This is a genomic window from Streptomyces sp. NPDC051822, from assembly GCF_044452745.1.
GTDB lineage: Bacteria > Actinomycetota > Actinomycetes > Streptomycetales > Streptomycetaceae > Streptomyces.
This window is the reverse complement of sequence record NZ_JBITBZ010000005.1, coordinates 375,026-431,219: the sequence shown is the minus strand read 5'-3', so window position 1 is coordinate 431,219 and position 56,194 is coordinate 375,026. Positions and strand designations below refer to the sequence as shown.

The 56,194-nt window shown below is 71.2% G+C and carries 53 protein-coding genes and 2 pseudogenes (1 of these 55 only partly in view); 32 read left to right on the top strand and 23 right to left on the bottom strand.

Annotated elements, in window-relative coordinates; genetic code table 11:
• Positions 1-171 carry the start of a cobalt-precorrin-6A reductase gene (locus ACIA8N_RS19410; RefSeq protein WP_365784254.1) on the bottom strand. It extends 567 nt beyond the left edge of the window, so only the first 171 of its 738 coding nucleotides appear in the window; the start codon lies at positions 169-171; the stop codon falls past the left edge of the window.
• Between the two features lie 15 nt (positions 172-186).
• Between ACIA8N_RS19410 and ACIA8N_RS19405 the strand changes: the two genes are divergently transcribed.
• Complete coding sequence (locus ACIA8N_RS19405; protein ID WP_365784256.1) at positions 187-1,311, top strand: cobalt-precorrin-5B (C(1))-methyltransferase; 1,125 nt, start codon at positions 187-189, stop codon at positions 1,309-1,311.
• Positions 1,312-1,373: 62 nt separating this feature from the next.
• A complete protein-coding gene (locus tag ACIA8N_RS19400) occupies positions 1,374-1,940 on the top strand; it encodes a GNAT family protein (RefSeq protein ID WP_365784258.1) in 567 nt (188 codons plus the stop codon).
• On the opposite strand, the gene ACIA8N_RS19395 is transcribed toward ACIA8N_RS19400, so the two are convergent.
• Both ACIA8N_RS19395 and ACIA8N_RS19390 read right to left on the bottom strand, forming a co-directional pair.
• On the bottom strand, positions 1,915-2,076 hold the full coding sequence (locus tag ACIA8N_RS19395) for a hypothetical protein (protein ID WP_365784260.1): 162 nt from the start codon (positions 2,074-2,076) through the stop codon (positions 1,915-1,917). The genes ACIA8N_RS19400 and ACIA8N_RS19395 overlap by 26 nt on opposite strands.
• Positions 2,069-2,749 carry a hypothetical protein gene (locus ACIA8N_RS19390; RefSeq protein ID WP_365784262.1) on the bottom strand — a complete coding sequence of 227 codons (681 nt, stop codon included), beginning with the start codon at positions 2,747-2,749 and terminating at the stop codon, positions 2,069-2,071. The genes ACIA8N_RS19395 and ACIA8N_RS19390 overlap by 8 nt, the downstream gene beginning before the upstream one ends.
• 221 nt (positions 2,750-2,970) lie before the next feature.
• Here ACIA8N_RS19390 and ACIA8N_RS19385 point away from each other — a divergent pair, with 221 nt between their 5' ends.
• Together ACIA8N_RS19385 and ACIA8N_RS19380 are read left to right on the top strand one after the other, a co-directional pair.
• Complete coding sequence (locus ACIA8N_RS19385) at positions 2,971-4,941, top strand: zinc ribbon domain-containing protein (RefSeq protein ID WP_365784264.1); 1,971 nt, start codon at positions 2,971-2,973, stop codon at positions 4,939-4,941.
• A gap of 50 nt (positions 4,942-4,991) precedes the next feature.
• Positions 4,992-5,066, top strand: coding sequence for a 50S ribosomal protein bL37 (locus ACIA8N_RS19380; protein ID WP_106976029.1), 75 nt, complete (start codon positions 4,992-4,994; stop codon positions 5,064-5,066).
• A 106-nt stretch (positions 5,067-5,172) separates the two neighbouring features.
• Here the strand turns inward: ACIA8N_RS19380 and cobM are convergent, their stop codons facing one another.
• From cobM to ACIA8N_RS19365, 3 genes are read right to left on the bottom strand one after another with little or no spacing between them, the layout of a single operon-like run.
• A complete protein-coding gene (gene cobM, locus ACIA8N_RS19375; protein ID WP_365784266.1) occupies positions 5,173-5,922 on the bottom strand; it encodes a precorrin-4 C(11)-methyltransferase in 750 nt (249 codons plus the stop codon).
• Complete coding sequence (gene cbiE / locus ACIA8N_RS19370) at positions 5,919-7,151, bottom strand: precorrin-6y C5,15-methyltransferase (decarboxylating) subunit CbiE (RefSeq protein ID WP_365784268.1); 1,233 nt, start codon at positions 7,149-7,151, stop codon at positions 5,919-5,921. Before cbiE ends, cobM begins: the two co-directional genes overlap by 4 nt.
• Before the next feature lie 32 nt (positions 7,152-7,183).
• A complete protein-coding gene (locus ACIA8N_RS19365; RefSeq protein WP_399416726.1) occupies positions 7,184-7,369 on the bottom strand; it encodes a DUF6126 family protein in 186 nt (61 codons plus the stop codon).
• 99 nt (positions 7,370-7,468) lie between these two features.
• Between ACIA8N_RS19365 and ACIA8N_RS19360 the strand changes: the two genes are divergently transcribed.
• Both ACIA8N_RS19360 and ACIA8N_RS19355 read left to right on the top strand, forming a co-directional pair.
• The gene (locus ACIA8N_RS19360) at positions 7,469-8,548 is read left to right on the top strand and encodes an LLM class flavin-dependent oxidoreductase (RefSeq protein WP_365784270.1); all 1,080 of its coding nucleotides are present in this window, start codon (positions 7,469-7,471) and stop codon (positions 8,546-8,548) included.
• Positions 8,549-8,552: 4 nt separating this feature from the next.
• On the top strand, positions 8,553-9,176 hold the full coding sequence (locus ACIA8N_RS19355; protein ID WP_365784272.1) for an FMN reductase: 624 nt from the start codon (positions 8,553-8,555) through the stop codon (positions 9,174-9,176).
• Between the two features lie 22 nt (positions 9,177-9,198).
• On the opposite strand, the gene ACIA8N_RS19350 is transcribed toward ACIA8N_RS19355, so the two are convergent.
• The 5 genes from ACIA8N_RS19350 to ACIA8N_RS19330 all read right to left on the bottom strand — a co-directional run bounded on the left by ACIA8N_RS19350 (position 9,199) and on the right by ACIA8N_RS19330 (position 14,369).
• A complete protein-coding gene (locus tag ACIA8N_RS19350) occupies positions 9,199-9,807 on the bottom strand; it encodes a DUF6879 family protein (RefSeq protein ID WP_365784274.1) in 609 nt (202 codons plus the stop codon).
• Complete coding sequence (locus ACIA8N_RS19345; RefSeq protein WP_365784276.1) at positions 9,800-11,026, bottom strand: hypothetical protein; 1,227 nt, start codon at positions 11,024-11,026, stop codon at positions 9,800-9,802. The genes ACIA8N_RS19350 and ACIA8N_RS19345 overlap by 8 nt, the downstream gene beginning before the upstream one ends.
• 34 nt (positions 11,027-11,060) lie before the next feature.
• Complete coding sequence (locus tag ACIA8N_RS19340) at positions 11,061-12,212, bottom strand: ThiF family adenylyltransferase (RefSeq protein ID WP_365784278.1); 1,152 nt, start codon at positions 12,210-12,212, stop codon at positions 11,061-11,063.
• A gap of 271 nt (positions 12,213-12,483) precedes the next feature.
• Positions 12,484-13,350, bottom strand: coding sequence for an ABC transporter permease (locus ACIA8N_RS19335; protein WP_365784281.1), 867 nt, complete (start codon positions 13,348-13,350; stop codon positions 12,484-12,486).
• The gene (locus ACIA8N_RS19330; protein WP_365784283.1) at positions 13,347-14,369 is read right to left on the bottom strand and encodes an ATP-binding cassette domain-containing protein; all 1,023 of its coding nucleotides are present in this window, start codon (positions 14,367-14,369) and stop codon (positions 13,347-13,349) included. Before ACIA8N_RS19330 ends, ACIA8N_RS19335 begins: the two co-directional genes overlap by 4 nt.
• Before the next feature lie 193 nt (positions 14,370-14,562).
• On the opposite strand from ACIA8N_RS19330, the gene ACIA8N_RS19325 reads away from it, so the two are divergent.
• Positions 14,563-15,135, top strand: coding sequence for a hypothetical protein (locus ACIA8N_RS19325; RefSeq protein WP_365784285.1), 573 nt, complete (start codon positions 14,563-14,565; stop codon positions 15,133-15,135).
• Here the strand turns inward: ACIA8N_RS19325 and ACIA8N_RS19320 are convergent.
• Both ACIA8N_RS19320 and ACIA8N_RS19315 read right to left on the bottom strand, forming a co-directional pair.
• Positions 15,093-15,497, bottom strand: a complete 405-nt coding sequence (locus ACIA8N_RS19320; RefSeq protein WP_365784287.1) for a hypothetical protein — start codon at positions 15,495-15,497, stop codon at positions 15,093-15,095. The two genes, ACIA8N_RS19325 and ACIA8N_RS19320, sit on opposite strands and share 43 nt — an antisense overlap.
• An 83-nt stretch (positions 15,498-15,580) precedes the next feature.
• Positions 15,581-16,027, bottom strand: a complete 447-nt coding sequence (locus ACIA8N_RS19315) for a RidA family protein (RefSeq protein ID WP_365784289.1) — start codon at positions 16,025-16,027, stop codon at positions 15,581-15,583.
• 174 nt (positions 16,028-16,201) lie between these two features.
• Here ACIA8N_RS19315 and ACIA8N_RS19310 point away from each other — a divergent pair, with 174 nt between their 5' ends.
• On the top strand, positions 16,202-17,359 hold the full coding sequence (locus ACIA8N_RS19310) for a transposase (protein ID WP_365784291.1): 1,158 nt from the start codon (positions 16,202-16,204) through the stop codon (positions 17,357-17,359).
• Positions 17,360-17,827: 468 nt separating this feature from the next.
• Here ACIA8N_RS19310 and ACIA8N_RS19305 read toward each other — a convergent pair whose 3' ends face one another.
• On the bottom strand, positions 17,828-19,168 hold the full coding sequence (locus tag ACIA8N_RS19305) for a PLP-dependent aminotransferase family protein (protein ID WP_365784294.1): 1,341 nt from the start codon (positions 19,166-19,168) through the stop codon (positions 17,828-17,830).
• 85 nt (positions 19,169-19,253) lie between these two features.
• On the opposite strand from ACIA8N_RS19305, the gene ACIA8N_RS19300 reads away from it, so the two are divergent.
• The 8 genes from ACIA8N_RS19300 (at position 19,254) to ACIA8N_RS19265 (ending at position 27,277) form a co-directional block, all read left to right on the top strand.
• The gene (locus ACIA8N_RS19300) at positions 19,254-20,051 is read left to right on the top strand and encodes an alpha/beta hydrolase (protein WP_365784296.1); all 798 of its coding nucleotides are present in this window, start codon (positions 19,254-19,256) and stop codon (positions 20,049-20,051) included.
• 37 nt (positions 20,052-20,088) lie between these two features.
• Positions 20,089-20,526 (top strand): hypothetical protein, encoded by a 438-nt coding sequence (locus tag ACIA8N_RS19295; RefSeq protein WP_365784298.1) that lies wholly within the window; start codon positions 20,089-20,091, stop codon positions 20,524-20,526.
• A 10-nt stretch (positions 20,527-20,536) separates the two neighbouring features.
• The gene (locus tag ACIA8N_RS19290) at positions 20,537-20,968 is read left to right on the top strand and encodes a hypothetical protein (RefSeq protein ID WP_365784300.1); all 432 of its coding nucleotides are present in this window, start codon (positions 20,537-20,539) and stop codon (positions 20,966-20,968) included.
• 5 nt (positions 20,969-20,973) lie between these two features.
• A complete protein-coding gene (locus ACIA8N_RS19285) occupies positions 20,974-21,993 on the top strand; it encodes an endonuclease/exonuclease/phosphatase family protein (protein WP_365784302.1) in 1,020 nt (339 codons plus the stop codon).
• 18 nt (positions 21,994-22,011) lie between these two features.
• Entirely contained in the window at positions 22,012-22,248 is a 237-nt protein-coding gene (locus ACIA8N_RS19280; RefSeq protein ID WP_365784304.1) for a DUF2630 family protein, read from the top strand.
• A gap of 217 nt (positions 22,249-22,465) precedes the next feature.
• On the top strand, positions 22,466-24,433 hold the full coding sequence (locus ACIA8N_RS19275) for an FUSC family protein (protein WP_365784306.1): 1,968 nt from the start codon (positions 22,466-22,468) through the stop codon (positions 24,431-24,433).
• A gap of 217 nt (positions 24,434-24,650) precedes the next feature.
• Complete coding sequence (locus ACIA8N_RS19270; protein ID WP_365784308.1) at positions 24,651-26,126, top strand: APC family permease; 1,476 nt, start codon at positions 24,651-24,653, stop codon at positions 26,124-26,126.
• Positions 26,127-26,278: 152 nt separating this feature from the next.
• Positions 26,279-27,277, top strand: coding sequence for a hypothetical protein (locus tag ACIA8N_RS19265; protein ID WP_365784310.1), 999 nt, complete (start codon positions 26,279-26,281; stop codon positions 27,275-27,277).
• 30 nt (positions 27,278-27,307) lie between these two features.
• On the opposite strand, the gene ACIA8N_RS19260 is transcribed toward ACIA8N_RS19265, so the two are convergent.
• Positions 27,308-29,365, bottom strand: coding sequence for a PhoX family protein (locus ACIA8N_RS19260; RefSeq protein ID WP_365784312.1), 2,058 nt, complete (start codon positions 29,363-29,365; stop codon positions 27,308-27,310).
• 273 nt (positions 29,366-29,638) lie between these two features.
• On the opposite strand from ACIA8N_RS19260, the gene ACIA8N_RS19255 reads away from it, so the two are divergent.
• The gene (locus tag ACIA8N_RS19255; RefSeq protein WP_365784314.1) at positions 29,639-31,270 is read left to right on the top strand and encodes a VWA domain-containing protein; all 1,632 of its coding nucleotides are present in this window, start codon (positions 29,639-29,641) and stop codon (positions 31,268-31,270) included.
• Positions 31,271-31,410: 140 nt separating this feature from the next.
• Positions 31,411-33,015 carry a methionine--tRNA ligase gene (gene metG / locus ACIA8N_RS19250; RefSeq protein WP_365784316.1) on the top strand — a complete coding sequence of 535 codons (1,605 nt, stop codon included), beginning with the start codon at positions 31,411-31,413 and terminating at the stop codon, positions 33,013-33,015.
• A 60-nt stretch (positions 33,016-33,075) separates the two neighbouring features.
• Here metG and ACIA8N_RS19245 read toward each other — a convergent pair whose 3' ends face one another.
• From ACIA8N_RS19245 to ACIA8N_RS19230, 4 genes and pseudogenes are all read right to left on the bottom strand, one after another.
• Complete coding sequence (locus ACIA8N_RS19245; RefSeq protein WP_365784361.1) at positions 33,076-33,426, bottom strand: DoxX family protein; 351 nt, start codon at positions 33,424-33,426, stop codon at positions 33,076-33,078.
• 98 nt (positions 33,427-33,524) lie between these two features.
• Positions 33,525-33,965, bottom strand: a pseudogene (locus tag ACIA8N_RS19240) (Uma2 family endonuclease); the annotation flags it as partial.
• A gap of 64 nt (positions 33,966-34,029) precedes the next feature.
• Entirely contained in the window at positions 34,030-34,296 is a 267-nt protein-coding gene (locus ACIA8N_RS19235; RefSeq protein WP_365784318.1) for a DUF397 domain-containing protein, read from the bottom strand.
• Positions 34,293-35,168 (bottom strand): helix-turn-helix transcriptional regulator, encoded by an 876-nt coding sequence (locus tag ACIA8N_RS19230; protein ID WP_365784320.1) that lies wholly within the window; start codon positions 35,166-35,168, stop codon positions 34,293-34,295. The genes ACIA8N_RS19235 and ACIA8N_RS19230 overlap by 4 nt, the downstream gene beginning before the upstream one ends.
• A gap of 155 nt (positions 35,169-35,323) precedes the next feature.
• Here ACIA8N_RS19230 and ACIA8N_RS19225 point away from each other — a divergent pair, with 155 nt between their 5' ends.
• The 9 genes and pseudogenes from ACIA8N_RS19225 (at position 35,324) to ACIA8N_RS19185 (ending at position 45,206) form a co-directional block, all read left to right on the top strand.
• Positions 35,324-35,755 carry an ATP-binding protein gene (locus ACIA8N_RS19225; protein WP_365784322.1) on the top strand — a complete coding sequence of 144 codons (432 nt, stop codon included), beginning with the start codon at positions 35,324-35,326 and terminating at the stop codon, positions 35,753-35,755.
• Between the two features lie 297 nt (positions 35,756-36,052).
• Positions 36,053-36,912: pseudogene (locus ACIA8N_RS19220) on the top strand (helix-turn-helix domain-containing protein).
• Positions 36,913-36,935: 23 nt separating this feature from the next.
• The gene (locus ACIA8N_RS19215) at positions 36,936-37,820 is read left to right on the top strand and encodes a hypothetical protein (protein WP_365784324.1); all 885 of its coding nucleotides are present in this window, start codon (positions 36,936-36,938) and stop codon (positions 37,818-37,820) included.
• A gap of 186 nt (positions 37,821-38,006) precedes the next feature.
• A complete protein-coding gene (locus ACIA8N_RS19210) occupies positions 38,007-38,534 on the top strand; it encodes an SseB family protein (RefSeq protein ID WP_399416716.1) in 528 nt (175 codons plus the stop codon).
• A complete protein-coding gene (locus ACIA8N_RS19205) occupies positions 38,531-39,178 on the top strand; it encodes a hypothetical protein (protein WP_365784328.1) in 648 nt (215 codons plus the stop codon). Before ACIA8N_RS19210 ends, ACIA8N_RS19205 begins: the two co-directional genes overlap by 4 nt.
• Positions 39,178-43,785, top strand: coding sequence for a putative T7SS-secreted protein (locus tag ACIA8N_RS19200; RefSeq protein WP_365784330.1), 4,608 nt, complete (start codon positions 39,178-39,180; stop codon positions 43,783-43,785). The genes ACIA8N_RS19205 and ACIA8N_RS19200 overlap by 1 nt, the downstream gene beginning before the upstream one ends.
• Positions 43,766-44,269 (top strand): Imm50 family immunity protein, encoded by a 504-nt coding sequence (locus ACIA8N_RS19195; RefSeq protein WP_365784332.1) that lies wholly within the window; start codon positions 43,766-43,768, stop codon positions 44,267-44,269. Before ACIA8N_RS19200 ends, ACIA8N_RS19195 begins: the two co-directional genes overlap by 20 nt.
• Positions 44,256-44,657, top strand: a complete 402-nt coding sequence (locus ACIA8N_RS19190) for an Imm50 family immunity protein (protein ID WP_365784334.1) — start codon at positions 44,256-44,258, stop codon at positions 44,655-44,657. The genes ACIA8N_RS19195 and ACIA8N_RS19190 overlap by 14 nt, the downstream gene beginning before the upstream one ends.
• A 33-nt stretch (positions 44,658-44,690) precedes the next feature.
• The gene (locus ACIA8N_RS19185) at positions 44,691-45,206 is read left to right on the top strand and encodes a hypothetical protein (protein ID WP_365784336.1); all 516 of its coding nucleotides are present in this window, start codon (positions 44,691-44,693) and stop codon (positions 45,204-45,206) included.
• 67 nt (positions 45,207-45,273) lie between these two features.
• Here the strand turns inward: ACIA8N_RS19185 and aspS are convergent, their stop codons facing one another.
• On the bottom strand, positions 45,274-47,103 hold the full coding sequence (gene aspS, locus ACIA8N_RS19180) for an aspartate--tRNA ligase (protein ID WP_365784338.1): 1,830 nt from the start codon (positions 47,101-47,103) through the stop codon (positions 45,274-45,276).
• Between the two features lie 192 nt (positions 47,104-47,295).
• Between aspS and ACIA8N_RS19175 the strand changes: the two genes are divergently transcribed.
• Both ACIA8N_RS19175 and ACIA8N_RS19170 read left to right on the top strand, forming a co-directional pair.
• Positions 47,296-49,422, top strand: coding sequence for a SpoIIE family protein phosphatase (locus tag ACIA8N_RS19175; RefSeq protein WP_365784340.1), 2,127 nt, complete (start codon positions 47,296-47,298; stop codon positions 49,420-49,422).
• 116 nt (positions 49,423-49,538) lie between these two features.
• Positions 49,539-50,357, top strand: coding sequence for an MBL fold metallo-hydrolase (locus ACIA8N_RS19170; RefSeq protein ID WP_365784342.1), 819 nt, complete (start codon positions 49,539-49,541; stop codon positions 50,355-50,357).
• Positions 50,358-50,375: 18 nt separating this feature from the next.
• Here the strand turns inward: ACIA8N_RS19170 and ACIA8N_RS19165 are convergent, their stop codons facing one another.
• From ACIA8N_RS19165 to ACIA8N_RS19155, 3 genes are all read right to left on the bottom strand, one after another.
• Positions 50,376-51,446, bottom strand: coding sequence for an AI-2E family transporter (locus ACIA8N_RS19165; RefSeq protein ID WP_365784344.1), 1,071 nt, complete (start codon positions 51,444-51,446; stop codon positions 50,376-50,378).
• Positions 51,447-51,532: 86 nt separating this feature from the next.
• Complete coding sequence (locus ACIA8N_RS19160; protein ID WP_365784346.1) at positions 51,533-52,495, bottom strand: pirin family protein; 963 nt, start codon at positions 52,493-52,495, stop codon at positions 51,533-51,535.
• A gap of 130 nt (positions 52,496-52,625) precedes the next feature.
• Positions 52,626-53,141, bottom strand: a complete 516-nt coding sequence (locus ACIA8N_RS19155) for an SseB family protein (protein WP_365784349.1) — start codon at positions 53,139-53,141, stop codon at positions 52,626-52,628.
• Between the two features lie 81 nt (positions 53,142-53,222).
• Between ACIA8N_RS19155 and ACIA8N_RS19150 the strand changes: the two genes are divergently transcribed.
• The 3 genes from ACIA8N_RS19150 to ACIA8N_RS19140 are packed head-to-tail and all read left to right on the top strand — an operon-like array spanning position 53,223 to position 56,054.
• Entirely contained in the window at positions 53,223-53,684 is a 462-nt protein-coding gene (locus ACIA8N_RS19150) for a hypothetical protein (RefSeq protein WP_365784351.1), read from the top strand.
• 7 nt (positions 53,685-53,691) lie between these two features.
• Positions 53,692-55,473, top strand: a complete 1,782-nt coding sequence (locus ACIA8N_RS19145; protein WP_365784352.1) for an alpha/beta hydrolase — start codon at positions 53,692-53,694, stop codon at positions 55,471-55,473.
• Complete coding sequence (locus tag ACIA8N_RS19140) at positions 55,473-56,054, top strand: hypothetical protein (protein ID WP_365784353.1); 582 nt, start codon at positions 55,473-55,475, stop codon at positions 56,052-56,054. The genes ACIA8N_RS19145 and ACIA8N_RS19140 overlap by 1 nt, the downstream gene beginning before the upstream one ends.
• The last annotated feature ends 140 nt before the right edge of the window (positions 56,055-56,194 follow it).

The window sequence follows — 56,194 nt, the reverse complement described above, 5'->3', positions numbered from 1 at the left end:
CCACTCCGCCAGTCCTTCGGCACCGCCGAAGCCGCCGATCCTGACCTCGCCGGCCGGCAGCCGGGGGCTCGCCACCCGCCCCGCGAGGGAGCTGGTGACCCGGACCCGGCCGTGCAGGAGGCCCGCGAGGGCGCGGGCCTCGGTGGTCCCCCCGAGAATGAGTATGTGCACCACAGGAGCCCTTTCGTGACGTCAGGCGGCGGGCGTGAGGCCCAACTCAAGCACACCGGTCTCCGGCCGGGCTGGACGACGGGCGCGTGCGCCACGGCCGCGACGACGGCCGCGTACACGGCCCTGCTCACCGGCGAGTTCCCGGACCCGGTGACGATCACGCTGCCCAAGGGCCAGACGCCGTCGTTCGCTCTCACCGCCGAGTCCCTGTCCGGCGGGTCCGCCATGGCCGCCGTGGTCAAGGACGCGGGCGACGACCCGGACGTCACCCACGGCGCCGTGATCCGCTCGACGGTACGGCTCCTGCCGCCCGGTTCCGGCGTCGTCTTCCGGGCCGGCGAGGGCGTCGGCACCGTCACCCTTCCCGGCCTGCCCCTCGACGTGGGCGAGCCCGCGATCAACCCCGTGCCCCGGCAGCTCATGCGCGAGCACGTCGCCGAGGTCGCCGCCCGGCACGGCGGCGGCGGCGACGTCGAGATCACCGTCTCCGTCGACCACGGCGCCGAGATCGCCCGCTCCACCTGGAACCCCCGGATCGGCATCCTCGGCGGCCTGTCGATCCTCGGCACGACCGGCGTCGTCGTCCCGTACTCCTGCTCGGCCTGGATCGACTCCATCCGCCGGGGCGTGGACGTGGCACGCGCGGGCGGCCTCACCCACGTGGCGGGCTGCACCGGCTCGACGTCCGAGCGGACCGTGTCGACGCTGTACGACCTGCCGGAGATCGCGCTCCTCGACATGGGCGACTTCGCGGGCGCGGTCCTCAAGTACGTCCGCCGCCACCCGGTCGACCGCCTCACGATCTGCGGCGGCTTCGCGAAGCTGTCCAAGCTGGCGGCGGGCCATCTGGACCTCCACTCGGCCCGCTCCCAGGTCGACAAGGGCTTCCTCGCCGGCCTGGCCCGTTCGGGAGGCGCGTCGGAGTCCCTGGCGGCGGAGATCGCCGGCGCGAACACGGGGCTCGCCGCCCTCCGCCTCTGCGAGGCATCCGGCGTCCCCCTGGGCGATCTGGTGGCCGCCCGCGCCCGCGACGAGGCCCTGGCGGTCCTGCGGGGTGCGCCGGTCGCGGTGGACGTGGTCTGCGTCGACCGGGCGGGGACGGTGGTGGGCCGGTCGGCGGTGGCGGGGCCGGGGGTGTGAGCGGGTGCCCTGTCGCCGGTAATCCGGGCGACAGGATCCCGGGGGCCCCGGAGAATGCCCGGATGCCCGACTTCCTGCACAAGCCCACCCTCACCGGCGACCTGGTGGTCCTCCGTCCCGTCACGGAGGAGGACGTACCCGCCCTCCTTCCGATGTTCGAGGACGCGGAGGCGAACCGGCTGACCGGGAACCACGCGCACTTCGACGAGGCGGCGCTGCGGAAGTGGTACGGCTCCCGGGGCGGCCAGGACGACCGGCTCGACCTCGCCGTCGTGGAGCGGGCGACGGGCCGGGTGATCGGCGAGGCCGTCCTCAACCTGTGGGACGAGCCGAACGAGAGCTGTTCCTTCCGCATCGGGCTCGTCCCCGACGTGCTCGGGCGCGGCCTGGGCACGGAGGCGACCCGCCTGATCGTCGGGTACGGCTTCGGGTCGCTGGACCTCCACCGGATCTCCCTGGAGGTCTACGCCTTCAACCCGCGCGCCCGCCGCGCCTACGAGAAGGCGGGCTTCGTCACGGAGGGCGTGCTGCGGGGGGCGCTGCTGTGGGAGGGGGAGCGGGTGGACGCGACGGTGATGTCGGTGCTGGCGCCGGAGTGGGGTGTCACTCAGGGCGTCGTTCGCTCCTGAGCCTGCGGCGGCGCTCGTGCTCGGCGTCGAAGGCCGCGAGCTCGGCCCGTCCCGCTGCCAGCTCTTCCTCCGTCACCGGGCCGTGCTCCGCCTCCAGCCAGGCGACCAGCTCTTTGAGCCTGTCCTGGTCATCCACGGCCGGGGTAGCCGATCTCCGCGATGTCGTCCGCCAGGTCGGCGAGCTCCACCTTCGGGTTGAGTGCCGCGACGGTCTCGGGCGTGAGGGGGCGCAGAGCGAGGACGTGGCGTACGGCATCCAGGTCGACGGGGGTCTCGTAGTAGTCCGAGGCCCACGTGGCGTACGCCTCCGCCGAGCGGTCCGTGAGCAGGTGGAGGAGGCGGCCGGAGCCGTCGGGGTCCTCGTGGCCGTCCAGGTCCGCGAAGTCGACCGGTCCCGTCCGCCAGGCCGTGTCCGTGGGCTCGCGCCACAGGCAGGCGGTGGTGACGTGCACCCCGTCCTCGTCCGTGAACGCGGGCTCCGTCAGGTACTCCCGGAAGGCCTCCGGGACCCCGTCGAGCACCCCGGGCCAGGTCTGGCCGTCCGCGAGCGGCCCGTACGGGCTCAGCGGCGACTCGTGGTCGAATACGCGCGCGAACGCGCCGGCCGGGGAGAGGACGATCGTGTACTCGCCACCGGAACCGTCCCGCATCGACGCCAGCTGCTCGCTCTCCGACCAGTGCGCGTCGAAGGAGTAGTACCGGCCCTCCCAGTCCGGGCTCAGGACGGCGTCCAGCATCGCGAGCCCCCGGGAGCGGTCGCGCAGTTCCTCGATCCCCGGCAGCGTCCGGGCCACGTCGTAGACGGTCATGGGTCCATTCAAGACCGTGGCACCGACATGCGGCCCTCTGCCCCCGAACCTAGGCTCACGCATTTCCTTAGCCATCCGTAGTGGTTCGTGGTGTTGTGGGATGGCGGTGTGTACGGGTGTCGGATGGGGGTTCGTGGGTCGAATGCGTGACCTTTCGCCAGGGGTGTCGTTGATCGGTTGACAGCATGGGTGGTGGGGGAGGGTGGGCGTTGAGTCGGAAGGTGCCGCTCGCAGTGGGCGAGACCGCCCGCACCGCGTGCGCCCGTGGCCTGTTGCGTACCGGGGTGGAGGAGAAGAGCGGTGAGCTCCTGCCCGCTGCCGTACTCGCGGAGCGTGTGGGCTGGGCCGTGGATCTGGTGTCCGGCATGACCAGCACGCTGCTGGCCGCTCACTGGAACGCCGCTGACGTGGATGTCCTGGCGTCCGGTGAGGACGCGGGCGGGCGGAAGCTGCCGTCGAATGCGTGGATGGCGTTGCGCCGTCTGGGCTGGCCCGCCGCACCGGATGAGGGTGTCAGGGTCAATGACCGGTTCGTGCGCATGGCGCAGGAACAGGCCGGGCGCGTGTTGCGGTCGGTGAAGTGGCGAGCGGATCTCGCTGCCGGCGTGCTGGCAACCTGGCCCGCTGATCCGGCGAAGCGCACTCCCGAGGAGTGGGACGCGGTACGCGAGGCGGCGCCGGGTGGGCGGTTCCTGCCGTCCGGTGTGATCAGGTCCCGCACCCGGCAGGTGGTCTCGTTCGCCCGGAAGAACGGCCGACTGCCGGTCGACGTGTTCGAGCTGGAGCCCGCGCCCCGTACGGCGCGGATGCTGCTGCTGTCGGCGTGTGACGGGCAGCAGGCGACCATCGAGCGGGCGGATGTGCCGGGCCGGGCGCTGTTGCGCTTGCAGCTCCCCACGCGTCCGGAGCCTCGCTCGTACGCGGACTGGACATGGGTGGCCTGCCCGATCACGCTGCCGCCGACGGTGCCGGCCTCGGCGGTGCTGCACCTGCCCACGCTGCGGGTCCACCAGGGCAAGGTGCGCGCCGATCTCGCCTACAGCCACCCGGTTCCGAGCACCCACCGGACCGGGCATGCGGTGGCGTTGGGCGTGGACTGGGGTCTGAACACCTTGCTGTCCACTGGGGCTGCCCGTCTGTGGGACGACGGGCGGATCACGCCGCTGGGCGCCGGTGCCCAGTTCCGGGCGGCCGGTGTCCTCGCCAAACAGCACCGGCTGCGGCGCGAGAGCGAGTTCCTGCATGCCAAGGCCGACCACTTCCAGCGGCTGACCGGCGGCGACGAGGATCACCCGCTGGCCGCCGGGCACGCCGTCCTGCGGGACGAGATCCGGCACGTGTCAAACCGGCGGTCTAACCTCAACGACGCCCTGGCGTGGTCTGCCGCCCGCTGGACGGTGGACCAGGCCATCACCGCCGGTGCCACCGTCATCTACGTCGAGGACCTGCGGTCGATGGAAGCCAGGGGCATGGGCCGCACCATGAACACCCGGCTCTCCCAACAGGTCCGCGGGCAGATCGTGGACCGCATCCGGCACCTGGCCGCCGAGACGGGTATCGCCGTGGTGAGCGTTCCGGCACGGAACACCTCCAAGCACTGCCCCCAGTGCCTCACCCCGCTGCGGCACCGCAAGGCCCCCGACCGGCCCACCGTGCCCGGCTGGAAATGGGCCATCTGCCCGGACACCGCCTGCCGGTGGCAGGGCGACCGCGACCAGGGCGCCTGGCGGCGTATCGCCGCACGCGGCCTGGCCCACCAGGTCAAGACCGTCACCGACCGCACCACCGGCACCATGGTGATCCGCACGGTCGTGGACACCCTCGAAACCCGGGCGGTCATCACACCGTCCGCCGAGCAGGCCAGCCGGGCGGACCGGTCCAAGACCGGACCCACCCGGCGACGAACAACACGCCCCGCGCCCAGGCGACGCGGGGCGCCCTCCCCCACCAGACCTCAACCTCGTCTGGCGGGCCAGCGTCCGGAGGGACACGCTCACACGGACCGGCACCGGCTGCCCCGCGCAGCCCACCGGCACCAGGACGTGACAACGACCAGCACACCCACCACGGCCGGTCACCGGCCACGAGGAGCGGCACTGGGCGCGGGCTTCCACCTCCACGCTCACGCTTCTCCTCCACGATGGGCGACCCCGCTGCCGGACACCACGTCTGACATGCGATCACCAAGCTGATCAGAGACGCTTACGAAGGCACACCCCGCCCCCGAGCGAGAGGGAGTCCCATGGCGAAGCGTGGCAACAAGAAGCGGGCCCGTAAGAAGAAGAACGCGAATCACGGCAAGCGGCCGAACGCGTAGGCGCGCGGGACGTGACATGCGGCGGGGCCCCGGGGAATCGGACTTCCCGGGGCCCCGCCGCACGCGGTCACGGACGGTTCGGCAGGTGTGGCGGTCGCGGACCGGTTCAGCAGGCGTGGCGGTCGCGGGCCGGGTCGTACAGGTGGCTGTCGCGGAACTGCGTGGCCGCGAGCGTGCGGCCGACCAGGATGACGGCCGTCTTCGTGATCCCGGCCTCCTTCGTCTGGGCCGCGATGTCCTCCAGGGTGCCCCGGAGGACGATCTCGTCCGGCCGGCTGGCCATCGCGACGACGGCGGCCGGGCAGTCGGCGCCGTAGTGGGGGACGAGTTCGGCGACGACCCGGTCGACGTAGCGGGCGGCCAGGTGGAGGACGAGCAGGGCGCCGCTGCGGCCCAGGGTGGCGAGGTCCTCGCCGTCGGGCATGGGCGTGGCCTGCTGGGCGATCCGGGTGAGGATCACCGTCTGGCCGACCGTCGGCACGGTCAGCTCCCGCTTGAGCGCCGCCGCCGCCGCCGCGTACGCCGGGACGCCGGGGACGACCTCGTACGGGATGCCCAGGGCGTCGAGCCGCCGCATCTGCTCGGCCATCGCGCTGAAGACGGACGGGTCGCCGGAGTGGAGGCGGGCCACGTCCTGGCCGTCGTCGTGGGCGCGGGCGATCTCGGCGACGATCCGGTCCAGGTCCAGGTCGGCCGTGTCGACGAGGCGCGTGCCGGGCCCGCACTCGGCGAGGAGTTCGGTCGGGACGAGCGAGCCGGCGTAGAGGCAGACCCCGCAGGACGCGAGCGTGCGCGCGCCGCGCAGGGTGATCAGGTCGGCCGCGCCCGGGCCCGCGCCGATGAAGTAGACGGTCATGCTTCCTCTTCCTTGGTTACGGACCACTGCGTGACCGGCATCGCCTGGCGCCAGCCGGTGAAGCCGCCCACCGGGACGGCGGTGGAGACGCCGAGCCGGACCAGTTCGCCGCCGTGGCGGCGGTAGCGGTCGGCGAGCAGCGCCTCGGACTCCAGGGTCACGGTGTTGGCGACGAGCCGGCCGCCGGCGGGGAGGGCGTCCCAGCAGGCGTCGAGGAGTCCGGGGGCGGTGAGGCCGCCGCCGATGAAGATCGCGTGGGGAACGGGGAGGGAGGCGAGGCCGTCCGGTGCGGCGGCGGTCACGACCCTGAGCGCGGGGACGCCGAGGGCGTCGGCGTTGCGGGTGATGCGCGCGGCGCGCTCCGGGGACTTCTCGACGGCGATGGCGCGGCAGGAGCGGTGGGTCCGCATCCATTCGACGCCGATGGAGCCGGAGCCGCCGCCGATGTCCCAGAGGAGTTCGCCGGGGGCGGGGGCGAGGGCGGCGAGCGTGGCGGCGCGTACGTACCGCTTGGTGAGCTGGCCGTCGTGTTCGTACGCCTCGTCGGGCAGGCCGGGTACGGCGCCGAGCCGGAGGGTGTCCGGGTCGCGTACGCAGTCGAGGGCGAGGACGTGGAGGGCGTCGGTCGGCTCAGGCGGCCAGTCGGCGGCGGTCGCGTCGAGGATCCGCTCGCGGGGGCCGCCGAGCTGTTCGAGGACGCGGACGCGGGTGCCGCCCCAGCCGGTGGCGCGGAGGTACGCGGCGACGTCGGCGGGGGTGCCGGGGCCTTCGCCGAGGACGAGGAGCCGGCGGCCGTCGTGGAGGGCGGCGGCGAGGGCGGCGAGGGGCCGGGCGACGAGGGAGACGGTCTCGACGGCTTCGAGGGGCCAGCCGAGGCGGGCGCAGGCGTACGAGACGGAGGACGGGTGCGGCAGGACGCGGAGCCGCTGGGCGCCGACGGTCTCGGCGAGGGTGCGGGCGATGCCGTAGAAGGACGGGTCGCCGCTGGCGAGGACGGCGATCGTCCTGCCCTCGTGGGCGGCGAGGAGTCCGGGGACGGCGGGGCGCAGCGGGGTGGGCCAGGTGATCCGTTCGCCGGGGCAGTCGCCGGCGGGCAGCAGGTCGAGCTGGCGGGGGGCGCCGATGAGGACCTGGGCGGTGCGCAGGACGCGGCGGGAGGTCTCGGGGAGTCCGTCCCAGCCGTCCGCGCCGATCCCGACGACCGGCACCACCGATATCGCAGCGTTCACGTCGGGGACTTTACGTGAGCCCGGCACGGACCTTACTTCTGGGCGTTCTGCCCGACGTAGAAGAGGAGCCAGACGAAGCCGGCGAAGGCGTGGGTGGCGAAGACGTAGACGAAGACGCGGAGCATCACGCCCCGCTCCTTCCAGCGTTCGTTGTCGTACGTCCCGTCGGACGTCTTTGCGTACGTCTTGTCGGACGTCTCTTCGTCGCCGGGGGCCATGCGCCCAGGGTACGGCGCGGGAATAGGGCAGGGGGGTGCGCCGTTGGAGCGGATAGTTTACGATTCAACCAACAGCCCCCGAGGCGAGAGGTGAGCACGATGCAGTTCGGGATCTTCACCGTCGGCGACGTGACGACCGACCCCACCACCGGCCGTACCCCGACCGAGCACGAGCGGATCAAGAACACCGTCGCCATCGCGCTCAAGGCGGAGGAGGTCGGCCTCGACGTCTTCGCGACCGGCGAGCACCACAACCCGCCGTTCGTGCCGTCCTCCCCCACCACGCTCCTCGGGCACATCGCCGCCCGCACGGAGAACCTGGTCCTCTCCACGTCCACGACCCTGATCACCACCAACGACCCGGTGAAGATCGCCGAGGACTACGCGACCCTCCAGCACCTCGCCGACGGCCGCGTGGACCTGATGATGGGCCGGGGCAACACCGGCCCGGTCTACCCGTGGTTCGGACAGGACATCCGGCAGGGCATCCCGCTCGCCATCGAGCACTACGCGCTCCTCCACAAGCTGTGGAGGGAGGACGTGGTCGACTGGGAGGGCAAGTTCCGCAGCGCCCTCCAGGGCTTCACCTCCACCCCGCGCCCGCTCGACGGCGTCCCGCCGTTCGTCTGGCACGGCTCCATCCGCTCCCCGGAGATCGCCGAGCAGGCGGCCTACTACGGCGACGGCTTCTTCGCGAACCACATCTTCTGGCCCAAGCACCACACCGAGAAGATGGTCCGCCTCTACCGCCAGCGGTACGCGCACTACGGCCACGGGACGGAGGAGCAGGCCATCGTCGGCCTCGGCGGCCAGGTGTTCATGCGCAAGAACTCGCAGGACGCGGTACGCGACTTCCGCCCGTACTTCGACAACGCGCCCGTCTACGGCCACGGCCCGACCCTGGAGGAGTTCTCCCGCGAGACCCCGCTGACCGTCGGCTCGCCGCAGGAGGTCATCGAGCGCACCCTGTCCTTCCGCGACTACGTGGGCGACTACCAGCGGCAGCTGTTCCTCGTCGACCACGCGGGACTGCCCCTCAAGACGGTCCTGGAGCAGCTCGACATCCTCGGCGAGGAGGTCGTACCCGTGCTGCGCAAGGAGTTCGCGAACCTCCGTCCGGCCGGCGTCCCGGCCACGGCCCCGCTCCACCCCGCCGTCCTCGCCTCCAAGGAGGTCTGACGCCATGCAGACGCTGAAGCTGGTCGCGGTCTCCGCCGGACTCAGCTCCCCCTCCTCCACCCGGCTGCTCGCCGACCGCCTCCTCCAGTCGGCCCGCTACCGGCTGGCCGAGCAGGAGTACGCCGTCGACGTCCAGGTCGTCGAACTGCGTGACCTGGCCGTCGACATCGCGAAGAACTTCGTCACCGGGTTCCCCTCCGCCGCGCTCCAGGAGGCGATCGACACGGTGACGGGCGCCGACGGGGTCATCGCCGTGACCCCGGTCTTCACGGCCTCGTACAGCGGTCTTTTCAAGTCGTTCTTCGACCTGATCGACCCGGCCGCGCTGACCGGCGTCCCGGTCCTCGTCGGTGCGACCGGCGGCACCGCCCGCCACTCGCTCGTCCTGGACCACGCGCTCCGGCCGCTCTTCGCCTACCTGCGGGCCCTCGTCGCCCCGACCGCCGTCTACGCGGCGTCGGAGGACTGGGGCTCGGGCGGCGACGAGTACACAGATGGCCTGCCGTCCCGGATCAACCGGGCCGGAAGCGAGTTCGCGGACATGGTCGCGGCCAGGCCGTCCCGGAACGCCGACGAGGACGAGATCGTCCCCTTCGAGCGGCAGCTGGCGGATCTGCGCCTGGACTGATCAGCTCGCGGCGAGGCCCCGCTCAGACGGCCGGCGCCGCCAGGGGGGCGATCTCGCGGGGGAAGTACGTCGCCAGGTCCTCCCCCTGCGCGTACAGCTCGCGCACGAAGTCACGGGCCCGCGCGACGACGTCCGGCCGGTCGTACCGGGTGGCGCCGTCGGGTACGCCCTCGGGGGTGTAGTCGATGACGTAGACGGACTCGCCGCCGAGGACGCACAGCTCGGGCAGGGGCTCCCCCTGCTCGCGCGGTGCGACCCGTTCCGCGTCGAGGACGGTGACCTGCTCGCCGTAGCCGTTCTTGACGTGCAGGACGTTCAGCTCCCACTGGATGTACGGGGTGACGGGCCGCTCGACGATCCGCGCGCGGTAGACGCCGAAGCCCGACTTCGCAATCCTGCCGTAGTACTCCTCGTACTCCGGCCGCAGCTCCTCGATCAGTCTCAGCGACTCCTCCCATTCGCCCCGGCGGAACGCCTGCCAGCTGGGGAAGTCGCCCTCGTCGTAGGACTGCATCCGCTCCAGCTTCCAGAACCCCTCGGCCCCGATCCGCCAGAAGCGCTCCATGAAGTCGGGTGTGTAGGCGTCCTGTTCGAGCCGGACTCCGTCGACGCCTTCGAACATCTCACGCATACGAGGAGTTCCTCCTTCTCCTGGTGGACCGCCGCGCCCCGATGGTCCTCCACCGGACGACGAGCCAGACGATGTGGACAGCGGCGAAGGCCGCGAGAGTCAGGACGGCGTCGGACACGTCGAGCACGGATCCGGCCGAGCCGAGCCGGTGCCAGGCCCCGCCCACCAGGCGCAGTTCCGCCGGGACGGTGAAGGCCGCGAACCCGGCCAGGCACACCACGGTCCCCACCACGAGGACGACGCTGTAGAGCCGTACCGCGCGCCGCTCCCGGCCCGGCAGGCCACGGCTCGGATCCTCGTCCGCCCGCCGCTTGCGCGTCAGGCGTCCGGCCAGGTGCCGGGCGTAGGCCAGGCCGTCGCCGTAGAGGTCGCGGCATCCGGTGAGGTCCTGGAGGACGAAGTAGACGTCGGTCCGCATGAACACCATGAGCTGGAAGGTGAGCGGCAGCAGCGCCCACAGCACCGTCGCGGCGAGCAGCCGGTGTGCCGTCGTGCCGGGAGAGGTGAGGGCGAGCAGCAGCACGGCCAGGGAGGCGAGGGAGAGGTTGACCCCGATGCCGGCGAGGTACGCGGTGAGGCGGTGGCGCCGGGGGGCGAGTTCGATGCCGCTGATGTCGGTCTGCATGACGAGGAACTGCAGCCGTGTACCGAAGCCGATCCTGCCGGGAACGCCCGCAGCCCTCGCCACGGCGAGGTGCGCGAGCTCGTGCACGAGGACGATCGACCAGCCGGCGATGAGCCCGCCCGCCACCACCAGGGTTCCGTACGGGCTCCACAGCAGGTCACGGTAGGTGGGCGTCAGCCCGGGGCGGGCGACGAGCACCGCGACGGCGGCGAGGAACAGGGCCGCCGGGAACCAGGGGACCAGGGGATGCAGCAGGAAGGCGACGTGGCCTGGGCGCAGCCTCGGGAGGCTCGCGGGACGCACCGGGGCGGACGGGACGGTCCGCCCGTCGACCTCCGCCACGAAGCCGAGCGCCAGCAGGTCGCGCACGAACTCCGCGATGTCGAGTTCCTCCCCGGTCCTCGCGTGCAGCCGCGACTGTGCCGAGGCGACACTCGCGCCCTGCTCCAGGAGGTCGAGCGCCGCCACGCCCTGGGCGGGGAGCGCCACGAACACCCGCGTCTCGCGGCGGCCCACGATCCACTCGGAGCCGTCCGCGCGCCTGCTCAGCGGATGCAGCAGCACCCGGGATCCGGGCCCGACGGGAACCTCCACGGCTCCGCCCCCCTCGCCCCGGCCCCCGGTCATCTCACGCACCGCCGCAGACGCGGCAGTCGGGCCGCCGGAGGACGGGCTCAAGGCCGGGCTCGCCGGGGAGCATGAGGTTGAACTCGATCCGGAACCCGGGAGGGAGCGCGGGCACACCGGTGAGGGCCGCGATGGCCGCGTACACGAAGAGCGCGCCCGCGAGGGAGGCCGTGACGGCGTTCACCGGGCTCCAGGGCATCCGGGGCGACACCGTGTCCTCGTCCTCGCCGGGAGGCAGACCGAGGTCGCGGGAGGCCGCCTGGGTGACCCGGTGGCACTCCAGGCAGCCGCTGCTGCCGGGCGTGTAGAGGCCGGTGGTGACCAGGGGACCTCGGTAACCCCCGTCGACCCACGGGGTGTTCGTCCGTAGACAGGCCCGGTTGGCCCAGGAGCGCAGGGCGGCCGGGCGGTCGGCGCTCAGTACCAGGAGGTCGTACGCGGCGCCGTCCGCCGTCCCGGCGCGCAGGAGCCGTACGAGGTCGTCGGTGCCGCGCACCTCGCCTGCCTCTCCGGTCACCGTGACGTCGGAGTTCAGGGCCCGTAAGGACTCCAGGGCCGCGTCCACCTTGCCCCGGCCGATGTCCCGCTCGCGGTAGAGGACCTGGCGGTTGAGGTTGGAGAGTTCGACGACGTCGGGGTCGACGCAGTGCAGCCGTCCCACGCCGGAGGCCACCAGGCCCTGGGCCGCGATCCCGCCGGCGCCGCCCAGGCCGATCAGCAGGACGCGCGCGCGGGCGAGGGCGAGCTGCAGGTCCCAGCTGTTCGTCCGGGGCGAGGAGTCCATCCAGCGGAGCAGCGGCACGCCCCGCCCGTAGCGGACCCTCTCCCGCTCGGACAGCTCCCCGGGCACGGTCGCCGCCGCGTCCTGGAGGAATCCGGCCCGCCGCAGGTCGGCCATCGCCCGGAGGACGTCGTCCTCGTCGGGGGCCGGGTGCGCCCCGGCGACCTCGGCGGCGATCCGGTGGGCGTCGCGGGTCCCGTCCATCGCCTGGACCAGTGCCCAGACCCAGCCTTCGGGGTCCTCGATCTCCGCGCCTATGCCGTGCACGACGCTTCCGATGCGCACGTGCCCGTCGACCGTCCGGTAGGGGCGGTGCTCGGGCTTGACGCACGGCCGCACGAGATCGGCGGCCGTGTCGCTTCGCTCTGGCACCGTCCTCAACTCCCGAAGGCTGAAACGCAGTTGCCCTCACACGTCACCGTGGCAACGTTGGCATGCTAGCGCCACACCCACGTCGAGGAGGCAGAAATGGCCATCAAGATCACCATACGCCCGCTGGACAAGAAGGAAACGACCAGCGACAGCAACGGCACGAGCAACTAGGACTTCACGGGCAGCCCCGCCTCCCGGCACACCCCGACCGGTCGAAGGGGAGGCGCGTCGGGAGGATCCGGGCGGGCCGTGCGGTGCTCCTCGCGAGGCCCTACTTGCGGTTGTAGAGGCGCATCGTGACCGCGCCGAAGACCGCCACCAGGGCGACCGACCAGCCCAGCGACCAGGCGATGTCCGTCGCCGGCCAGTTTCCGGCCATCAGTTCGCGGACCGACGTGGCCAGGTGGGTCACCGGGCTGTTGTTGACGAAGGCCTGCAGCCAGCCCGGCATGGTCTTCGGGTCGACGAAGACGTTCGACAGGAACGTCAGCGGGAAGATCACCATCATCGAGACGCCCATGACGGACTTCTCGCTGCGCAGCAGCAGGCCGAACATCGTCCAGACCCACGAGAACGAGAACGCGAAGACGAGGAGCAGGGCGACGCCGAGGAGGACGCCCACCACCCCGCCGTCCGGCCGGTAGCCGATGATCATGCCGACCGTCAGCATCACGGCCGAGGCGATCAGATAGCGCACGACGTCGCCGAGGAGGTAGCCGACCATCGGCGCGGGCCGCCAGATCGGCAGCGTGCGGAAGCGGTCGAAGACGCCCTTCTCGATGTCGGTGTTGACCGAGATGCCCGTGTACATCGTGATCATCACGACGCTCATCACGAGGATGCCCGGCAGCAGGAACTGGATGTACGACGAGACCGATCCGGCCAGCGCGCCTCCGAAGAGGTACGTGTACATCAGCACCATCATGATCGGGAAGGCCGTCACGTCGAACAGCTGCTCCGGCACGTGCTTGATCTTGAGCATGGCCCGCCAGCCGAAGGTCAGCGACGCGGACAGCGCGCTGGGGCGCGGGGGACGCTCGTGGCCGACGAGGAGGGCCGCCAGGTCCTCCGCCCTGGGCGCCTCGAACGCGAGGGCGTCGGTCTGCCGGGGATCCTTGCCGGTGGTGACGGTGGTCATGCCGTCGTTCCCTTCCGGTCGGGGTTCGGGGGCGGGGTGCCGTCCGCGCGGTCCGTGCCGTCCGCCGGTCTGTCGGTCAGGGCCAGGAACACCTCGTCGAGGCTGGGCTGGCCGAGCCCGAAGCTGTCGACGGTGATCCCGGCCCTCGCCAGCTCCGCCAGCGCCCGCGCGGCCTGCTCGGCGGCGCCGAGGTCCGTTCCGTGGCCGTCGACGGTGGCGGTGAGCGCCACGGGGTCCGGTTCGAGCGTGACGGACGCGTTCAGCGCGGCCTGCAGGACCCGTTCGGCCTCCCGGCGCCGCTCCGGGTCCCGGAGCCGTACGTGCACCGAGCCCGAGCCGACGGACGCCTTCAGCTCGCCCTTCGTGCCTTCCGCGATCACCTTGCCGTGGTCGATGACGGCGATGCGGGACGCCAGCTGGTCCGCCTCGTCCAGGTACTGGGTGGTGAGGAGGACGGTGGTGCCCTGGGCGACGACCGCGCGGACGATGTCCCAGACCTGGTTGCGGCTGCGCGGGTCGAGGCCGGTCGTCGGTTCGTCGAGGAACAGCAGGTCGGGGGTGTTGAGGATGGACGCGGCGATGTCGATGCGGCGCCGCATGCCTCCCGAGTAGTTCTTGATCTGCTTGTCGGCCGCCTCCGCGAGCCCGAAGGCGGTGAGCAGCTGCGCGGAGCGCTCGCGGGCGGCCGGCCTGCTGTGGCCGAGGAGCCGGCCGAGCAGGACGAGGTTCTCGGTGCCGGTCAGGTCCTCGTCGACGGAGGCGTACTGACCGGTGAGGCTCACCCGGCCGCGCACGCTGTCGGCGTCCTTGACGACGTCCTTGCCGAAGACGCGGGCCCGGCCGCCGTCGGGTCTGAGGAGGGTGGCGAGCATCTTGACGGCGGTGGTCTTGCCGGCGCCGTTGGGTCCGAGGACGCCGTACACGGTCCCCGCGGGGACGCGCAGGTCGACGCCGTCGACGGCGCGGTTCGTACCGAAGACCTTGACCAGGCCCTCGGTCTCGATGGCGAGGTCGGTCATGTCGGTCACACCTTTCCCCTCCGGGGTGCGGGAGAAGAGAGCACGCTCGCTCCTGTCAGTCTCCGTCGCCCGGCCTCGTACCGCCAGAGCACGGAGGACCCTCCCCGGCTGACCCCCGCTCCCCCGTCCGGCGGAGGAGGACCGGCCCCCGGGGCGACGTCCCGGCCCGCCCGGTGGCGGGACGCTGGGCCGCATGATGAGAATCCGATCCCTTCCGGACGTGCCCCGCTGGGCCGTGCTCGCCGCTCACGCCGTCCCCCTGGCCACCCTCCCGTCCGGCCTGTGGCGGCTCGCGCTCGTCGCCGGTCTCCCGGTCACGCAGGACGCCGAACTCGGTGCGATGTCCGCCGGCGAGTCCGTGTACGTGGTCTCCCTCAGCGTGGTGTCCGAGCTGCTCGCCCTGCTCACCCTGGGCCTGGTCCGCTCCTGGGGCGAGGTCTTCCCCCGGTGGCTGCCGTTCCTCGGCGGGCGCCGGGTGAACCCGGCCGCCGCGACGGGCGCCGCCTTCGCGGGGGTGGCGGGGCTGTGCGCCTTCGCCGGATGGGGCGTGTACGCCTCGTACGCGGACCTGGGGCCGGGCATCCCGGCCACTGGGGCCCAGGACGCCTTGCTGATCGCCTGCTACGCGCCCCTGGCGGCGTGGCCGGTGCTGCTCGCCGCCGTGGCGGCCGTCTACTACCGGCGGCGGCGCCACGGCGGGAAGCGCGAGGGCGGCGGCGGGCGTCAGTACGGCGCGGGGCGGCCGGCCGCGTCCTCGTGGGTGTAGAAGCTGTAGTAGGCGGCGGCGCCCGCCACCACGGCGAAGGCGAGGCCGAGCCCGCTCGACGACAGGACGCTGGCGTCGGACAGGCTGAAGAGGAACCCGACCGCGACGCCCGTCAGGGTGCCCCAGGCGGCGGCCCGCAGCTCGCGGGGCAGGACCCGGCCGTATCGGCGGAGCACGTAGATCCCGCCGGCGAGGACGGCGGCGGAGATGAGCCCGAGCCACAGCTGCCCCAGGGTGGCGGGGCCGCCGTGGCGGGCGACGGTCGTCGCGTAGAGGCCGTAGAGGACGCCGAAGATGACGGGGAGCCCCCAGCCGTGCGTATTGATCTGGCGCCGGACGGGTACCGCTGCGTGTGCCGCCATGGCAGGAGCTCCTTCGTCTCTCGCCCCCCTGCTGCTTCCCGCACCCTCCAGGGCACACCCGCGCCCGGCGCCCCGCAAGTGGATCAGGCGGCGGGCCGTACGGCGACGGCGTCGATCTCGAAGAGCATCCCCGGCAGGGCGAGCGCCGCGACCCCGCTGAGGGTCTGCGCGGGCAGCCGCTCGCCGAAGTGGTCGTGCAGGGCCTTGCCGAGGACCTCCAGCCTGGCCATGTCGTGCTCGACGATGTACGTGCCGAGGCGGACGACGTGGTGGAGGCCGAGGCCGACGCCCTCAAGGGCGAGCCGCAGGTTCGTCAGGGAGAGCTCGACCTGGGCGGCGAAGTCGCCGGGGACGGGGGCGCCGGTGGCGTCGGAGGCGTACTGGCCGCCGATGAAGACGAGTTCACCGGGCGCGGCCACGGCGTGGCTGTAGCCGAAGGGGGTGGGGTCGTGGAGGGTGCCGGGGTTGGTGATGGTGCGGTGGTCGGCGGATCCTTGGAGGGCGGTGGAGGTCGTCTGGGCTGCGGTCATGACTCATCGTTCCTTCCGGAAGGTTCAGCCGGAACCAACAAGAAAGCCCTGGGCTTTCATGCCCGGGAGGAATCACCTCTCTGGCGCACATAGCCAGCATGGCCTGCTCGCAGCGGCTCAACTTCAGTGTTTGCCCCCCAGTTTGGCCACATAGCGTGATGTTACGATTACGTTGTGAAGATCGTGACTCGGGTGAAGCTGATGCCGGAGGCCGACCAGGCCGTCGCGCTTCTCGCGACCCTGCGTGCGGTCAATGAGGCCGCGTGCTGGGTATCCGATGTGGCGTTCGAGCGTGGTGTCCCACGTGAGTACGAGCTGCGCAAGCACACCTACGACGCGTTGAAGGCGCGCGGGCTGGGGGCACAGGTCGCCCAGCACGTCATCAAGAAGACCCGGGACGCCTACACGGCGTTGAAGGCGAACATCCGCGCCGGGAACCTGGGCAGGCCGGGGTCGAAGCGGAGGGTCAAGGCGGAGTCCAAGCCGATCGCGTTCCGCCCGGAGGCCGCGCATCCGTACGACGACCGTTGCCTTTCCTGGCAGTACGACGCTCGCACGGTATCGATCTGGACGACCGCCGGACGGCTCAGAGGCGTCCGCTTCGTCTGCTCCGAGGACGCGCTGACGATGCTCCGCGAGCACCGTAAGGGCGAGTCCGACCTGATCGAACGCGACGGCACGTTCTACCTGATCGCCGTCTGCGACATCCCCGAGGCAGAACCGTACGAGCCCGACGGGTTCATCGGCGTCGACCTCGGGATCACCAACATCGCCACCGCCTCAACCGGCTACCGGGCGGCCGGGCGCGGCCTGAACCGCTACCGGAAACGACAGCTCGCCCTGCGGAAGAAGCTCCAGGCCAAGGGCACCAAGTCAGCCAAGCGCCTGCTCAAGAGGCGCTCCCGCAAGGAAGCCCGGCACACCGCCAACGTCAACCACATCATTTCGAAGAACATTGTCACCACCGCTGAACGCACCGGCTCCGGTATCGCCCTGGAAGACCTCACGGGCATCCGCGGCCGGGTACGGCTCCGCAAGGACCAGCGGACCACCCTGCACTCCTGGAGCTTCCACCAGCTCGCCGCCTTCGTCGAGTACAAGGCCAAGCGGGCCGGGGTGCCGCTGGTGTACGTCGATCCGGCGTACACCAGTCGGCAGTGCTCCGCGTGCGGTCACATCGACCGGCGCAACCGTGTCGATCAAGCGACATTCGCGTGCCGGTCCTGCGGGGCCCTCATGCACGCGGACGACAACGCGTCCCACAACATCGGCCGTAAGGGCGAGGCTGTGTGGATTGCGGGGCGTGAGTCACGCGTCCCAGCCACCCCGTAGCGGGTGTCCGGACAGAGGAGCCAACCCGACAGCCAGCCGGACGCTACCTCCAAGCCCTACCCTTCAGGCCGGGCCAAGTTGACGCAGCTGTGCAGCCCTCCACGCCACCCATCCAGGTCAGTTATGTGACATTTACGGCTATACGCGCACCCTCGGCCATGCACACTCCGGCTCGCTTCCGATGAAGGGAAGTTCTGCGCCCACCCCTTCTGCAAACAGCGTCGGTGGTGTTATGACGTACGCGGCCGCCGCCGGACAGGCGAACAACCTTCCGGTGGGGAACCGATCGCCCAGGGTGGCATCGTCTTCGACGACACGGGCCCGTCCCCCGGGCGGCGATGAGGACGTCTACCTCTCGGGCAGCCCCGGCACGAACCGTCCCTTAGGCGGCACCGGAAGCAACACCCTGTGCCAGCAGCCCGGGTTCGAGGGGTCCACGGCCCCCTCAGCACTCCCCCGGCAACGCGTTCACGCCCACCTCTCCGCCGCCAGCTCCGCGAGCCGGGCGAGCGCCCCGTCCAGGACCGCGTGGGGCGGGGAGGCGAGGCCGATCCGGATCGCGTCGGGGGCCGGGGCCGTGCCCGTGCCCACCGCGAAGGCGCTGCCCGGTGTGACCGCCACGCCCGCGCGCGCGGCGGCTGCCGCCGTGAAGGTCTCCGCCCGCCAGGGCGCGGGCAGTTCCCACCAGCAGTAGTAGGCGTGCGGGGAGGTCCTGAGGGCGTGCCCCGCGAGCCGTCGCAGGACCAGGGCGTGCCGGGCCTCCGCGTCCGCCCGCTTGGCGGCGACCACCTCGGCGACGGTGCCGTCGCCGGTCCAGCGGGTCGCGGCGGCGAGCGCGAGGCCGCCCGCCGTCCAGGCGCCGGAGCGCAGGGCCTCCGCCGCCGCCGTACGCAGCCGGCCGGGCACGACGAGGTAGCCGACCGTCAGGCCGGGGGAGAGCCGCTTGGAGAGGCTGTCGACGAGGAGGACCCGCTCGGGGGCGTGCGCGGCGAGCGGGGCGGGCGCGTCCGGCACGAGGAAGGCCCAGGTGGTGTCCTCGACGGCCGTGAGGTCCAGGCTCCGCAGCGCTTCGGCCAGTTCGGCCCGGCGTCCTTCGCCTGCGGTCGAGGAGGTCGGGTTGTGCAGGGTCGGCTGGAGGTAGACGGCGGCGAGGGGCGCGGCCCTGTGCGCCGCGCGGAGGGCCTCGGGACGGACGCCCTCGGCGTCCAGGGCGAGCGGCACGAGCCGGATTCCGAGCCGTTCGGCGACCGCCTTGACCAGGGGGTACGTGAGCGCCTCGACGCCGAGCCGGCCGCCGGGCGGGACGAGCGTGGAGAGCGCGGCGGCGATGGCCTGCCGGCCGTTGCCCGCGAACAGCACGCGCGCGGGATCGGGGGCCCAGCCCGGCCGCGCGAGCAGGGACACCGCCGCCTCCCGGGCCTCCGGCGTGCCGGTGGCGGCGGCCGGCCGGGAGACGGCCCCGGCGAGTACGTCGGGCCGGGCGAGGGCCGCGAGCGCGCGGGCCGTCAGCTCCGACTGGCCCTCGGCCGTCGGGTAGTTGAGCTGGAGGTCGACGGGTGCGGTGCCGGTCGCCTCGGCGAGCGCGGGCCCCGGCAGCGGGGGCGCGGCGCGGACGAAGGTGCCGCGCCCGACCTCCCCGACGGCCACACCGCGGCGCGCGAGTTCCCCGTACACGCGGATGGCCGTCGAGTTCGCGATCCGGTGGCGGCGGGCGAAGACCCGCTGCGGCGGCAGCCGGTCACCGGGCTTGAGCCGCCCGTCCCGTACGGCCGCCTCGACGCGGTCCGCGATCCGCCGGTACTCCTCCATCCCTGCCCCGTCCCATTCGCCTTCATTGCACCGAGAGCATTGCATTCTATTGCACCGAGCAGGAGCCCGTCCCTAGCCTCCGACCATGGACTTCGCACGGATCGACGACCACCTGACCGCCTACGAGGACCGCGGCTCCGGCCGGTCGCTCCTCCTCGTCCACGGCCACCCGTTCGACCACACCATGTGGCGGCCCCAGATCGAGCGCTTCTCCCTCACCCACCGGGTGATCGCCCCCGACCTGCGCGGATACGGCGCCACACCCCTCGGCGCCACGACCGGCTCCACCGGCCTCGGCGTCTTCGCCGAGGACCTCGCCGGCCTCCTCGCCCACCTGGAGATCGACGACTGCGTCGTCGTCGGCCTGTCCATGGGCGGCCAGATCGCCATGGAGCTCCTGCGCCGCCACCCGGACCGCGTCCGGGGCCTCGTCCTCGCCGACACCTTCCCCGCCGCCGAGACCGACGAGGGCAAGGCCGCCCGCAACGCCATGGCGGACCGGCTGCTGCGGGAGGGCATGCGGGGGTACGCCGACGAGGTCCTGGACCGGATGGTCGCCCCGTACAACACCCACGCCGCGCCCCACGTCCACCGCATGATGTGCTCGACCGACCCGGCCGGCGCCGCCGCCGCGCTGCGCGGCCGGGCCGAGCGGCCCGACTACCGCGAGACGCTCACCACCGCCGCCGTGCCGGCGCTCGTCGTGGTCGGCAGGGACGACACGTACACCCCGGTCGCGGACGCCGAGGAGATGCACGCGCTGCTCCCCGACTCCACGCTCGCAGTGATCGAACGGGCCGCGCACCTGCCCAACCTGGAAAGGCCCGAGGAGTTCGACGCCGTACTCGACTCCTACCTCCGCTCACTCGTTCGGCCCAGTTGAAAGTTCGCCAACGTGCGAACGCTCCGACGATGGGCTCATGAGCCAGAACACCGCACCACGCGATCCGCGCACCACGCCGAGCGCCTCCGGCGCCTGGGCCTCCGGCGGCACCCTCTTCGCCGGCGTCCTCATGCTGGTCACCGGCTTCATGGACGTCTTCCAGGGCATCGCAGGCATCGCCGAGGACGACGTCTACACCCGCGTCGGCGACTACGTCTTCAAGTTCGACCTCACCACCTGGGGCTGGATCCACCTGATCCTCGGCGTCATCCTCGCCGTCGCCGGATTCGGCATCCTCAGGGGCGCCGAGTGGGGCCGGGTCGCCGGTATCGCACTGGCCTCCCTCAACGTCCTCTTCCAGTTCCTCTTCCTGCCCTACCAGCCGTGGTGGGCGCTCTTCTCCATGGCCATCTCGATCTTCGTGATCTGGGCCCTGGCCACGGACGACGCCTACGGCCGCGACAAGACGTTCTGAGGCCGGGGCCATGAGACGCACCACGGCAGCAGCTCTGGCCCTCGCCGCGGCCACGGCCCTCACCCTCACCGGGTGCGACGCCGCCCAGGAGAAGGCGGGTGACGTCTTCTCCTCCGCGACCGCCGCCGTCGCCTCGGCCGCCGAGGAGAAGATGAACGAGGTCAAGGACGGGGTGAACGCCGGCGGCGACGTCGAAGCCGGCCCGACGAGCACCGACGGGGACCGCACGGTCGCCGAGATCACCGCGACCAACCCGAAGGACACCGCCGCCGACTACACGGTCATGGTCAACTTCCGTGACGCGGAGGGGAATTTCCTCGACTCGGTCGTCCTGAACATCGGCGGCGTCGAACCAGGAGCCTCCAAGTCCGGTACGGCACGCAGCAATCGGACCCTCACGGGCGCCACCAAGGCGGAGATCTCCCAGGCCCTGCGACACTGAAGGGCGTGGACCGAGCCCTCACAGCCGAGCCCGTGCCGAGCACCGCACCGGCGGCCCCCGAAGCGCCGCCCCTCCGGCCCAGGCACCGCCTCACCGCCTGGGCCGCAGGGCTGCTCCTGATCGTCCCCGCCATGGTCAGCGGCGGCCGCCTGCTCGACACGGACGGCGTCACGCCCCTCCCGCAGCTGCTCGCCCTGCTGCCCTGGTTCGCCGTGCCCGCCGCGCTCGCGGTGCTCCTCGCCGCCGTGGCCCGGCGCCGCGGCCTCGCCTTCACGGCCGTCCTCGTCCTCACCTCCGTCGGCTGGGCCTCCGTGCCGCACATGCCGCAGCTCGTCACCTCCTACGGCCTGCCCCTCGCCCAGGTCCGGGTGCTCGCCGCCAACGTCGAGTTCGGCCAGGCCACCGGGGCGCTGACCGACACGATCCGGCGCGAGCGCCCCCAGCTGGTGTTCGTCTCCGAATGCGACCGCGCGTGCGGGCGCGCCCTCGGCGACGCCTTCGCCGCCGAACTCCCCCACCGGGCCTCGGTGGACGCCGACGGCTCCGTCGGCTCGGTGCTCCTGAGCGCCTACCCGCTGACCGACGAACGGGTCGTCCCCGCGATCATGGGCATGCCCGGCGCCACCGCCGAGATCGCCGGAGTGCCCGTACGCCTCCAGCTCGCCCACCCGCTGCCGCCTCTGCCGGACCAGGTGGACGTGTGGAAGCGGGAACTCGGCCGGATCGAGGAGGACGCCCGGCAGCGCACCGGCCCCCTCCTGGTCGCCGGGGACTTCAACGCCTCCCAGGACCACGCCGCCTTCCGCTCGATCCTGGACACCGGCCACCTCAGGGACGCCTCCCGCGTCGCGAACGCCGGCCGCACCCCGACCTGGCCCATGGAAGGGCCGCTTCCGCCGTTCGTCCAGATCGACCATGTCCTGATCAGCAGCGACTTCAGCGTCCGGGGCATCCGCTTCCTCGACCTCGCGGGCTCCGACCACCGGGCCGTCCTCACCGATCTCGACCTGCGCGGCGAGCGCTGATCGGCCACGCTGGAAGGCATGGACAACGAGGAGATCCTGGACGACATCGGCGCCCTCGTCGAGGAGGAGCGCACCCTGCGGCAGCGCACCGGCGGCCTCCTCCCGGAGGAACGGGCCCGCCTCGCCGAGCTGGAGGTACGCCTCGACCAGTGCTGGGACCTGCTGCGCCAGCGCCGCGCGAAGGCCGAATTCGGCGAGGACCCGGACACGGCGGCCCTCCGCCCGGCCGCCGAGGTCGAGTCCTACCGCAACTGAGCCCGATCCGGACGACGGGCCTCACGCCCACGTGCCGGGGCGCGAGGAGATCACCCGCGCACCGACCGACACCGAAGCTCCCGGACGCTGCGACGTGAGCCGACGCACCGAAGCTCCCGGACGCTGCGACGTGAGCCGGACGCACCGAAGCTCCCGGACGCTGCGACGTGAGCCGGACGCACCGAAGCTCCCTTCGGCGGCGACGTAAGTTGGTCGCATGGCACGCCCCGCAGGCCCCGTACGGCTCTCCCCGCCCGCCTGGCTCACCGCCGGGCTCAAGCCCGCCCCCACCCCCGTCCCCTGGGCCGCCGTGCTCCGCGCCTCCGTCGCGCTCTCGACGCCGCTCGCCGTGGGGCTCGCGGCGGGGCAGCCGGCGTACGGGGCGCTCGTCTCGATGGGCGCCCTTTCCGGGGTCATCGGCGACACCGCCGACGCCTACCGGATGCGCGTCTTCAACATCGCCGTGCCGCAGCTGTTCGGGGCGATCGGCGTCACCCTCGGGACCCTGGTCTTCGGCCACGGCTGGCTCGCGGTCGCCGCGCTCACCCTCGTCGCGCTCGTCTCCGGGATGATCTCCTCGATCGGCGCCGTCGCCTCCGTGTCCGGGCTGCTCCTGCTCCTCAACGCCGTCGTCGGCGCCGGCCTGCCCATGCCCGACCCCTGGTGGAAGGCGCCGCTCCTCCTCACCCTCGGCGGGCTCTTCGTCCTCGTCCTCACGCTGCTCGGCTGGCCCCTGCGCCGCGCCGCGCCGGAACGATCCGCCGTCGCCGCGACCTACCGGGCCGTCGCCGACCTCTACGAGGCCACCGGCACCGCCGCGTACGACGACAAGCGGCACGCCGTCACCGCCTCGCTCAACCAGTCGTACGACCTGATCCTGGCCCACCGGGCCCGCCAGCACGGCCGCGCGTCCGCCCTGGTCCGGCTCCTCGCGCAGCTGAACGTCGTCATCCCGCTCGCCGAGGCCGCCCCCGCCGCCCATCTGCGCGCCCAGCTGTACGGCCCGCTGTCCCCCGCGATCCCGGCGGCCGTACGGGAACTCGCGGACGCCGTCGAGGAGGGCCGCACCGGAACCCCCGTACTGGACCTGCCGACGCCCGAGCGGCCCGCCGAGAAGGCCGTCGACCACGCCCTGCGGCACGCCGCGACCGTCGTGCACAAGGCGGAACCCGACCCGTACAACGTCGACGACCGGCTCGGCCGGCCCGCCGCGCTGCGGGTCAGGGTCCGCCGGGCCACCCGCGCCGTGCTGTTCTCCGAGGCGTCCTGGCGCTACGGCCTGCGGCTCGCACTCTGCATCGGCCTCGCCCAGGCCCTGGTCTCGCTGATCGCCGTGCCCCGCTCGTACTGGGTCGCGCTCACCGTCACGTTCGTCATGAAGCCCGACTTCGGCTCGGTCTTCTCCCGGGCGGTGCTGCGCGCCTTCGGCACCGCCCTCGGGCTGCTCCTCGCCGCGCTCGTCCTCGCCGAGGTGCCGCGCGGCTGGTGGGACGTGCCCGTGATGTGCGTCCTCGCCGCCCTCGTCCCGGCCTTCTCCGCGAAGGGGTACGCCTTCCAGACGGCGGCCATCACCCCGGTGATCCTGCTGCTCTCCGACACCCTCAACCAGGAGGGTTTCAACCTGGTCATGCCCCGCCTGTACGACTCCCTCATCGGCTGCGGCATCGCGCTGATCGCCGGCTACCTGCTCTGGCCCGAGTCCTGGCACACCCGGATCGGGGACAAGCTCGCCGACGCCGTCGCGGACGCGGCCGCCTATGTGGCCTGCGCCTTCAGAGGAGACGCCGAGGCGCACGGAGGCGACGGCGGCGCACGGCTGCGGTCCCGGCGGAAGCTGTACCGCGATCTGTCCGGCGTCCGCTCGGAGTTCCAGCGCGCGCTGACCGAACCGCCGCCCACCGGCGCCCGCGCCGCCGCCTGGTGGCCGCTCGTCGTCGCCGTGGAGCGGATCGTGGACGCGACGACGGCCGCCAGGATCCGGGTCGACCACGGCGCCCCGGCCCCCGACCCGGCGGAGGTCGTGTCCGTGGAGCGCGAGCTGCGCGAACTGTCGGCCGGGATCCGGGAGTCCGACATCCTCGTGGAGGTCCGCACGGAGCTGCCCGGCGACGAGAACGGAGTCCTCGAACCGCTCCGCCAGGAGGTCCGCGCGGCCCGCGCCATCGCGGGTCCCGACCTGCGGTAAACCTCCGCCCGGGGGCGTACGGGCGGACTTACCGGCGGTCACGGAGCGGAACCCTCCCCACCGCCGTTACCGAAGCTCATCCGGGCGACTACTATGCGCTCGATTCACCTCGATTCACCGTGATCCGCGCCCGCCGCCGTCGGCAATCGGCCCGGCGGACGGGCCACTTCGCCCTGCCACCGCACCGCCTCACCTCTCGCGCCCCGAGGACCCCGCCATGCGCACCACCACGAACAGAGGGCTCCAGCCCAATGTCCTCGGCACCTTCGACACGATCGTGATGGCCGTCGCCGGCAGCGCCCCCGCCTATTCGCTGGCCGCGACCACCGCCGTGCTCTTCGGCGCCGTCGGGTTCGGGGGTCCGGCGGCCCTGCTGTACTGCGCGATACCGATGTTCGGGATCGTCCTCGCGTACGCCCGCCTCGGCCGGATCGACGTCAACGCCGGTGCCGGCTACTCCTGGGTGGGCCGAACCCTCCACCCGTTCCTCGGCTTCCTCTCCGGCTGGGCGCTGGTCTTCGCCGCCACCGTCTTCATGGTGGCCGGTTCGCTGCCCGCCGGGTCCCTCACGCTCTCCCTGATCGACCCCGATCTCGCCGACGACACCCCGCTCGCGACCGCCGTCGGTGCCGCCTGGTTCCTGCTGATCCTGCTCGTCGTCCTGGGCGGCGCCCGGCTCACCGTGCGGGCCCAGCTGATCATGTCCGGCGTCGAGATGCTGATCCTGATCGGGTTCGTCCTTGCGGCCGTGGCGCACCGGGGCCGGGCCACCGCCTTCGACTGGTCCTGGTTCGGCCTCGGCCAGTTCGACGGGCCGCAGGGCTTCGCCGCCGGCGCGCTGATCGCCGCGTTCTACTACTGGGGCTGGGACGTCACCAGCAACCTCAGCGAGGAGACCCGGAACAGCCGCCGCACCGCAGGGCTCGCGGCGCTCGTCGGCGTCGGCTTCGTCTTCGTCCTCTTCGAGGCCTTCACGGTCGCCGTGAACGTGCTGCTGACCGCCGAGGAGATCCGTACCGCGGGACCGAACGTCCTCGCCGTCCTCGGCCAGGAGATCTGGCCCGGCGTCGGCGGCAAGCTCCTCGTCGTGGCCGTCGTCCTGTCGACCGTCGCCACCCTGGAGACCACCCTCCTCCAGGTCACCCGCTCGCTCTTCGCGATGGGCCGCGACCGGACCATGCCGGCCGCGCTCGGCGCCGTGCACCACCGCTGGAACACGCCGTGGGTCGCCATCGCCGCCGTCGGCGGCGCCGCGCTCCTGATGTTCGCGGCAGCGGCGGCGGCCGGCTCCGTGCAGCAGATCCTCAGCGACGCGGTCTCCGCGATCGGACTGCAGATCGCGTTCTACTACGGCCTCGCGGGCATCGCCGCGGTCGTCGCGTACAAGTCGGTCCTCTTCCGCTCCGTACGCAACCTGGTCCTCGGCGGCCTGTGGCCGCTGCTCGGCTCCGCGTTCATGCTCTGGGCGTTCGTCGAATCGCTCGGCGAACTCTCCACCACCGCCCTCGCGATCGGCCTCGGCGGCCTCCTCGTCGGTGTCGTCCCGCTGGTCGTGTACTGGCGGAAGGGCAGCGACTACTACCGCCCCGCCCGCCTGGACGCGGTCCGGGCGATGGCGGCGACGGAGGAATGGGGCCCGGCCGCACGCCCGCGCACGGGCACGAGCGACAAGAGCTACGCGACGGACTTCTGAGCCGCTCCCTCCGGAGCACCGGACCCCGCGACGCCCGACCGAGACCGAACACCTCCCCGCCCCCGCCCCCTCCCCCCGACCCCGACCTCCGAGCGAAACCGAGCCCCTCCCCCGCGACTTCTGACGGCAGCCGAACCCGAAGGAGGCCACCGATGGCCGTACGCCGACGCTCCGCGCGCTCCGCGCGCACTCCGCGTCCGGAACGCTTCGTGCCCGACTTCGACCCGGACTTCGGGGACCGCGCGCTGACCGAGGCCCGCCACGACATCGTCATCGGCCGCTGGCAGGGCGTACGGGACCTGCTCGCCGCCACCGGCGACGACTGGGCCCGCCGCACGCACCGGGTACGGCTCCTCTCGCACGCCGCGGCGGGCAGTTCCACCGTGGAGACCTGGCGGGCCGCCGAGCCCGGCAACCCGGACGCGGCCGTACTGCGGGCCGCGACCGAGGTGGTACGGGTCTTCGACGCGGCCATCGCGGCCGGCCGGGGCGCCGCCGTGGAGCGGGGCCGCGTCGACGCCGCCGTCGACGCCTGCCGGGGCGCGGCCGACGCCGCCCCGGCCGACCCCATGCCGTGGGTGTCGCTGCTGTCGGTGGCGAGGCTGTACGAGGGCGGGGTGCCGCGCCGTGAACTGCGGCACTGGTTCGACGAGCTGCGGCGCCGGGACCCGTACAACACGGAGGGCCACATCCAGGTTTTGCGCTACTGGTCGGCGCGGTGGCACGGGACGCACGGCAGCATGTACGACTTCGCCCGCGACGCGGCGGGAGTGGCTCCGCCCGGCTCGCCGCTGCCGGTCCTGGTGCAGGTGGCGCGGGTCGAGGAGTACCGGTACATCGCGGACGGGGCACTCGGCCGGGGCCCCGTGCGCGGCTTCGACCAGCACTGGAAGCACGAGCTAGCGGTGACGGAGCTGCGCCGTACGCACGCGCGGTGGATCGGCGGCAGGGACCCGGGGGAACCGGTCGCGCCGGAGGAGGTCGGCGACCTCAACTTCCTGGCGCACGCCGCCTGCTACGCGGGGCAGGTGGAGATCGCCCGGGAGGTGCTCGGGATGCTGGGCACGCGGGCGGCGTGGGTGCCGTGGGCGTACACGGGGGAACCGGCGGAGCAGTTCACACGGTTCAGGGAGGGCCTGGGGGTGGAGTAGGAACCCACCCCCAGGCCCGCCCCGGTGTCATCAGACGCCGATGTCGCGGCCGTCCTCGCGCCACACGGAGACGACCGAGGGGCGGACGATCTTGCCGGGTCCGTCGGGCCACTGGGACATCGGGTTCTCGACGGAGGCGCCGTCGAGCTCGCCCGGGTGCTGCACGGCCACCAGGACACGGCGGTCCTGGATGATCGGGCCGCAGGTCTCGGCGCCCTTCGGCACGGTCAGGAACTGCTTCAGCTCACCGCGGCGCTCGCCCTGGGTGGCGACGCCGAACAGGCCGTCGTGCGAGCCGAGCTGGTTGCCGTCGGTGGAGATCCACAGGTTGCCGTGCGGGTCGAAGGCCACGTTGTCGGGGCAGGAGATCGGGGAGACCTTCTCCTTGGGGTAGCCGGCGAAGTAGGTGGCCGGGTCGTTCGGGTCGCCCGCGACGAGGAAGAGGCGCCAGGCGAAGCCGTCGGAGGACGGGTCGTCCCAGTGCTCGGCCAGTTCGAGGATCTGCCCGTGCTTGTTGAGGTTGCGCGGGTTGGCCTCGTCGGCGCCCGGGTTGGTGCCCTTGCCGCGGTTCGAGTTGTTGGTGAGCGCGACGTAGACGCGGCCGGAGCGCGGGGACGGCTCGACGTCCTCGGGGCGGTCCATCTTGGTGGCGCCGACCTTGTCACCGGCGAGGCGGGTGAAGACGTACACCTCTTCGGCGGTCATGCCGGGCACGTGCGAGACGTCGCCGGTGGCGAGCGGGATCCACACGCCGGAGCCGTCGAACTCACCGTCGTTGGGGAGCTTGCCGGTGCCGTCGATCTCGGCGGCCGGGGAGTCGCCGGTCAGCTTGGCGACGTACAGGGTGCCCTCGTCGAGCAGGGTGAGGTTGTGCTCGCGGGCGGCGCGCGAGCCGCCCTTCTTCATCCGCTTGCTCGACACGAACTTGTAGAAGTAGTCGAACCGCTCGTCGTCGCCCATGTAGACGACCGGGCGGCCGTCGGCGGTGAGGCGGGGCTGCGCGGCCTCGTGCTTGAAGCGGCCGAGCGCGGTGCGCTTGCGGGGCGTGGAGTCGGGGTCGTACGGGTCGAGCTCGACGACCCAGCCCTGGCGGTGCACCTCGTTGGGCTCCTGGCGCAGGTCGAAGCGCTTGTCGAACCGCTCCCACTTGCGCTCGGAGGCGCCGGTGCCGATCCCGTACCGCTTGTCGGTCGGCGACGAGCCGTACGCGAAGTACTGGTTGAAGTTCTCCTCGCCGTGGAGGGTGGTGCCCCACGGGGTGGTGCCGCCGGCGCAGTTGTTGAGGGTGCCGAGGACGGTACGCCCCTCGGGGTCGGCGGAGGTCTTGAGCAGGTCGCCACCGGCGGCGGGCCCGGTCAGCTCGAACTCGCTGGTGGTGTGCAGGCGCCGGTTGAGGTGGTGGCGGGTGACCGGCGTCAGCTTGCCGGAGCGGTGCTCCTCCTGGACGACGACGACCGAGAGGCCGTGCGCGGCCCAGGCGATCTCGACCTGCTCGCGGGTCGGGTTCTCGGAGTCGTAACCCCGGAACATGAGCACCTCGTCGGTGTACTCGTGGTTCGCGACGAGGACCTGGCGGCCGTGCTCCCCGCGCAGCGGCAGCAGGGAGAGGAAGTCGTTGTTGTAGCCGAACTGGCCGGCCTGGGCCTTGGCGGTCTGCTTCTCGGCGTCGAAGGCGGGGGCGCCGCGGAGGATGGGCTCGCCCCAGCGGATGACCACGTTGTGCGCGTAGCCGTCGGGGACGGTGACGGCGTCGGCGGTGTTGGGCGCGACGGGCGCGAAGCGGAGGCCGCGGGCGCCGTCGGTCTTCACCTTGCCCGGCTTCTGCGGCCTCTCCGCCAGGGCCACCGCCTCCGGCGCGTTCCCGAGGACGACGGCACCTCCGGCGGCGGAGGCGACGGTCACGACGGCGGCGGCGCGGAGGGCGGAACGGCGCGACAGGACACCGGCTATGACGTCGCCGACGTACTCGTTGTCGCTGGTGTTGGGCACCTCGTGGAAGCAGGCGTCACCGCACCGGAATCGGCAGGTGAGAGCGGAACGGCCGCCTCCGTGGGGGTTCGTGCTCAGGAGCGGCAGCAGTTTGCGCACTTCGTCCTCCTCCGGCGCACACTGCGCCGACATGCTGTCGGGATACCTACGGCGGCGACGCTATGTGCGTAGATCTGCACGCGAACGGCGGCGGAGTGAACGCCGAATGAATGCACGGCAACCGGGGGCGACCGGGTCACGGAGGAGGGAGGGGGTGGCCGCTAACCTTACGTGTCCGCCCTGGCCAGGGATGAACGTCCCGAAACGCCCAGTTCGGACATTCCCACTGCACCCCCACTCATGCGAAAGGGTTCGCCCATGGGTATTCGGAGCATGCTGCGCAAGGTATTCGGTCGGGACCGCGAGGACACCCCGGCAACCTCCGTCCCGCCCCAGACGCGTGAGACCTCGTCCACGTCCACGTCCTCGGACACCCCCGAGGACGCGGCCCGCCGGGCGGCGGACGACCTGGTGGCGGCCTCGTTCGACAACCCCCAGATCCCGAAGGCCCGCGCCAGGGCCAGGGCGGGGGCGCCGGTGACGGCGACGGCGACGGCGACTGAGGCGGCGGCGGCGACGGCGACTGAGGCGGCGGCGGACACGGCTGAGGCGACTGTGGCTGAGGCTGAGGCTGAGGAGCCGAAGGCGACGCCGTCGGCCGTCGAGGCGGAGGCGGAGACGCCGGAGCCGGTGAAGGCGGAGGAGCCGGTTTCGGCCACGGAGGCGGAGGCGGAGGCGGAGACGCCCGAGCCGGTGACGGCCGAGGAGCCGGTTTCGGCCACGGCGCCGGAGGCCGAGGCGGAGGTTGCCGCTGCGGCGGCCGAGCCTGAGGCCGCGGCCGAGCCTGAGCCTGCGGCCGAGGAGACGGCGGCCGAGGAGACGGCGGAGCCGATCGCACCGGTCGCCGAGGAGGAGCCGGTCACCGAGACGGTGGAGGCGGCGGAGCCGGAGGTGACGGCCGAGGCGGAGGACGCCCCCGCGACGGCTTCCGCCGACGAGCCTCAGGCCCCGGAGGAAGCGGAGGCGGACGCCGACGCGAACGCCGACGCGGACGCACAGGAAGTCGCTGCGGAGCAGGAGCAGCAGCAGGAAGTGGTGGCGGAGCCGGAGACGGACGACGTCGAGGAGCCGCAGGCCGAGGCCGTTCTCCCGGCGGAGCCGGAGGTGACGGCCGACGCGGACGCTCCCGCCGAGGAGCGGGAGCCCGTGGCGGTCGCCGCCGCCGAGGCCGAAGCCGCCCCGGCGACCGCGACCGCGGACGCGGACGCGGACGCGCCCCAGTCGGCCGATCCCCGGTCGGCCGGTCCCGCCCTCGCCCTCCCCGCCGTGAAGGCCGCCGCCCCGCACCTCGCGGACGCGTACAAGGCCGCCGGGGCCCAGCTCAGGAAGCAGGGGCTCGAAGGGGCGCGGGCAGCCGTGTACCTCGTGGTGGACCGGTCGGGTTCGATGCGCATGTACTTCAAGGACGGCTCGGTGCAGCGTCTCGCCGAGCAGGTCACCGCGCTCGCGGCGCACCTGGACGAGGCCGCCACCGTCACGACCGTGTTCTTCTCGACGGACATCGACGGCACCGTGGACCTGACGCCGGCCGACCTCACGCCCACCCGGGTGGAGGAGATCAACGGCACCCTCGGCCGCCTGGGCCGCACGAACTACCACCGCGCCGTGGAGGAGGTCCTCGCCCACCACGAGAAGGCGGACCCGACTCGACCCGCCCTGGTGGTCTTCCAGACGGACGGCGCCCCGGAGTCGAAGACGGCGGCCACGCAGGCGCTGATGGAGGCGGCGGACCGCCCGCTGCACTGGCGGTTCGTGGTCTGGGGCGAGGAGGACAACAAGGCCTTCGACTTCGTCCGCAAGCTCGACGGCGCGCCCCGTACCGCCGCGTACTTCGCGGGCGTGACCCCGGTGGAGACGGCGCACGCCGCCTTCTACCGCGGTCTCCTGGCGGGCCTGGAGTTCTAGGAAAGACGGCCTGGGGGCGGTGGTGACCGAGAGGGTCGCCACCGCCCCCCGGCGTACCCCGGCGGCCCGCGGCGGTCCCCCGGCGGCCCCCAGGTATATGGATGTGAGTGGATCTTCGTCCGACGGTTAGGATTTCGACCATGGCGGCCACTGGATCCGAGAAGCAGGGGGCGAAGGCGTTCTACGTCACGACCCCCATTTACTACGTCAACGACGCTCCTCACCTGGGCCACGCCTACACGACCGTCGCAGGCGACGTGCTCACGCGCTGGCACCGTCAGCGCGGCGAGAAGGTGTGGTACCTCACCGGCACGGACGAGCACGGTCAGAAGATCATGCGCACGGCCGAGGCGAACGACGTCACGCCCCAGGCCTGGTGCGACAAGCTCGTGGAGGAGGCGTGGAAGCCCCTCTGGGAGCACCTGAACATCGCGAACGACGACTTCATCCGCACCACGCAGAAGCGTCACACCGACCGCGTGCAGGAGTTCGTGCAGGACCTGTACGACAAGGGCGAGATCTACAAGGGCGGGTACGAAGGCCCGTACTGCGTGGGCTGTGAGGAGTTCAAGCTCCCCGGCGACCTCATCGAGGCGGAGGACGGCACGAAGCTGTGCGCCGTCCACAAGAAGCCGGTGGAGATCCTCAAGGAGGAGAACTACTTCTTCAAGCTGAGCGAGTACGGCCCGAAGCTGCTCGAGTTCTACGAGTCGAACCCGGGCTTCGTCCAGCCGGAGTCGGCCCGCAACGAGGTCCTGAACTTCGTCAAGCAGGGCCTGGAGGACCTCTCCATCTCGCGCTCGACGTTCGACTGGGGCATCCCGGTCCCGTGGGACGACAAGCACGTCGTGTACGTGTGGGTGGACGCGCTCCTGAACTACGCGACGGCCGTCGGCTACGGCGCCGACCAGGCGAAGTTCGACGAGACGTTCCCGGCGAACGTGCACCTCATCGGCAAGGACATCCTCCGCTTCCACGCGATCATCTGGCCCGCGATGCTGATGGCGCAGGGCCTGCCGGTCCCGGGCCGCGTGGCCGCGAACGGCTGGCTCATGGTCGGCGGCGAGAAGATGTCGAAGTCGAACCTGACGGGCATCAAGCCGCAGGACCTGACCTCGCACTTCGGCGTGGACGCGTACCGCTGGTACTTCCTGCGGGCGATCGCGTTCGGCCAGGACGGCTCCTTCTCGTGGGAGGACTTCTCCGCCCGCTACACGAGCGAGCTGGCGAACGACTACGGCAACCTGGCGTCACGCGTCGCGGCGATGGTCGGCAAGTACTTCGGCGGGAAGCTGCCGGCCTCGGCGGCCGACGGCGCGGCGGAGACGGCGATCCACGAGGGCCTGGCCAAGGCCGTCGCGACGGCGGACCAGAAGATCGGCGAGGACCTGGACTTCCAGGCCGGCATCCTGGCGATCTTCGACTTCGTGAAGCAGGTCAACGGCTACATCACGGAGCAGGAGCCGTGGAAGGTGGCCAAGGACGAGTCGCCGGAGGGCCAGGCCCGCCTGGCGACGATCCTCTACACGGCCGCCGAGTCGCTCCGCGCGGTCGCGGTCCTGCTGAACCCGATCATGCCGGAGACCTCGCAGGCCCTGTGGGAGTCCCTGGGCGCCGAGGAGTCCCTGGGCACCCTGGCGACCCAGCCGGTCCAGACCTCGGCCACGTGGGGCCAGCTCCCGGCGGGCGCGACGGTGACGAAGGGCGCGGTGCTGTTCCCCCGCCTGGAGGAGAAGAAGGACTGACGCCTTCCCGTACGACGAAGGCCGCCACCCCTGTTCACGGGGGTGGCGGCCTTTTCCGTGTCAGGCGAGGGCGAGGGCGGCGACGGCGGGGGCCATGTAGACGAGCGGGAAGGGCACGTGGGCGTACGAACGGGCCCGCAGGATGGTGATCACGGCACCGGCGAAGTACAGGACGAGCCCGACGGCGGCGAGCGTCCCGATCAGGGGCACGAAGAACCCGACGATCAGCCCGAGGGCCCCGGCGGCCTTGGCGGCCCCGAGCCAGTTCCACCAGGCCCGGGGCACGCCGTACGCGGCGAGCGGCTCGACGACGAAGGCGGCCTTGAAGAAGATCGCCGCAGCGGAGAACCCGGCCATGAAGGCGGCGACGGCGGTGACGACGACTGCGGTGGTGGACATCTCGGCGAACATCACGACGGCTCCTTCAGCCTCTCCCGTGTCCGCCCCGACCGAGCCGGACACAGCACTGACGGAGCCCGGAAGGGATGTGTGACAGCCCGCGCGGAAATTCAGTGGACCCAGTTCTTCAGGGGCTCGGTGTCGAGCTCCATCCCCACGGGCTCCGGCAGCGTGACGCTCTTCCCGAGGGGCGCGGTCACGACCATCTCGTACCGCTCCCCGTCAGGTTGGGAGTGGACCTTGACCTCGCCGGCGGTCCTGTCGATCAGGAGGTGGACGGGAATCCCGGTCTCGGCGTAGGCGCGCGGCTTCTCGACCCGATCCCGCCGCCCGGTGTCGGAGTCACCGGATGTGACCTCGACGGTCATCAGAACACCGTCGGGGTCGGCCCACTCTCCCTGCCCCACGAAGGCGTCGAGTGGCACGAGCCAACCATCAGGGCGGGCATTGCCCTTGCGGTACTTCTCGACCCGGAGCCCTTGGCCGGGATAGAGCCACTAGCCGCCATCGACCTGAATGCACAGGCGCGTGAGCCACTCGATGATCCGCCCAAGAGCCCGGGATCAGGAGATCCGGGCTCTTCACACGTGTGGGTTACGGAGGCGGGTGGCGGGGTCAGCCAGTCGTCGCGTACGAGACGAAACCCGCCCAGGCGCCGGGCATGAAGGCGAGCTGCGGACCGTCGACGCACTTGGAGTCACGGACGTGGACCGTGCCGGGGGCGGCGGCGACCTCGACGCAGGAGTCGCCCTCGCTGCTGCTGCTGTAGCTGCTCTTGCGCCAGGCGACCTCGATGCAGGACTCACCGTCGGTGCCACCGCTGTAGCTGCTCTTGAACCACGCCAGTTCGGAGGCATCCCCGGCGGAGGCCTTGTGGATCATGTTTCTCCCAGCAGTTGCTCGATGAAGGCCAGCGACTCCCTCGGCGAGAAAGCCTGCGCCCGGATGGTGCCATAACGCAGCTCAAGGATGCGGAGCTGCTTGGGATCGGTGATCGGCCGCCCGTTGAACGCACCGTCGGAGCGCCCCACCGCCGTACCGTCCGGGAACTTCAGCAGCTCGATCCTGCCGTCCAGACCTGGATGAGCCTCGGTGTTCGTCGGCATGGTCTGCAGAGTGACGTTGCGCAACCGCCCCACCTCCAGCAGATGTTCGAGCTGCCGTCGCCACACCATTGTGCCCCCAACCTGTCGGCGTAGCGGTGCCTCTTCCAGCACGAAGTGGATCGACGGAGCCGGGTCCCGTTCGAAGACCGACTGCCGGGCCAGACGAGCGGCCACCATACGTTCCACATCGTCCGGCGAGTACGGCGGCTGCGCCGCCTCGATCACGGCCCTGGCATGCTCCGGCGTCTGCAACAGACCGGCGACGATGTTGCACTCGTACACACCGATCTCGACCGCCTTCCCTTCCATCTTCGCCAAGGCCCGCACCTTCTTCGGGTAACGAACCTTCGCCACGTCCTCCTTCATGGCCGAGAGCAACCCGCCCGCCCCCAGCACCTCGTCCGCCTTGTCCAGGAACTCGGGTCGCGGGATCCGCGCACCGCTCTCGATCTTGTAGATGAGGTCCTCGCCGTAGCCGGTGGCCGCCCCCAGCTCGGCGGCCCGCATGCCCACCGCTTCCCTCCGCAGCCTCAACTGCCGTCCCACGGTGGCGACTACGGCCACTCCCCAGTCATCATCTGGGTCGACCTCCCACCCCGGCTCGTCCGCCTCGGTCTTGAGCCGCTGTGCCCCACCGTCCACCGACATACCCGCACCCTTCCCTGGCCCCTTCGTGGCGCGATGCCCCTACCCCTGAGGAAGGTCCGGACAGCCCGGACAGCAGTGGACAAGCACCGGACAGTGACTCTACGCATCGACTCCGTCACTGTTCACGGTAGCTCGGGGCGGCCACGCTCGGTGACGTGAATCAGCAGAAGATCGCCCAACTCCATGGCCCCACGAACCACTTCAGCGTCCTCCTGTCCCCCACGCCACGTGGGGCCCGGCTCGCCCGGCTGCTCGCCGCCGAATGGATGCGGGATCGCGAGGTCCCGTACGGCGTGACGGAGGCGGCCACCCAAGTCGTCGCCGAGCTGGCGACGAACGCCGCCACGCACGGCCGGGTCGCCGGCCGGAGTTTCCGGCTCGCGCTGCTCAGCCATGAGGGCGTCCTGCGTATCGAGGTGACGGACACCCGGGCAGACAACCTCCCGCGCGCCCAACCGGCATGCCCCGAGGGCGACTCCGGCCGAGGACTGCTCCTGGTGGAGGCCCTGGCCGATCGATGGGGCGTCGGGCTCGGCCCCGTACCCAGGAAGACCGTATGGGCCGAACTCGACCTCCCGCACCCCTGACCTGCGGAAACGACTCCAGCACCGGATGCCGGAAACGTGGGCTTCGGTGAGGCGGACGGTCTTTCCAAGGACAACAACAAGAGAGAAAGAAACCAACCAAGCCCCACCTCTCCTCCCGCTGAGGCAGCACTCACTCACTCGGGTGAAAAAGGCCAACACAGCTGGCTTTGCAGTGGGTTGGTTGATCTACGCTCTGCCCCAGCTGGCATATGACCGCCAGGCCGACACACGTCGGCCCCCGCCGGGACGGCAATCCCAAGGCGAGGGCCTGACCATCGAGGAAGCAACACCTTCCCAATGGATACCCAGCACACTAACGCGCACCCGTCCGCCCAGTCCCGTAACGGCGGGAAAAACCACCCCTCCCGGCGAACCGGGACGCCTGCCGCCCCCTGCGGCGGGGGTGTCACCCACGACAACGCCCGCCACACCACCCGCTTCACGGTGATCGGCAACCACCTCGCCCAGCACGCGCAGCTGTCGCTGCTGGCCATCGGACTGGCCGTGCACATCCAGTCGCTGCCCAGCGGCGCGTCCGTCGGGATCAGGAGCCTCGCGGCCCGCTTCCCGGAGGGGACGACGCGGATCGCCGCCGCCTTGCGCGAGCTGGAGACACACGGCTACCTGCGCCGTACCCGGGAGCGCACGCAGGACGGGCGGATGGTCACCCGTACCGTCTCCTGCAACCAGCCGGGCCGGACCGGCGCGACGGAGGAGCCGAAGCCGTCGCGCCCGGCCCGCCGGGAGGCCAAGCCGCCGCCGCGCCGCGCGCTGCCGACCGTGCCGCAGCCGGCGTACCCGGCCCCGACCTCCTCCAGACCGCCCTGGGGGTCCTCTCAGGCCTCCGCCGCACCGATCCGCGGCTGCTGATCTCGGCCACGGACGCCGAACACCTGGTGCCGGGCGTAGCCGCCTGGCTGGAACGGGACCTGACCCCCGAGGCCGTCCACAGCGCCCTGACCAACGACCTGCCACCGGAACCCCTCCACCGCCCGGCCGCCCTCCTGGCCCACCGCCTGACCGCCCAGCTGCCACCCCTGCCCCCGTTCCGCAGTCCCGAGAAACCGGCCGTCAGGTACCCCCTCCAGAACTGCGACACCTGCGACCGCGCCTACCGCGCCCCAGAACCGGGAACATGCGGCAACTGCCGCAGGTGACCGGTCCCACGCAAGGAAACCCCATGGTCAACCCACCGCACGAAGCGATGCACCACATCTTCCGGCACGACTTTCACCTGTTCAGCCGCCTGAAGGACGTGCTGGACCTCCCCCTCCCGGCCACCGTCGACGCGGTCGTCCTGCCCAACGACCTCACCGAGACGCGACCCGTCGAACGCCGTGTGGACACCCTCCTACGGCTCGACAGCGCCCGGGACGGCTCGCTCCTCCTCGCCATCGAGGCCCAGGGCAAAAAAGACCCGTCCAAGCCGGCGAGCTGGGCGTACTACGTCTCGTACCTGTGGACGAAGTACGGACTGCCGACCACGCTGCTGGTCGTCTGCCAGGACCGAGCCACAGCGGAATGGGCAGCACGGCCCGTGGCCAGCGGACCGGGCTACATGCCCACCCTCAGCATCCAGCCGATGGTCGTGGGCCCGCACAACATGCCCGTCATCACCGACCCGTCCCAGGCCGCCGAGGACCTGGCGCTGACAGCCCTGTCGGCGATCACACACGCGGGCGATCCGGACATCGGTGCCATACTGAAGGCACTGTCCACCGCGCTGAAGGACGTTCCCGAGAACGTCGCCGACCCGATCATCGAATTCACCGCACAGGGGCTGAGCAAGCGACCGGCCCAAGATCTCTGGAGGACTCTGGTGGCCGTGGATCTCTCCTTCTACAAGTCCTACCTCGCCGAAGAAATCCGGGACGAAGGCCGAGCCGAGGGCGCGGCTCGGGCCAGCGCCACCGCCATACTGCTGGTCCTGGAGCAGCGCGGCCTCGACGTGTCCGACCACGTCCGCACCCGCGTCACCGGCTGCGACGACCCGGAGACGCTGCGCGGCTGGCTGGCCCGCGCCGTCACGGCGGCCTCGGCCGAGGAGATCTTCGTGGAGGAGTAGACCCGGCGGGGAGTACGAGAGGGGCCCGGGGACGACATCCGTCCCCGGGCCCTCGCGCGTCGGCGAACCCGCTCTGCGCAGGCGGTTCACCAGCGTGTTCCAGGGCATCTCCGACCACCGGCCCGACGTGACGAATCGGACCTTTGTTCGTTGCTCACGTGAATGGTCGCGTGGCAGCATGCCTGGGTGACTGAGGACGGGGACGGGAACGGGGACGAGATAGCGGAGCCGCAACGGGTGTCGAGACTTGCGGACTTGGCGGGCGGGTCGGCCCCCGTGGCCGTACCGGGGGCGGTGGATGGTCCGGAGAACCCGACCGCGCGGGCGGTGCCGGATTCTGCCGGTGACGGCGAAGTCGCGGTGGCGCGGCGGGGGTTTGCGCGTTTGCTGGGGGAGTTTCGGCGTACCGCCGTGCTGGTGCCGTTCGATGCCCAGGAGAGCCTGTGGACCGCCGACTTCGGCGGCGTGCGGTGGATCTGTGCCTTCTCGGACGAGGAGGCGCTCGCGCGGTTCGCGGTCGCGCGGGGAGAAGCGGGGCGGGAGTGGACCTACCGCACGGTCCTGGGCGCGCGGCTGCTCGATGTGATGGTGCCGATGCTGCCCGGCCCCGGCGGAGTCGCGCTCGATGCGGGAAGTGAGGACGGGGCGCTGTTTCCGCCGGTGGCGGGGATCGTCCCGGATGGGGTGGCTGTGGATCTCGGGGGGACACGATGAGCGGGAACGAGCCTGATCTCGCGGCGCCGGCGGCGGCGCTCGCGGAGATAGCGAAGGGCATCGACCTGGCGCATGCCGAGCTGAAGGAGCTGGGCATGATCGGGAAGGCGTCGGCCGGACGTGGCTTCTCCGATCTGGGGCTGTCCGGAATGGAGTTGGGGCACGGCGGGCTGACGTCGGAGTTCGAGACGTTCTGCGGCCGGTGGGAGTGGGGTGTCCGTGCGCTGACCTTGCAGGGGAACGGGTTCGCGCAGGCGGTCGGCCTGTCGGCGGGTTCGTTCGCCGAGCAGGAGCAGTACATCAAGGACTCGATCAAGATCGGTGCGAACTCGCTGAACGGCAACCCGCATCTGACCGAGGACGAGGTCAAGCAGATGCGCTGGGACACCATCCGCGACCAGCACATGTGGTCCGACCCGGACTGGAGTCCCGAGTCGGCCATCAAGGCCCAGCACGAGGTCGAGCAGACCTGGCGGAACACCGGCTACGACGTCATGGACTCGGGGCTCGACTCGATGGAGCGTTCCGGCGTGATCGAGCCGGGGGCGCGCGACCGCATGGACGAGCGGCTCAGGGAGGACCTCGACCCTGATCGGGCGACCGTCGAACAGGCCGAGCAGCCACGCTGGGGGGAGAGCCGCTGATGGTGGACATCGGTGGTCTGTTCGACAAGGGCATCGACAAGTTCGGTGTCGTCGTCGACAAGGGCAAGGAGTTCGTCGGCGAAGTCGTCGACGAGACGACCGACAAGGTCGGCCAGGGCCTGGAGAAGGTCGGCGCGCACGACTGGGCGGACGCGGTCGAGGACTGGGGCGACGGGGCCGCCTCCTCGCTCGGCGCGGAGGTCGGGGAGCAGCAGCTCGGGCAGACCGAGGAGGCGAACGAGCTCGTCCACGGCAAGCCGGAGAAGATCGCCGAGGCGGTGAAGAACCTCCGGGACTTCCACCGGGCGTTCGACCTGGTCGGCAGCGGGATGAAGAAGCTGGACGCCGGTCACTGGAAGGGCGAGGCGGCCGACGCGTTCCGCGAGAAGTTCGCGACCCTGCCGACGGACTGGCTGCACGCGGCGGACGCCATGGAGAGCGCGGCCAAGGCGCTGGAGACGTACTCCAGGGCGGTCGTGAGCGCGCAGGGCAAGGCGCGTGAGGCGATAGCGCTCTACAAGGAGGGCGACCAGGACTCCAAGGCCGCAGTCGACTCGTACAACAAGAAGGTCGACGCCTACAACGCGGCGCGCACCGGGGACAGTCCGCTCCCGGACCCGGGGACGTTCACCGACCCCGGCAAGGCCAAGCGGCAGCGGGCCCGGGAGATCCTGAACGACGCGCGCGCGGCGCGCAACGAGGCCGGAGAGGCGGCCAGGAGCGCGGTCCGGGCCGCGCTCGCGCACGCGCCGAAGGAGCCGACGGGCCGCGAGCGGGCCAAGGCGGAGCTGATGGACTTCAGCCTGAGCCAGGGCATCGAGCTGGCCCACTTCGGCGGCGGAGTCATCAAGGGCGGGGCCGGGCTGCTCAACTTCGTCCGGTCGGTGAACCCGACGGACCCGTACAACCTGACCCATCCCATGGACTACTACAAGGGCGTCAACATGACGCTCGCCGGCCTGGTGTCCACGGTGGCGAACCCGGACCGGGCCCTGAAGAACGCCTGGGAGGCGGCGAAGGGCGACCCGTCGGAGTTCCTCGGCCGGCTGGTCCCCGAACTGCTCGGGACGAAGGGCGCGGGGGTGCTGCGGGGCGGGCTGCGCGCCGGTCTGAACGGCACGAAGCCGGGGGGCATCAAGCCCGAGGGGACGAAGCCCAGTCGCCAGGACCAGGAGAAGGACCCGCCCACCACCTGCAAGCAGGGCAAAGAGACCCGGTGCGAGCGAGATCCCATCGACATCGCCACCGGTCGGATGCTGCTGCCGCAGACCGACATCAGCCTGCCCGGCTCACTCCCCCTCGTCTTCCGGCGCGGCTTCGACTCCTCGCGCCGGTCGGGGCGCTGGTTCGGCCCGACGTGGTCCAGCACGGTGGACCAGCGGCTGGAGATCGACTCGGAAGGCGTCGTCTTCAGCTGCGACGAGGGCAGCCTCCTCGCGTACCCCCATCCCGCTCCCGGGGTCCCGGTCATGCCCACGCACGGCCGGCAGTGGCCGCTGGACCGGGTCGAGGGCGGCTACACCATCACGGACCCCCTCACCCGCACGGTCCGGCACTTCGTCGACCACGGCGACGGGCTCGCGCTCCTCGCCCAGATCGACGACCGCAACGGGCGCTGGATCACCTTCGAGTACGACGAGTCGGGCGCCCCGACGGCGATCGCCCACCACGGCGGCTACGTACTGAAGCTCACGACCGCCGAGGGCCGGGTCACCGCCCTCCACCTCGCGGGTGCGGCACCGGACGGCTCCGATCAGGAGATCCTGCGCTACGGCTACACCGAAGGGCATCTGACCGAGGTCACCAACTCCTCCGGCCGCCCGCTGCGCTTCGGCTGCGACGAGCACGGCCGCATCACCTCATGGACCGACACCAACGGCAGTCGCTTCGACTACGTCTACGACGACCAGGACCGCTGCACCTACCAGTCGGGCACGAACGGCCACCTCGAAACCACCTTCACGTGGGACGACATCGACCCCGAGACCGGGCTGCGGGTCACCACCCTCACGGACGGTCTGGGGAACACCGAGCGTCACGTGATCAACGACCGTGCGCAGGTCGTCGCCGAGATCGACGCGTTGGGCGCGGTCACCCGCTTCGCGTACGACCGCCATCACCGGCTGCTGTCCCGGACGGATCCGCTGGGCCAGGTAAGCCGCTCCACCTACGACGAGCAGGGCCACCTGACCTTGGTGGAACGCCCGGACGGACGGCAGGCGCGCGCCGAGTACGACGAGGCCGGCTTCCCGATCCGGATCGTCGGCACCGACGGCAACATCACCCACCAGACCTTCGACGCACGCGGCAACCGCACGTCGGTGACGGGCCCCACGGGCGCCCGGACGCGGTTCGCGTACGACGCGGCCGGCCGCCTCACGTCGGTGACGGACCCGCTGGGCGCCGTCACCCGGCTGGCCATGGACGACCGTGGCCTTCCCGTCGAGATCACGGATCCGCTGGGCGCAACGACCCGGTACGAGCACGACGCCTTCGGCCGTACGGTCCGGATCACCGACCCCCTCGGCGCCGTGACCCGGATGGAGTGGACGGTCGAGGGCCGCCCGTCCCGGCGGACCGCGCCCGACGGCACGGTGGAGTCCTGGACGTACGACGGCGAGGGGAACTGCCTCAGCCATACGGACGCGATGGGCGCCACGACCCGCTTCACGTACACCGACTTCGACCTGCTGACGTCCCGCACGGGCCCGGACGGGGTCAGGTACGAGTTCTCCCACGACACGAACCTGCGGCTGACGCAGGTGACCGACCCCCACGGCCTGACCTGGGACTACGTCTACGACCCGGCGGGCCGCATGGTCACGGAGACGGACTTCGACGGCCGGACGCTGAGCTACGCGCACGACCCGGCCGGGCGTCTGATCTCCCGTACGAACGGTCTCGGGCAGGCGGTCCGGTTCGAGCGCAACGCCCTCGGCCGGATCGTCAGCAAGAACGTGGAAGGCGCGGTCAGCACCTATGAGTACGACGTCTTCGACAAGCTGGCGGCGGCGACGAACCCGGACGCACGGCTGGAGCGTCTCCGGGACCGCTACGGCCGTCTGACGTGCGAGACGGTCAACGGCCGGACGCTGTCATACGCGTACGACCGGGTGGGCCGGCAGGTGGGGAGGACGACCCCGGGCGGCTCGATCAGTTCGTGGTCGTACGACGCGGTGGGCCGCAGGGTGAGTCTCACCACGTCCGGGCGTGAACTCGCCTTCTCCTTCGACGCGCTAGGGCGCGAGGTGGAGCGCACGGTCTCCGACTTCGTGTCGCTGACGTCGTCGTACGACACGATGAGCCGGCTGACTGACCAGGAGGTCGCGTCCTCCCGAGGTGCCAGCCTCCAGCACCGCTCCTACGACTACCGCCCCGACGGCGCCTTGGTATCCGTCACGGACGGGTTCTCGGGGACACGCCGCTTCGAACTCGACGGGGTGGGGAGGGTCACGGCGGTCCGGGCTGACCGCTGGACCGAGCGGTACGCGTACGACGAGGCCGGCAACCAGACGGAGGCTGACTGGCCGTCCGCACACCCGGCCCACTCGGCGACGGGTCCGCGCGCCTACGAGGGCACGCGCATCACCCGCGCGGGAGCCGTCCGCTACGAACACGACGACCAGGGCCGCATCGTCCTGCGTCAGAAGACCCGCCTCTCGCGAAAGCCGGACACGTGGCGCTACGAGTGGGACGCGGAGGACCGGCTCACCTCGGTGACGACACCGGACGGCACGGTCTGGCGTTATGCGTACGACCCCCTGGGCCGCCGCATGTCCAAGCAATCCGCGCTGGAATCGGTCCACTTCACCTGGGACGGCACGACCCTCTGCGAGCAGACCACCGAGAACGTCGTCCTGACCTGGGACCACGCGGGCCTGCGGCCCCTCGCCCAAACGGAACGCCGCACGGATACGGACTCCACCGACGAGCGCTTCTTCGCGATCGTCACCGACCTGATCGGCACCCCGACGGAACTCGTGGACGAGTCGGGCGATTTGGTCTGGCGCACTCGATCGACACTCTGGGGCACTACGACGTGGACGCGCGACGCCACGACGTACACCCCCCTCCGATTCCCGGGCCAGTACTTCGACCCCGAATCGGGCCTCCATTACAACCACTTCCGGTATTACGACCCGGAAGCAGCGCGGTACCTGAGCCAGGATCCCCTGGGTCTGATTCCGGCGCCGAATGCGTCCACATACGTACAGAATCCCTATACTTGGGCGGACCCGCTCGGCCTCAGCCCGTGTCCTCCCGAGAGCCTTGCCGAAGTCAAGGCCAGAGCCCTACGCGAAGCCGGCGTCCCCGAGGGGCGAGAGCCTTTCGAGGCGACTGACTACGCGATGGCAACCAAGCCCGACTGGCAAGGGGGCGGCGCGGTTCTGGACAAGAACGGCCGACCCATCTTCTATCGTGAGGAGTGGTACGAGACCGCTGACGGCGATCCCATTCTCTTCCAAGACCACTGGTTCGGCCACAGAGAGCCCGGCGAGGAAGGATATCAAGGTCCACATATCCACGTCCGACCTTACGAAGACACGCGGAACGGACAGATTCCAGGCTGCGAGGAGCATTACTACTATGACCCTAAATTGGGCTGAGTTGCTGGTAAATCCAGCGGACCTGCAGAGGCTGTACGCCACTCCTCCACCGCTGGCGGCCGTTACCGTCCGATCCGTTCACTTGAACCATTACGGCCCCATGCTGACCCTGCGGATCGATCTCCCCAACTTCCCTCAAAACCCTCTTCCGGAGTGGCGAGAAGCTGGCTTCGACCGCCTTCAGTGTCATCTCCAATTCCTCGCCGTCGAGCATCTTGAGATGAGGGGATGGAATCCTCCGGCCATCGCTGACTTTCAGATGGAACGATGCGGTGGGCACAGAATCCGGCTAACCGCAATATCGCCTTCCTTCACTCTTTCCTTTGAAGCCGCAGACGCCCTTACTATCGGACACATAAGCGCCTTCCAAGAAAGTGAGAACGGGGCGGACAGCGGCCCCCGGGGGTTCGTCGGGAAGCTTGACTCGCGACGCTTCAATCAGCTGCCGGACCTCAACGAGAAGACGTTCTATGAGCGCAACTGAATGGGTCGACCTGCTTGTCGATCCGCGCGGCATTCGAGACACTGTCACGACTCCGCCCGATCTCGAAGAGTGCAGCCTTTTCTACTTCCATATCGATGAACGCGGCACCAGTATCACGCTGGGGTTCGACACGCGCCTCGCACCGGGCGCTCTTCTTCGAGAAGGCGGAGACACGAAGGCCAACGCCTTCGAGTTCTTCATTACTTTCGTGGCGGTCTCTGACCTCAATATTTCAGGCTGGGGTGGCAGCATGAAGAGATCGGTAAGGATGTCACGTTCGGAACAGGATGGGGAGATCACCTTGTCCGTCGAAAGTCCGACGGAGCACATTGCGTTCCAGGCCCGGGAGGCAAGGATTTCCCGCGCCCGGGCCTATCTCGCCGCATAACTGCCTGGACATCGGAAAGGAGGGGGTTCGAGCGTGCGGGAAGCCTCTGGCGCTTCGCCTGTGTTCCGGCAGAGGCCCCCGGGGCAGCCCTGGGCTGCGCAGGATTGGGAGCAGCTGCGTGAGCTCGCTGTCGGGCGGATGCAGCGCTCTGGCCTGCCCGACGACGTCCGGCTTCGGTGGGGTCGTGTCGCCCTGGCCGCGATCTCGGGGAAGCACGGGGAGGACGGGCTGTCTCGGCAGGGCATGGCCGACGCGGCCCGCGCGCGTGCCTACATGATCCTTGAGTTCGGGGTCAGCGATAGCGATGCGGTCCGGGATCTCTCCGCCTTGTGCTCGGACGTCCTGGGGTGCCTCGGGCTGTCGCACGAGGCCGCCGTGCGGCTGGCCGGCGAGTGGCGGTCACTGCCGCGCGAGCAGATGCTTCGACTGCGCCGTATCAAGAACATGTTGAACGCGCTGATGCCCCTCCGCGCTCTCCTGGAGGGTGACGACGACCCGGCCCTGCGGGACGTTCGCGCCTGGCTGGAGCTTGTCCCACGGCTTCCTTGAGCAGCCCCCGTACGGCCGAGGGCCCGGAACCGTCGTCGGTTCCGGGCCCCTCTGCCGTCAGTACCGCTTACCGCGCCGCGTCCGGGTGGACCGACTCCGTCACCGGGCGGTCCTCCGTCTGCTTCTCGACGACCTTGGACTCCACCGGCTTGCGGAGCTGGATGTTCAGCTCGCGCAGGCGGGACTCGTCCAGTTCCGTCGGGGCGCCCATCAGGAGGTCCTGGGCGTTGCCGTTCAGCGGGAAGGCGATCGTCTCGCGGATGTTCGGCTCGTCGGCGAGGAGCATCACGATGCGGTCGACGCCCGGGGCGATGCCGCCGTGCGGCGGGGCGCCGTACTCGAAGGCGCGGAGCATGCCCGCGAACTCGTGCTCGACGGTCTCCTTCGAGTAGCCGGCGATCTCGAAGGCCTTGAACATGATCTCGGGCTCGTGGTTCCGGATGGCGCCGGAGGAGAGCTCGATGCCGTTGCAGACGATGTCGTACTGCCAGCCGAGGACGTCCAGCGGGTCCTGGGTCTCCAGGGCCTCAAGGCCGCCCTGCGGCATCGAGAAGGGGTTGTGCGAGAAGTCGATCTTGCCGGTCTCCTCGTCCTTCTCGTACATCGGGAAGTCGACGATCCACGCGAAGCGGAAGACGTTCTCCTCGAACTGGCCGGCGCGCTTGGCGGCCTCGACCCGGACCGGGCCCATGATCTTGGAGACCTCGTCGAACTCACCCGCGCCGAAGAAGATCGCGTGGCCGGGGGCCAGGCCGAGGCGCTCGGTGAGGACCTTGACGTTCTCCTCGGTGAGGAACTTGGCGATCGGGCCGGTCAGGGCGTTGCCCTCGCCCACGCGGACCCAGGCCAGGCCCTTCGCGCCCAGGGAGACCGCGAAGTCGCCGAGGGAGTCGAAGAACTTGCGCGGCTGGTCGCCCGTGTTCGGGACGGCGAGCGCGCGGACGTGCTTGCCGGCGAAGGCCTTGAACTCCGACGCCTCGAACACGTCGGAGATGTCGACGAGCTCCAGGGACGTACGCAGGTCGGGCTTGTCGTTGCCGTACTTCAGCATCGACTCGCGGAACGGGATCCGCGGGAACGGCGAGGTGACGTGACGCCCGCCGCCGAACTCCTCGAAGATCTCCGTCATCAGCTTCTCGATCGGCTGGAAGACGTCCTCCTGCTCGACGAACGACATCTCGACGTCGAGCTGGTAGAACTCGCCCGGCGAGCGGTCGGCGCGGGCGTCCTCGTCGCGGAAGCAGGGCGCGATCTGGAAGTACCGGTCGAAGCCGGAGATCATGAGCAGCTGCTTGAACTGCTGCGGCGCCTGCGGCAGCGCGTAGAACTTGCCCGGGTTCAGGCGGGACGGGACGACGAAGTCGCGGGCGCCCTCGGGGGAGGTCGCGGCGAGGATCGGGGTCGCCATCTCGTTGAAGCCGAGGGCCACCATCTTGGAGCGGATGGAGGCGATGACGGCGGAGCGCAGCATGATGTTGCGGTGCATGCGCTCACGGCGCAGGTCGAGGAAGCGGTACTCCAGGCGCCGCTCCTCGTTCACGCCGTCGTCGGTGTTGATGGTGAAGGGGATCTGCTTCGCGGCGCCCAGGACCTCGACCTCGGCGGCCTCGATCTCGATCTCGCCGGTCGCCAGCTCGGGGTTGACGTTGTCCGCGCCGCGGGAGACGACCTTGCCGTCCACGCGGACGACGGTCTCCTTCGTCAGCTTGTCGAGGACCTCGGCCGCGGCGGTGCCGGGGCGGGCGACGAGCTGCGTGATGCCGTAGTGGTCGCGCAGATCGATGAAGAGGATGCCGCCCAGGTCGCGCCGATTGTGCAGCCAGCCGCTCAGCCGGACGTCGGTGCCGACGTCAGAGGCGCGGAGCTCGCCGCAGGTGTGGGACCTGTACCGATGCATCGTCGTTCATCCAGTCTTCGGGATCTGTGGGTCGTGGGCCGCCCGCCCGGGGTCGCTGTGACGGGCCGGGACTCGGGAGTCGCGGATGTCACAGAACACGCGGGCAGACCCACCCAGGGTACCGGCCGGGCGTCCTCGCTTTTCGAATACGCTCAGTGGCGACCTGGTGTCCGATATTCATAAAGTAGGGCAATGCGCACCGAGGACGTCCTGGCCGCGATCGCGACCGGTCTGTGGCGCTGGGACAACGCGTCCGGGATGGTCTCGCTCGACGCCGAGGCAGCCCGGCTGCTCGGGCTGCCCGCCGAACCCGTGCGGCTCAGCGAGGCGGCCGTCCGGTCGCGGTTTCATCCCGTCGACTGGAACGAGATCGACGGGGTCGTCAACCTCGCCGTCGCCGAAGGCACCCTCGCCGAGGCCCGGCTGCGGATCATGGACGAGTACGGCCGGGTGATCCGTACCGTACGGAGCAGATCGAAGCCGCTCATCGAGGGCGACGACTACCAGCTGCTCGGCACCCTCCAGGAGGTCGCCGAGCAGGTCCCGGGGACCGCCGCCCGCACCCCCATCACCGGGGACTGGCGGCGCTCCCGCGAGGCGTTCCTCCTCGACGCGGGGCGGGCGCTCGCCGAGGCGCGGTCCACGGCCGAGGTGCTGCGGGTCGCCGCCTCCCTCTCGATGCCCGGCTTCTCCCCCGACGGGCTCGCCGTCTTCGGCGTGGCCGGCGACCGGCTGACCGTCATCGGGCACCACGGGCACAGCGACGGCGACGAGGGGCCGTTCTCGTCGATGTCGCTCGACACCGACTACCCGGCGGCGGAGGTCGTACGGACCGGCCGCGCGCTCTATCTGCCCACGCCGGACGAGTACCGGCGCCGCTTCCCCATGACCTGGCCCCTCGCGCAGCGCTTCGGGCGCCGCTCCTGGGCCTTCGTGCCGCTGATCGTCGCCGGGCGCACCATGGGCACCTGGATGGCGGCCTTCAAGCACCCGGTGGCGTTCACGCCCGACGAGCGTTCGGTGCTCACGACGGTCGCGCGGATGCTGGCCCAGGCCCTCGCGCGCGCGGGCGTGGCCGAGTCCGAGCGCGAGCTGTCCCTCGGCCTCCAGCGCACGATGATGCCGGTCCTCGGTCCTGGCATCCCCGGCATCCAGGTCGCCGCCCGGTACGTGCCGACGGGCGGCGGACTCCAGGTCGGCGGCGACTGGTACGACCTGATCCGGCTGCCCGGCGGGACCTCTCGCACGGGCGGGCGCGGCCCCGGCCGTATCGCCCTCGTCATCGGCGACGTCCAGGGGCACGACGTGCGGGCGGCGGGCCTGATGGGGCAGCTGCGGATCGCGCTGCGCGCGTACGCCTCCGAGGGCCACCGGCCGGACGCGGTCCTCTCCCGCGCCTCGCGCTTCCTGTACGGGATCACCGACGGGGACGACGGCGAGGAGTACGGCGGTCCGCGCTTCGCGACCTGCCTCTACCTGGAGGTCGACCTGGAGACGGGGACGGTCGACATCGCGCGGGCCAGGCATCCGGACCCGGCGGTGCGGATGAACGACGGAACGGTTCTCCTCAGGCCGACGGCCGGCGGCCTCCCGCTCGGCATCGACCCCGACACCGACTACCCCACCACCCGGCTGACCCTCGACCCCGGCGAGACCCTCATGGTCTGCACCGACGGCCTCCTGGAGACCGGCGGGCACGACCTCGACACCGGCTGGGACCGGGTCAGGAAGCTCCTGGAGGCCCACGACGGCGAGGACCTGGAGCAGCTCGCCGACACGCTCGTGGAGGCCGTCCACGGGCCCGGCTCCCACCACACGACCGGGCCGCTCGCCGACCGCCGCGAGGACGACATCGCCGTCCTGCTGCTCTCCCGGCGGCCGGCGGGACCTGTGAGGGAGGCCCCGCGCCGCACCCTGATGACGATCGCCCAGGCCGAACCGGAGCGGATCGCCGAGGCCCGCGAGCAGATGCGGCAGCTGCTGCACGACTGGACGGACGGGGACCAGCTCGACTCGGCCGTCCTCATGGTCTCCGAGATGGTCACCAACGTCCTCGTCCACACGGACGGCGACGCCCTCCTCGTCGCCGAGGTCTCCTGCGCCACGAAGGCCCGGCGGCTGCGGGTGGAGGTCTCCGACACGAGCGACGAACTGCCGCACAAGCGCCACCCCGGCGAGATGGCGTCGAGCGGCCGCGGCCTGGTCCTCATGGAGATGCTGGCGGACGCGTGGGGTGTCGACCCGCGCGGCGAGGGCAAGGCGATCTGGTTCGAGCTGAACGAGACCCCGAGCCCTTCGGCGGAGGGCTGCTGTACGTAGGCAAGTCGGTAAGTGACGCCGCCCCCGCGCGCCCGCGGTCCCGGCGCGCAGGGGCCCGTCCGGCGGCGCAGACTTGTCTCGTACGGCCGCCTCCGGGGGGGAGCACGGAGCTTGCCATGGACACCCACAAGGTCGGAAGCGACACCACCGTCCTGGCCGACAGCCTCGAGATACCCGGGATCGGGCACATCCCCGTCAACGCGTACGTCCTCACCGCCGCCGAACCCGTGGTCGTCGACACCGGGCTCTCGATAGCCGACCGGAACTTCGTCAACACGCTCGGCTCGGTCATCGACCCCGCCGACGTCCTCTGGATCTGGCTCACCCACCCCGACCGCGACCACACCGGCGGCATCTTCGACCTCCTCGTGGCCGCGCCCCGGGCGAAGGTCGTCACCACCTTCATCGCCGCCGGGATCATGACCACGGAACGCGCGCTGCCGATGGACCGGTTGTACTTCCTCAACCCCGGTCAGTCCCTCGACGTCGGCGACCGCATGCTGCGCGCGTTCCGGCCGCCGCTCTTCGACAACCCCGCCACGGTCGGGTTCTACGACGAGAAGACCAGGATCTGCTTCTCCTCCGACTGCTTCGGCGGGCCGATGCCGACCGCCGAGCTGGCGGAGAGCGGGCACGCGAACGACCTCAAGCCGGAGGAGCTGCGGCAGGCGCAGCTGCTGTGGGCGACCCTGGACAGCCCGTGGGTGCACGTCGTCGATCCGGACAAGTTCCGGAGGACGATCGACCCGCTGCGGGACATGGCGCCCGAGATCGTGCTGTCCACGCACCTGCCGCCGGCGGTGCGGATGACGGCCTCGATGACCGACACGATCTCGATGGCCCCGGACTCGGATCCGTTCGTCGGTCCCGACCAGGCGGCCCTCGAACAGATGCTCGCGTCCTTCGAGCCGGGCGGACTGCCGGCCGCGACCTGAGGAACGGGACGAGCGGGCTCACCCCCCGGCGTCCGGCTTCGGCGGTGGTGGAGCCCCGTACCGCGCCTTCAGTTCGCTGAGGACGCCGGTCACGGCGGCCGTCAGGGGTACGGCGAGCAGCATGCCGAGGACGCCCGCGACGGACGCCCCCGCCGTGATCGCCAGCATCACCGCGGCCGGGTGCATCTGCACGGTCCGGCTCTGCACCACCGGCTGGAGGATGTTCCCCTCGATGACCTGGACGGCCAGGACGATGGCGAGCACCCACAGGGCGATGACGAAGCCCCGGTCGGCGAGGGCGACGAGCACGGCGACGGCGCCGGAGAGGAAGGCGCCGAGGTACGGGATGTAGGCGGTGACGAAGACGAGCGCGGCGAGTCCGACCGCGCCGGGCACGTCGAGGACGACGAGGCCGACGCCGATGAGGAGGGCGTCGACGAGGGCCACGAGGGTCGTGCCGCGCATGAAGCCCTCGACGGCCTCGAAGGCGCGGCGGGCCATGGCCTCGACGAGGTCTCCGGTGGCGGCGGGGACGAGGGAGCGCAGGGCGCCGGCGGCCCGGTCGGAGTCGCGCAGGAAGAAGAAGATGAGGAGGAGCGCGAGGACGGCGGTGGCGAGCATCTCGCCGACGACGCTGATGCCGCTGATGACCCCGGAGGCGGCGGTTCCGCCGAACCGTTCCAGGAGCGTCCTGGCGTTCTTCGCGAGGTCGTCGAGGGAGGTCCCGGCCGCGCCGAGGTGCTCGGCGATGTCGGTGGCGGCCTGCCGCAGGGAGGCGACGATCTGGTCGCCGGTGTCGATGAGCGCGACGACGACGATGTACGTGGCTCCCCCGACGACCACGAGCACGGCGACGACGGTGAGCGCGGCGGCGAGCGACTTGCGGACCTTCATCCGGAGCAGGCGCCGGTAGAGGGGCCCGAGGAGGGCGGTGCCGAGGATCGCGAGGAGGACGGGCGTGACGGCCGTCTTGAGGACGACGCACAGCCAGATCCCGACGGCGGCGACCCCGGCGACGAGCAGCAGGACGGCGCACCAGGCGGCGACCCTGCGGACGGGTTCGGGAAGGAGCGGGGGCGACGTCTGCACCCGATCACCGCACCACGCCCGCCGGCGTGTCGGCGCGCGCTGACGGACCGTACGGGTGACGGTCCGTCAACACCTCTCGCGTACCGCTACTCGCCCATCCCGTGGACCGCCGGGATCGTCCCGAGCCGGCCGGCCTGGAAGTCCTCGAAGGCCTGGCGCAGTTCGGCCTGGGTGTTCATGACGAACGGGCCGTAGTGGGCCATGGGCTCGCGGATCGGGCGGCCGCCGAGGAGGACGACCTCCAGGTCGGGGGTGTTCCCGTCCTGCTTCTCGTCGGCGCGGACGGTGAGGGCGCCGCCCTTGCCGAAGACGGCGGTCTGGCCCATGTGGACCGGTCGCCGTTCGGCGCCGACGGTGCCGCGTCCGGCCATGACGTACGCGAGGCCGTTGAAGTCCTCGCGCCACGGCAGGGTGATCTCGGCGCCGGGGCGCAGCGTCGCGTGGATCATCGTGATCGGGGTGTGGGTGATGCCGGGACCGTCGTGGCCGTCGAGCTCGCCGGCGATGACGCGGAGCAGCGCGCCGCCGTCGGGGGAGGTGAGGAGCTGGACCTGGCCGCCGCGGATGTCCTGGTAGCGGGGGGCCATCATCTTGTCCTCGGCGGGCAGGTTCACCCAGAGCTGGAGGCCGTGGAAGAGGCCGCCGCTGACGACGAGGGACTCCGGCGGGGCCTCGATGTGGAGGAGGCCGGAGCCGGCGGTCATCCACTGGGTGTCGCCGTTGGTGATGGTGCCGCCGCCGCCGTTGGAGTCGTGGTGGTCGAAGGTGCCGTCGATGATGTAGGTGACGGTCTCGAAGCCGCGGTGGGGGTGCCAGGGCGTGCCCTTGGGCTCTCCCGGCGCGTACTCCACCTCGCCCATCTGGTCCATCATGATGAACGGGTCGAGGTACTGGTAGTTGATCCCGGCGAACGCGCGGCGCACCGGGAAGCCCTCGCCCTCGAATCCCTGGGGGGCCGTGGTGACGGCGAGCACGGGGCGGGCGGTGGCGTCGGCCTGGGCCGCGACGCGCGGCAGGGTGAGCGGGTTCTCGACAGTCACGGCGGGCATGACGGACCTCCTGGGTGCGGCCTTGGCGACCTTCTGCGTCCACTTTAGTTGAACGATGAACTTTCTGCCACCTGGAACGCGGAACGCCCGGGAGGAATTCCCCCCGGGCGCCCCTGCGGTCCACCGTCCGTCAGCCGTACATCCGCCGCATCGCGAAGTCGACCATCTGCTCCACGGCCTTCGCGTCGAAGACCATCCGGTGGTCGCCCTCCATGTCGAGGACGAAGCCGTAGCCCGTCGGCAGCAGGTCGATCACCTCGGCCCCGGTGATCACGAAGTACTTCGACTCCTTGCCCGCGTACCGCCGCAGCTCCTTCAGCGAGGTGAACATCGGGATGACCGGCTGCTGGGTGTTGTGCAGGGCGAGGAAGCCCGGGTTGTCGCCGCGCGGGCAGTAGACCTTCGAGGTCGCGAAGATCTGCTGGAAGTCCTCGGGCGCGAGCGTGCCCGTGGTGAACGCGCGCACGGCGTCGGCGAGGGAAGGCGGCGAAGGCTCCGGATAGAGCGGGGCCTGCTGCTGCCCGTACCCGCCCTGCATGCCCCCCTGCATACCTCCCGGCATGCCGCCCTGCATCCCGCCCTGCTGAGGCTGGGCGTACTGCTGCTGGGCGCCACTGCCGTCTGCGTGCTGGCCGTATCCGTACATGGCCCCTAGCCTAGCGAGCCCCCGTCTTTGTTAGGTTCGCGTCAGCAATCGAGCAGACGGCCTGTACGGGGGAGACGAGACATGGCCCTGAACGCCACATGGGACCAGCTTTTCGGAGGGCCGGCCGCCACCGAACGGCCCGCGGCGATGAATCTCGCGGGCCTACCCGGCCCCGAGCAGGACGGCCCGTTCGGCCAGAACGGCCCGGGCGGCGGTGACGCGAACCTGAAGGCCGACGCGGGCCCCTGGCACTCCGCGGGCACCACCTCTGGCCTGCTGCGCACGTCCACCGCCACCTCGCTCACGGACCTCGACACGGCGAACGAGGGCTACGCCGCCGGCACCGCCGGCTTCGACTCCTCCAGCGCCCTCACCGAGATCCTCGGCACCTGGAAGGCCCGGCTGACCGCCGTGCGCGACGAGTGCGGGCGGCTGGAAGGCGCGCTGAAGAGCGCCGGCCGCGACTTCGGCGAACGCGAGGACGACACCCGCCGGAAGATGGCCGCCGAGTCCACCGGCCCCGGCCAGAAGAAGGGCGAGTGATCCCGCCGTGCCCACCTGGCAGCAACTGCGCGACCTGAAGCCGGCCGAGTACACCGACGCCGCCGACGGCTGGGGCAAGGTCTCCTCCCGCTCCAACGCCGACAAGGACCGTGTCGACAACGGCATGTTCGCCAAGATCCACGACACGCAGAAGGGCGAGACGGCCACCGGCGCGACCCACGCCGTCCGGCAGCTCAGCCGCAACTTCCAGTACCTGCACACCGAATGCGGACTGATACGCACCGCGCTCAACGGACTCGCCTCCGAACTCGCCGCGCCGCAGCGGAAACTGAAGCAGGCCCTCGAGGACGCCGAGAACCTCAAGTTCACGGTCAAGCCCGACGGCTCGGTGGAGTACCCGACCGACTCCCTCGTCCTCGCACCCGGCAACAACACCGCCGAGCACGGCGCCCCCGTCCCGCTCGCGCCCGGCAAGGGCGAGGGGGTCGGCAGCGCCGACGCCAACAAGGGCAAGGCCGAGGACATCGCCCAGCGCATCGGCGACGCCGTCCGCGAGGCCACCGAGATCGACGGCCGCTACGCCGCCGCCCTCCGCAGGCTCAGGGCCGACCCCGGCCTCGACGTCAGCGACGCGGACCTCGTCGACGCCGCCGCCGACACCAAGGCCCTCCAGCAGGCCGCGGGGAAGTACGCCGACGACGACAAGATCCCGCACGGCAAGTCCCCCAAGGAGAACGCCGCCTGGTGGAACGGCCTCAGCCAGGAACAGCGTGACGAGTACGCCACCCTCTACCCGGCCTCCGTCGGCGCCCTCGACGGCCTTCCGTCCTCGGTCCGCGACGACGCCAACCGGACGGTCTTCGCCGAGACCCGGGCGCAGATCCAGACGGACCTGAACAAGCCCGCGCCGAACCAGTACATCCCGAACCCGAACGGCAGCTACCCGGCCGCCGTCCTCAGCCCCGAGTACAAGCAGTGGCAGAAGGACCAGGAGCGGCTGAAGGACCAGCTCAAGGGCAGCGACTCGATCCAGGCCCGCTTCGACGCCACCGGCAAGGAGGGGCTGCCGGAGGCGTACCTCCTCGGCTACGACAAGGACGGCATCGGCCGGGCGATCATCGCCAACGGCAACCCCGACACCGCCGACCACACCGCCGTCTACGTGCCGGGCACGACGACGAACCTGAAGGACTTCGACGACAACATCAGCCGGATGACGGAGACCTGGCGGGAGACCCAGAACTGGGCGCCGGGCCAGAGCGTCTCCACCATCACCTGGTTCGGCTACGAGGCGCCGCAGTCCATCGTCCCCGAGGCCATGCAGAAGGGCTGGGCGCACGACGGCTCCCCCAAGCTGCTCCAGTTCATGGACGGCCTGGAGACCGTGCAGGGCGGCGCCGACCAGAGCCACACCACGATCATCGGACACAGCTACGGCTCCACGGTCGTCGGCGACGCCTCCAACCGGGGCGATCTCGCCGCCGACGACATCGTCGCCGTCGGCAGCCCCGGCATGCTGACCGGCAGGGCCGAGGACCTGGACGTCGGCAAGGACCACGTCTGGTCCGAGGCGGCCTGGAACGACGTGGTGCCCGCGGGCGGCAAGGCGGCCGGACTCGGCGGCCACACGTGGGGCGTCGAGACCTGGAACGGCATCCCGTTCAACGCCGGGTACGTACAGACCGTGCCCTCCGACGAACTGTTCGGCGCCCACCGGATGGACGTGGACACCAGCGGGCACAGCGACTACTGGACGCGGGACTCGGAGAGTCTCAAGAACCAGGCGAAGGTCGTGGCAGGCAGGTACGACGACGTGAACGAGGACTGATGAACCACGGCAACCACCGCACCAGGACCCGCGGGGCGGCGCTCGGCGTCCTCCTCCTCTGCCTCACCACCCTCGCGACGGGATGCTCCATGAACGACACCGGCGACACCGGCGACACCGGCGACCTCGGCTACACCCCGACGACCCTCGAGGTCGAGAAGGCGCGGACGCGCACCAAGGAGATCTCCAGCGAGATCTTCGACATGATCGGGCTGCCGAAGGGCAGGACGACCCCGGGCGGCGCCGGTGCCTCCACCTGCCCGGAGGACCGCGACCACCTCTTCAAGATCCGTCACCCCTGGTCGGTGTACGACGTCTCCGACGAGGAGCTGAAGCAGGGCTTCGAGCGGCTCCGGCAGGCGCTGCCCACCAAGGGCTGGAAGGTCGTCTCCTACGGCCCGAACAACAGCAAGGCCAAGAACCTGGAGCTGCTCGCGGAGTCCGAGAAGGAGCCCTTCGCCGTCAACGTCGAGCTGGCGGTCGGCAGCAAGAACCCTAAGCAGAAGAACCTCATCGCCGTCTCCGTCGTCTCCGGCTGCTTCCGCGCACCCGAGGGGACGGACCTGAAGGGTCTGTACTGAGCACCGGTGCTCGGTACAGGTACTGAGCGGCGGTACGGAGCGAGAGGGAGGCCCGGGGCACATGTCCCGGGCCTTTTTCTGCGGCTCGTGTCACAGATGACCGGATAGGGGTTGCTCTTATTACCGGTGGGTAGCATCAT

Excerpts from the sequence above, each read along its gene's own strand:
- ACIA8N_RS19245 (WP_365784361.1), bottom strand. The coding sequence starts at position 33,426 with ATGTTCGCCGAGATGTCCACCACCGCAGTCGTCGTCACCGCCGTCGCC.
- ACIA8N_RS19275 (WP_365784306.1), top strand. The coding sequence starts at position 22,466 with ATGGCACGCCCCGCAGGCCCCGTACGGCTCTCCCCGCCCGCCTGGCTC.
- ACIA8N_RS19335 (WP_365784281.1), bottom strand. The coding sequence starts at position 13,350 with ATGACCACCGTCACCACCGGCAAGGATCCCCGGCAGACCGACGCCCTC.
- ACIA8N_RS19140 (WP_365784353.1), top strand. The coding sequence starts at position 55,473 with ATGAACCACGGCAACCACCGCACCAGGACCCGCGGGGCGGCGCTCGGC.
- cobM (WP_365784266.1), bottom strand. The coding sequence starts at position 5,922 with ATGACCGTCTACTTCATCGGCGCGGGCCCGGGCGCGGCCGACCTGATC.
- aspS (WP_365784338.1), bottom strand. The coding sequence starts at position 47,103 with ATGCATCGGTACAGGTCCCACACCTGCGGCGAGCTCCGCGCCTCTGAC.
- ACIA8N_RS19300 (WP_365784296.1), top strand. The coding sequence starts at position 19,254 with ATGGACTTCGCACGGATCGACGACCACCTGACCGCCTACGAGGACCGC.
- ACIA8N_RS19400 (WP_365784258.1), top strand. The coding sequence starts at position 1,374 with ATGCCCGACTTCCTGCACAAGCCCACCCTCACCGGCGACCTGGTGGTC.
- ACIA8N_RS19315 (WP_365784289.1), bottom strand. The coding sequence starts at position 16,027 with ATGACCGCAGCCCAGACGACCTCCACCGCCCTCCAAGGATCCGCCGAC.
- ACIA8N_RS19255 (WP_365784314.1), top strand. The coding sequence starts at position 29,639 with ATGCTGCGCAAGGTATTCGGTCGGGACCGCGAGGACACCCCGGCAACC.
- ACIA8N_RS19175 (WP_365784340.1), top strand. The coding sequence starts at position 47,296 with ATGCGCACCGAGGACGTCCTGGCCGCGATCGCGACCGGTCTGTGGCGC.
- ACIA8N_RS19365 (WP_399416726.1), bottom strand. The coding sequence starts at position 7,369 with ATGGCCCCCGGCGACGAAGAGACGTCCGACAAGACGTACGCAAAGACG.
- ACIA8N_RS19280 (WP_365784304.1), top strand. The coding sequence starts at position 22,012 with ATGGACAACGAGGAGATCCTGGACGACATCGGCGCCCTCGTCGAGGAG.
- ACIA8N_RS19320 (WP_365784287.1), bottom strand. The coding sequence starts at position 15,497 with ATGGCGGCACACGCAGCGGTACCCGTCCGGCGCCAGATCAATACGCAC.
- ACIA8N_RS19270 (WP_365784308.1), top strand. The coding sequence starts at position 24,651 with ATGCGCACCACCACGAACAGAGGGCTCCAGCCCAATGTCCTCGGCACC.
- metG (WP_365784316.1), top strand. The coding sequence starts at position 31,411 with ATGGCGGCCACTGGATCCGAGAAGCAGGGGGCGAAGGCGTTCTACGTC.
- ACIA8N_RS19195 (WP_365784332.1), top strand. The coding sequence starts at position 43,766 with ATGACCCTAAATTGGGCTGAGTTGCTGGTAAATCCAGCGGACCTGCAG.
- ACIA8N_RS19155 (WP_365784349.1), bottom strand. The coding sequence starts at position 53,141 with ATGTACGGATACGGCCAGCACGCAGACGGCAGTGGCGCCCAGCAGCAG.
- ACIA8N_RS19160 (WP_365784346.1), bottom strand. The coding sequence starts at position 52,495 with ATGCCCGCCGTGACTGTCGAGAACCCGCTCACCCTGCCGCGCGTCGCG.
- ACIA8N_RS19305 (WP_365784294.1), bottom strand. The coding sequence starts at position 19,168 with ATGGAGGAGTACCGGCGGATCGCGGACCGCGTCGAGGCGGCCGTACGG.
- ACIA8N_RS19355 (WP_365784272.1), top strand. The coding sequence starts at position 8,553 with ATGCAGACGCTGAAGCTGGTCGCGGTCTCCGCCGGACTCAGCTCCCCC.
- ACIA8N_RS19235 (WP_365784318.1), bottom strand. The coding sequence starts at position 34,296 with ATGATCCACAAGGCCTCCGCCGGGGATGCCTCCGAACTGGCGTGGTTC.
- ACIA8N_RS19200 (WP_365784330.1), top strand. The coding sequence starts at position 39,178 with ATGGTGGACATCGGTGGTCTGTTCGACAAGGGCATCGACAAGTTCGGT.
- ACIA8N_RS19390 (WP_365784262.1), bottom strand. The coding sequence starts at position 2,749 with ATGACCGTCTACGACGTGGCCCGGACGCTGCCGGGGATCGAGGAACTG.
- ACIA8N_RS19205 (WP_365784328.1), top strand. The coding sequence starts at position 38,531 with ATGAGCGGGAACGAGCCTGATCTCGCGGCGCCGGCGGCGGCGCTCGCG.
- ACIA8N_RS19265 (WP_365784310.1), top strand. The coding sequence starts at position 26,279 with ATGGCCGTACGCCGACGCTCCGCGCGCTCCGCGCGCACTCCGCGTCCG.
- ACIA8N_RS19325 (WP_365784285.1), top strand. The coding sequence starts at position 14,563 with ATGATGAGAATCCGATCCCTTCCGGACGTGCCCCGCTGGGCCGTGCTC.
- ACIA8N_RS19190 (WP_365784334.1), top strand. The coding sequence starts at position 44,256 with ATGAGCGCAACTGAATGGGTCGACCTGCTTGTCGATCCGCGCGGCATT.
- ACIA8N_RS19360 (WP_365784270.1), top strand. The coding sequence starts at position 7,469 with ATGCAGTTCGGGATCTTCACCGTCGGCGACGTGACGACCGACCCCACC.
- ACIA8N_RS19150 (WP_365784351.1), top strand. The coding sequence starts at position 53,223 with ATGGCCCTGAACGCCACATGGGACCAGCTTTTCGGAGGGCCGGCCGCC.
- ACIA8N_RS19330 (WP_365784283.1), bottom strand. The coding sequence starts at position 14,369 with ATGACCGACCTCGCCATCGAGACCGAGGGCCTGGTCAAGGTCTTCGGT.
- ACIA8N_RS19295 (WP_365784298.1), top strand. The coding sequence starts at position 20,089 with ATGAGCCAGAACACCGCACCACGCGATCCGCGCACCACGCCGAGCGCC.
- ACIA8N_RS19170 (WP_365784342.1), top strand. The coding sequence starts at position 49,539 with ATGGACACCCACAAGGTCGGAAGCGACACCACCGTCCTGGCCGACAGC.
- ACIA8N_RS19290 (WP_365784300.1), top strand. The coding sequence starts at position 20,537 with ATGAGACGCACCACGGCAGCAGCTCTGGCCCTCGCCGCGGCCACGGCC.
- ACIA8N_RS19230 (WP_365784320.1), bottom strand. The coding sequence starts at position 35,168 with ATGTCGGTGGACGGTGGGGCACAGCGGCTCAAGACCGAGGCGGACGAG.
- ACIA8N_RS19350 (WP_365784274.1), bottom strand. The coding sequence starts at position 9,807 with ATGCGTGAGATGTTCGAAGGCGTCGACGGAGTCCGGCTCGAACAGGAC.
- ACIA8N_RS19215 (WP_365784324.1), top strand. The coding sequence starts at position 36,936 with ATGGTCAACCCACCGCACGAAGCGATGCACCACATCTTCCGGCACGAC.